Here is a 56,841-nt window from a genome sequence, read left to right as displayed (position 1 = left end):
GCTGGTGACCAACGCGCTGGTGCACACCGATCAGGGCGCGGTGTTCACCGCGACCCTCACCGGTGGTCCCGAGCACCGGCTGCGGGTGGAGGTGCGCGACTTCACCGCGCACCGGCCGGTGGCCCGCCAGGCGACCGACCACGCGCCGTCCGGTCGTGGGCTGCTGCTGGTGAAGGAGCTCGCTGACGCCTGGGGGGTACGGGTGCAGCGGCTGGGCAAGACGGTGTGGTTCGAGCTGACCGCGGCCTCGAGCTGACCTGAACACAGCGATCCCCGCGCCGCCATGGCACGGGGATCGGTCAAGGGCTCTGGCCCGAGGCTAGAGGAACGGTTTCTGCGTTCCGCGCCCCACCCGGAAGCACTGGCGTGCCTGGTGGGCTGAGAGCACTGGCACGCCCGGCGGACTGAAGCGTTGGCGTGCCCGGAGGGCTCAGCGGCGTGCCCGGTGGGCTGAACGGTGTGCCCGGTGGGCTCAGCCGAACTGCCGTTCAAGGTCCTTGAGTTTGGCTTCCAGGGAGTCCAGCCGCGGCAGCGCCTGGGTGTCGTCCTCGGCGGTGAGGTCGACGACCGCCGGGGCGGATTCGCCGTTGATGGACTGCAGTGCCGGGCGCGGGCGCACCGGCAGTTCGGCCGCCTCGGCTATGACGGGCTCCGCGAGTTCGACCTGGGCGGCGGTCGTGCCGCCCGTGGCACCGGATCCGGTGCCGGTCGCCGCGGTGCTCGGGGCGGCCGGGGCGAGCTCCACCTGGCGGCCGCCACGGTGCTGCCCCCAGCCGCGGTGCTGCCGGGTGATCGCCTTCAGACGGGCACGCTCCAGCCGGTCGTGGTCGCGGCGGCGCCTGCGGTTGCGCTCCTTCTCCCGCCGGTCGTCGCGAACCTCCTCGACAGCCTCGTCGAGGGAGCGGACGTTCTCCAGCAGCATCAGCGACCAGGCGCGGTAGGTCTCACGCGGTGCGCGAAGCCAGCGCACCATACGGATCTGCGGCAGCGGGCGCGGTACCAGCCCCTGCTCGCGCAGCGCGGCCCGGCGGGTCTGCTTGAGCGCCCGGTCGAACAGTACGGCGGCCGACAGCGACATCCCGGCGAAGAACTCCGGCGCTCCGGCGTGGCCCAGACCGCGCGGCGCGTGCACCCAGTTGAACCAGGCGGAGGCCGCCGCGAACGTCCACACCAGCATGCGCGAGCCGAGCGCCGCGTCACCGTGGCTGGCCTCGCGCACGGCCAGTACCGAGCAGAACATGGCCGCGCCGTCGAGGCCGAACGGCACCAGGTACTCCCAGCCGCCGTCCAGGCTCAGGTTCTGCCGGCCGAAGCCGACCAGGCCGTGGAACGACAGCGCCGCCGCCACCGCGGCGCAGCAGAACAGCAGCACGTACGACGCGCTGCCGTACATCGCCTCCTTCTGCCGTCGCCGCTCCTCCCCGCGCTCCCAGGAATCCAACTGCTCACCCCGCGCCGCCTTGGCCCGGCGGCCACGCACCACCACCGTCCCGGTAGCCGCCAGAACCGCCAGTCCTACGGCGCCTGACAGCGCCCAATCCAGCGATATATCCGTAAGTCTCATCTGTGGTGGTTCCCTTGTTTCGCTTGTCTTCGCGCTGTGCGCCATCCTGGCGAATGACCCGCGTTCCCGAAGGGGTTTCGGGACAAGAGGACGCCAATGGCCGGGTGTTTGCGGGAGGCGGTGTGCGAAGTCTCGAACTACCGGACGGAGTTAGGGGAGTTGAGGCAATCGGCGGCACACTATCAGGTGACGTGCCATCATTTCGCTTGCTCTTCCGCTTCCGCTCCGGCGCGGGTGAGCCGGTCCGCGTCGCAGGTACGGGGGCAGGCGGCGCAGGGGTCGTCGGGGCGGAGTGTGTAGAACAGGCAGCAGGACAGCCGCTCGCGGGTGTGCTCCCGCCCCAGGGCGCGAAAGTCCGCGCCGCCGGGGTACGGGGGCGTGCCGCCGGGCAGCAGTGCGCCGAGTTCGGCGACCGCGCGTTCCTCCTCGCCGAGCAGCCGTGCGACATGCCAGAGCCCTTCGGCGATCTCGTCGCAGACCATGCCCCACAGCGCGTGCGGCCCGCGCCGGGTGTGCGGCCGGAACGCGCCGAGCACCGGCCCGATGTGCTCGGCGATCGCGCCGCGCAGCGCCTCCCGTAGCGCCGCCGCGTCCGGTACGGCCACCGCGCCGGGCCACTCGGCCGCCGGATCGTCGGGCAGGCATACGACATGGGCGGGTCGCACGGTCATCCGCCCGGCCGTCCGGTGGAACGACACATCGCGTACCCCCAGCCGGGGCACCCGGCGGTGCAGGAACCACGGCACGGTGAACAGCAGGCACGCGGGCCAGGCGTAGTGGTGGAGGCCCAGGCTCGCCACGACATCGGGCCGGGCCCGCTCGCCGTGCTCCCGCAGGATCCGCGTCTCCTCCCGGGCCAGGAACTCCACAAGCGCGCCGCCGCCCGCCGCCAGCTGGTGCGACCCGATCCAGCCCGCGGCGGCGCGGGGTGCCTCCTCGGTCACCCGCAGCCGCTCGAAGACCTCCGCCAGGCGCGCATAGGACGCGCTGAGCGGCGAGGGGCGGCGAAGCGTGGCCACGGGCATGGGCGAACCGTCCTGATCGAGGGCCGGCGGGGTTTCGGTCCACGGATGCGGCGACAGGGGGCGGCTGCCGGGACCCACTGACGGAGATCCACACAGGGAAGCCTTACCTTAGCTGAACTGTGCCGAGGGTGCCGTCGGTGTGCGCCGGTGGTGTCGAGTGGTGAAATAGGGGGCATTCGCCCGGACGGGTTACCCGGAAGGCCGCGGAGAAGGCGGCGAAGGGCTTTGGGCCAGCAACGGGCTTACGGGCTGAAGGAGGCGCCGGTGGAACAGGAGGCGCAGCCGCGCACGCACAGCGTCGCGGTACCGGTACGGCTACCGGGCCAGGGACGGACCACACCGTTCGAGCCCGGTACGAGCGCTGCCGGGGCAGCCGCGGCGTCCCCGGGATTCGAGCCGGCGGGCGGCACGCGCGGCGAGCATCCGCACCACGAGCCGGGACCGCCCTGTCCGGCGCGCCGCCTTCCGGAGCGGCTGTCGCTGCGCGACCAGGTGCTGCGCGGCCTGCGCGACGCCTTGGTGACCGGCGAACTGAGACCCGGCACGGTCTACTCGGCCCCCGCGCTCGCCGAGCGCTTCGACGTGTCGGCCACCCCGGTACGCGAGGCGATGCAGCAGTTGGTCAGGGAGGGCGCGGTGGAGGTCGTCCAGAACCGCGGCTTCCGGGTCGCCGAGCGCACCGCTCGGGATCTGGCCGAACTGGCCGAGGTGCGGGCGCTGATCGAGGTCCCGGTGATGCTGCGGCTGGCCCGTACTATGCCCGCCGAACGCTGGGAGGCGCTGCGCCCGCTCGCCCGGGCCTCCGTGGAGGCCGCCGCGGAGGGCGACCGGGCCGGGTACGCGGAGGCCGACCGCGCCTTCCACCGCGCGCTGCTGAGCCTGGCCGGGAACAGCCAACTCGTCGGCGTGGCCGATCAGTTGCACCGCCGCGCGCAGTGGCCGGTGGCCGACCCGCACGCCGGTACCCGCCGCGCGCCCGGTCCCGCCGACCTGCTCGCCGACGCCGCGGAACACGAGGTGCTGCTGGACGCGCTGATCGCGGGTGATCTTCCGACGGTCGAGTCGCTCGTCCGCGAGCACTTCTCCGCGGGCGCGTAGCGCCTGCCCGGCGGGGGCTGTGGGTCTCCATCGGGTTGCGGCCGGTTCGGCACCGCGGAACCACGGCGTCGTGGTTGCTCGCCGTCCCGGCGGACATCAGGGTCGAACTGTCCGGCGGCAAACCCCCCGCCGGGAGGCGCTACGCGCTCAGGACGTCCCGTAGCCAGACCGGCAGGCAGCCGAGCAGCCGGAACAGGCGGCCCGCTTCCGTGCGCAGCCGGGTGGACTCCGGTTCCGGTTCCACTTCGGCGAGGGAGACCAGGGCGGGCGGCGTACCGATCAGATAGCCGAGCTCTTCGCGGATCCGCAGCGATTCCGCGAACCCGTACCGCGCCTCGGCCAACTCGCCGTCGCGCAGCGCGAGTCCGGCCAGCTGGCGCCAGGTGAACGAGACGAGCAGCCGGTCGCCGTGCGCGGTGGCGGCCGCGTGGGCGCGGCGGTAGGCGAGGCGGGCACCGGCCGGGTCGCCCGCGAGGTTCTCCGAGAGCAGCCCGCGCCGGAAGTCCAGCAGCGCCCGGTCCGCCGCCCCCGGTGGCAGCAGTGCGGCGCTGCGGCCCAGCGCGGAGCGGGCCTCGTCGGCACGGTCCCGGACACCGAACGACGTGACCGCGTAGGCCAGTTGGCCGCGCTCGCACGCCGCACGGCCGCGTTCGCTGTCGGTACCGGCCAGTGCCTCCGCGGTCCGCAGCGCGTCCTCCGCCTCGGCCCACCCGTCGCCGGTGAACGTGCACCGTTCGATCAGCAGGGACGCCCGGCGCAGCGCGGCGTGGGCCTCGCCCGCGCCGGGCCCGGCCAGCAGCGCCGCCGCCTCCGTCCAGCAGCCGCGGGACCGCAGCCGCCACACCGCCGGCGGATCCGTCCAGCTGTCGTGCGCGATGCCGTTGGCCTTGTGCGAATCCGCCATGGAGGCGTCTGCCACAGTCCCCTCCCGCGCGCCGTCGGTACGCGAAGTTCAGCACGGCGCACGGCGCCCAGCAAGAGGGAGGCCGCAGGTATCCCGCGTCCCCGCCCGGGGCTCAACTCATGCGCAGGGCAAGGAAGAAGTCCACCTTGTCCTCCAGCCGCGACAGGTCGCGGCTGGTCAGCTGCTCGATCCGGCCGATGCGGTAGCGCAGGGTGTTCACATGCAGGTGCAGCCGGGTCGCGCAGCGGGTCCAGGAGCCGTCGCAGTCCAAGAACGCCTCCAGGGTGGGGATCAGTTCGGCCCGGTGCCGTCGGTCGTAGGCGCGCAGCGGGTCCAGCAGCCGCGCGGTGAACGCGCGGCGTACGTCGTCCGGTACGAACGGCAGCAGCAGCACGTGCGAGGCCAGTTCCTCATGGCCCGCCACGCACACCCGGCCGGGCCGGGCGGCGGCCACCCGGCGGGCGTGCCGCGCCTCCTCCAGGGCGCCGCGCAGCCCCTCGGCCGAGTGGACGGGGGCGCTCACCCCGATCGTCAGCCGGCCGTCGCCGTCCAGACCGCGAGCCAGCGGTGCCGCCACCGTGCGCAGCAGCCCGTCAGCCTGCAGCTTGGCGGGCTCCTCCGCATCCGGGCCCGTGGCGGGCAGCGGCAGCAGCGCCATGGCCTCCTCGTCGCCGTGCGCGACCGCGATCCGGTCGGCGGGGTCGGTGCCGGTCGACGACGGGTCGATCAGGATCTCCTCCAGCAGCGCCTGCGCCACCGGACCGCCGGGCAGATCCCCGCCCTCCCAGTCCACCCGGGCCACCACCACCTGCCAGTGCGGTGCGCTGCCCGCACCAGGCAGCAGCACCGGCGCGGCCACCCGCAGCCGGGCCGCCACCTCGGCGGGCGGCGCGCCCGCCTGCACCAGTTCCAGCACCTCGTGCGCGAGGCGGCGGCGTACCGCGCCCGCCGCGTCCTGCCGGTCCCGTTCGACCGCGATCAGCTGGGTCACCCCGTGCAGCAGGTCAAGGCGCTCACCGGGCCAGTCGCCCGCGTCCGCCTCGACCGCCAGCAGCCAGTCGGACAGCACGGTGGCCCGCGGATCCGCCTCGGCGCCCTTGATCGGAAAGACCGAAAAGACCCGCCCGCCGACCTGCACCCGGTGCGGCGCCGGACGACCGGTCCGGGACGCCGCAAGATGTTCCCCGGCCAGTTCGGCGCGGATCTGGTCCGCCAGCTCATGGGCGGAACCCGCGATGCGGCGCCCGGTGGAGGACATCACCCAGGCCCGTAGGTCCAGATCGGTGACGAGCAGGTCCAGCACCGCGTCCGGGCCGCCGCCCGCGGGACCGGCCGACATCAGCCTGCGGTGCCGTTCCACGACGGCCGCCAGATCCCCGGCGCGCTCGGTGGAGACCTGCCGCACCACGTACTCGGTGATGGCCGCGAACGCCACGCTCTCGTGCACCGCGAACAGCGGCAGCCGGTGCCGTGCGCAGGCGTCCACCAGTTCCTGCGGCACCCCGCCGACCTCGGCCTCGCCCGCGGCCAGCGCCGCCACCCCGGCGGTGGCCAACCGGCGGACGAACGGTTCGCAGTCCTCGGGGCCGCGCAGCCACGCCAGGCCGGACAGCACCAGCTCGCCGCCGGACAGATAGCGGCTCGGATCCCGCAGGTCGGTGGTCATCACGCCGCGGACCGTACGGTCCAGCTCGTCCTCGCCGCCGAGCAGCCGCAAGCCCAGCGCCTCGGTGTCCAGCAGTGTGCGCAGCCGCATCGTTCTCGCCTTGTCTTGAATGACGCTCTTGTAATCCCGCGAGGGGGTGGGACCTCGCCTTTCAGAGGAATCTACAAGGTCCAGTGTCCGGCCAGCCAAGTGCTTCATGTTTTCGGTGACTGCACCCGACCGGCCGGTTCTTTGTGTACTGGGCCACATCACGTGAACAGCACATGAACGAGCCCCTCGCGATTCCGCACCACCCGGCCCCTTCGACATCCGAGAAGAGACCCCTATGGACTTCCTGCGCCCCGCCAGCTGGGAGGAGGCGCTCGCCGCGAAGGCCGAGCACCCCACCGCTGTGCCGATCGCGGGCGGCACCGATGTGATGGTCGAGATCAACTTCGACCACCGCCGGCCCGACGTGCTTCTGGACCTGAACCGTATCGGCGAGCTCCAGGAATGGGAGGTGGGCGAGGAGACCGTGCGGCTCGGCGCCTCGGTCCCGTACACCCGCATCATCGAGCGGCTGCGCGGGGAACTGCCCGGGCTGGCACTGGCCGGGCACACCGTCGGATCGCCGCAGATCCGCAACCGCGGCAGCGTCGGAGGCAACCTCGGCGCCGCCTCCCCGGCCGGAGACTCGCATCCGGCGCTGCTCGCGGCCGGTGCCGAGGTCGAGGCGGTCTCGGTGCGGGGCACCCGGATGATCCCCGTCGAGGAGTTCTACACCGGCGTCAAGCGCAACTGCCTTGAGGCCGATGAGCTGATCCGGGCGGTGCACATCAAGAAGGCCGACGGGCCGCAGCAGTTCTCCAAGGTCGGGACCCGCAACGCGATGGTGATCGCGGTCTGCGCCTTCGGCCTCGCCCTGCACCCCGAGACCCGCACGGTCAAGACCGGCATCGGTTCGGCCGCGCCCACCCCGATCCGCGCCAGAGCCGCCGAGGAGTTCCTGAACGCGGCACTCGAAGAGGCCGGGCTGTGGGACAACGGCAGGATCATCCCCCCGTCCGTCGCCCGCCAGTTCGCCGAGCTCGTCTCCGGCGCCGCCAACCCCATTGACGACGTACGCGGGTCGGCCGCGTACCGCCGTCACGCGCTGGGCGTCATGGCCCGCCGCACCCTCGGCTGGACCTGGGACGAGTACCGCGGAAACGAGAGGAGCGCGCGATGCGCCTGACGTTCACCGTCAACGGCCGCCAGCAGGAGGCCGACGACGTCTGGGAAGGCGAGAGCCTGCTGTACGTGCTGCGTGAACGCATGGGCCTGCCCGGCTCCAAGAACGCCTGCGAGCAGGGCGAGTGCGGCTCGTGCACGGTACGTCTCGACGGCGTCCCGGTCTGCGCCTGCCTGGTGGCCGCGGGCCAGGTCCAGGACCGCGAGGTGGTCACCGTCGAGGGCCTCGCCGACTACGCCAGGCAGCGCGCCGAGGGCGGCTGCGGCACGGGCGCGTGCGGTACGTCCCTGGACGACGCCAAGCGCTGGCAGTCCAAGCCCGCCGACGGCCGGACCGGTGAGGCGGGCGCCTTCCCGCAGCAGCTCTCTGCGATCCAGCGGGCGTTCATCGACGCGGGCGCGGTGCAGTGCGGCTTCTGCACCCCGGGTCTGCTGGTCGCCGCCGACGAACTGCTGGAGCGCAACGCCTCGCCCTCGGACGAGGACATCCGCGAGGCCCTGTCCGGCAACCTGTGCCGCTGCACCGGCTACGAGAAGATCCTCGACGCGGTCCGCCTCGCGGCCGCCCGGACCGAAGAGGCGGTCTGACCATGGGCGCGACCCGCATACCCGGCAACATCACCCAGGGCAGCACGGCCAAGGGCGGCATCGGCGAGTCCACCCTGCGCCCCGACGGAACCCTGAAGGTGACCGGCGAGTTCGCGTACTCCTCCGACATGTGGCACGAGGACATGCTGTGGGGCTTCACGCTGCGCAGCCCGCACGCGCACGCCGAGATCAAGTCGATCGACACCTCCGAGGCGCTGGCCCAGGCCGGTGTCTACGCCGTGCTGACCTATGACGACCTGCCGACCGACGTCAAGAACTACGGGCTGGAGATCCAGGACACCCCGGTGCTGGCGCACGGCCGGGTCCGGCACCACGGCGAGCCGGTGGCCCTGGTCGCCGCCGACCACCCGGAGACCGCGCGCCGCGCGGCCGCCAAGATCAAGGTCGAGTACGTCCAGCTCCCCGTCGTCCACGACGAGCAGACCGCGCTCGCCGAGGACGCCCCACTGCTGCACCCGGGCCGCGACGACCACCACGCCGGGCATGTCCCGCACCCGAACGTCGTGCACCGCCAGCCGATCCACCGCGGCGACGTGGCAGCCGCCAGGGCCAGGGCCGATGTGATCGTCTCCGGCGAGTACGTGGTGGGCATGCAGGACCAGGCCTTCCTCGGCCCGGAGTCGGGCCTCGCGGTACCCGCCGAGGACGGTGGCGTGGACCTGTACATCGCCACCCAGTGGCTGCACTCGGACCTGCGCCAGATCGCCCCGGTGCTCGGGCTGCCGCCGGAGAAGGTCCGGATGACGCTGTCCGGCGTCGGCGGTGCCTTCGGCGGGCGCGAGGACCTGTCGATGCAGATCCACGCCTGCCTGCTGGCGCTGCGCACCGGCAAACCCGTCAAGATCGTCTACAACCGCTTCGAGTCCTTCTTCGGCCATGTGCACCGGCACCCGGCCAAGCTCTGGTACGAGCACGGCGCCACCAAGGACGGCAAGCTCACGCACATGAGGTGCCGGATCGTGCTGGACGGCGGCGCCTACGCCTCCGCCTCCCCCGCGGTCGTCGGCAACGCCTCGTCGCTCTCCGTCGGTCCCTATGTGATCGACGACGTGGAGATCGAGGCCGTGGCGCTCTACACCAACAACCCGCCCTGCGGTGCGATGCGCGGCTTCGGCGCGGTGCAGGCGTGCTTCGCCTACGAGGCGCAGATGGACAAGCTGGCCGCCGAACTCGGCATGGATCCGGTGGAGTTCCGCCGGCTCAACGCGATGTCGCAGGGCACATTGCTGCCGACCGGACAGGTGGTCGACTCCCCGGCCCCGGTCGCCGAACTGCTGCGCCGGATCAAGGCGATGCCGCTGCCGCCGGAGCGGCAGTGGGAGACCGCGGGCGAGTCGGCGGACGTCCGGGCGCTACCCGGCGGACTGTCCAACACCACCCACGGCGAGGGCGTCGTACGGGGCGTCGGATACGCGGTCGGCATCAAGAACGTCGGCTTCTCCGAGGGCTTCGACGACTACTCCACCGCGCGGGTGCGCCTGGAGGTCGTGGGCGGCGAGCCGGTGGCCGTCGTGCACACCGCCATGGCGGAGGTCGGGCAGGGCGGAGTCACCGTGCACGCCCAGATCGCCCGCACCGAACTCGGCGTCACCCAGGTGACCATCCACCCCGCCGACACCCAGGTCGGCTCGGCGGGCTCCACCTCGGCGTCCCGGCAGACGTACGTCACCGGCGGCGCGGTGAAGAACACCTGCGAGGCCGTCCGCGAGAAGGTGCTGGAGCTCGGCCGGGCCAGGTTCGGCTCGTACCACCCGGCGTGGGCCACCGCCGAACTCCTGCTGGAGAGCGGCAAGGTGGTCACCGACGGCGGCGAGGTGCTGGCCGATCTGGTGGAAGTCCTCGAAGGCGAGGCGATCGACCTTGAGCTGGAGTGGCGGCACCGCCCGACCGAGGCGTTCGACCTGCACACCGGTCAGGGCAACGGCCACGTCCAGTACTCGTTCGCCGCACACCGGGCGGTCGTCGAGGTGGACACCGAACTGGGCCTGGTGAAGGTGGTCGAGCTGGCCTGCGCCCAGGACGTCGGCAGGGCGCTCAACCCGCTGTCGGTGGTCGGCCAGATCCAGGGCGGCACCACCCAGGGCCTGGGCCTGGCCGTCATGGAGGAGATCGTGGTCTCCAAGGAGGCCAAGGTCCGCAACCCGTCCTTCACCGACTACCTGATCCCCACCATCCTCGACACCCCGACCATTCCGGTCGATGTCCTCGAACTCGCCGACGAGCACGCCCCGTACGGGCTGCGCGGCATCGGCGAGGCACCGACCCTGTCCTCGACCCCGGCCGTCGTCTCCGCCATCCGCGCGGCGACCGGTCTCGCCCTCAACCGCGTACCGGTGCGCCCCGAACACCTCACCGGTACGTGACACCAGTTTCCGGGCGGTGACGGGTTCTCGTCCCTCCCGCCACCGCCCGGATCCGGCCGGTTCCCCGGCCGCCGCAGTAACCCCGTTCGTCTCGGGCCGTCCCCCGGGTCGTGCAGGCCAAAACACCTTCCCAAATCCCGCGCTCGGCGCGGGTGCCCCTGTGAACCTTGGGAGTTGGACTCATGACCCAGTCGCAAGTCGAGCCGGCAACGGTCGCGGAGGACGCGGGCACCGGCTCGCGCCCGCCGTCCGGCCGCTCATGGCTCGATCGCTACTTCCACATCTCCGACAGAAGCTCGACCGTGGCCCGAGAGGTCCGTGGAGGTCTGACCACCTTCATGGCGATGGCCTACATCCTGCTGCTCAACCCGCTGATCCTGTCCGGAGCGGACGTCAGCGGCCACAAGCTCGGCCAGGCCGGGCTGATCACCGCGACCGCGCTCGGCGCCGCGGTGACCACCCTGGTGATGGGATTCATCGGCAAGGTCCCGCTCGCCCTCGCCGCCGGGCTGAGCGTCTCGGGCGTGATGTCCACCCAGGTGGTGCCCAACATGACCTGGCCGCAGGCCATGGGCATGTGCGTGATCTACGGCGCGGTGATAGTGCTGCTGGTCGTCTCCGGACTCCGCGAGCTGATCATGAACGCCATCCCGCTGCCGCTGAAGCACGCGATCACCATCGGCATCGGCATGTTCATCGCGCTGATCGGCCTGGTGCACGCCGGATTCGTCGGCATCGGCAGCGCGGACGCCCCGGTGACGCTCGGCGTCGGCGGCCATCTGGTCGGCTGGCCGGTGCTGATCTTCGCCGTCACGCTGCTGCTGATCTTCGCCCTGCAGGCCCGCAACGTTCCCGGCGCCATCCTCATCGGCATCGCCGTCGGCACGGTGATCGCGGTGGCCGTGCAGTCGGTGGCGGGCCTGGGCCCCAAGGTCTGGGGCTACGCGGTGCCCGAGCTGCCCAAGAAGGTCGTCTCGATGCCGGACTTCTCGCTCCTCGGGCATGTGCAGTTCGGCGGGTGGGGCCACATCGGCGCCATGACCGTCGGGATCATCGTCTTCACCCTGGTGCTGGCCGGTTTCTTCGACGCGATGGCGACCATCATCGGCGTCGGCACGGAGGCCGGTCTCGCCGACGCCAGGGGCCGGATGCCCGGCCTGAGCAAGGCGCTGCTGATCGACGGCGCCGGTGGCATGGTCGGCGGGGTCGTCGGCGGCTCCGGCCAGACGGTGTTCATCGAGTCGGCGACCGGCGTGGGCGAAGGGGCCCGCACCGGTCTGGCGAGCGTGGTCACCGGCCTGCTGTTCGCCGCCGGGCTGTTCTTCACGCCGCTGGCACAGATCGTGCCGAGCCAGGTCGCGGCCGCCGCGCTGGTGGTGGTCGGATCCATGATGATGGGTAATGCGAAGCATGTGAACTGGAGCGACCGCTCGGTGGCGATCCCGGTCTTCCTGACCGTGGCGCTGATGCCGTTCACCTACTCGATCACCGCGGGTGTGGGCGCGGGCGTCATCGCGTACACCGTCATCAAGACCGCGCAGGGCAAGTGGCGCGAACCCGGCGCCTTCATGTGGGTCCTGTCGGCCGTCTTCGTCGTCTACTTCGCCCTTCACCCCATCCAAGGGTGGCTGGGCGTCCGCTGAGGAGTGACACACCATGCTGGACATCGCTGACGAGCTGCTGGACTGGTGCGAGCGCGGGCGTCCGTTCGCGGTCGCGACAGTGGTCGCCATCGGCGGCAGCGCGCCACGGCAGCCGGGCGCGGCGCTCGCCGTCGACGCCGAGGGCACCGTCATCGGCAGCGTGTCCGGCGGGTGTGTCGAGGGAGCGGTCTACGAGCTGTGCCAGCAGGCGCTGCAGGCGGGCGACGCGGCCGTGCCGGTTCTGGAGCGCTTCGGGTACTCGGACGAGGATGCCTTCGCCGTCGGCCTGACCTGCGGCGGAATCATCGACATCTTCGTCCAGCGGGTGGACCCGGCCGCCCGGCCGGAGGTCGCCCGTGCGCTGGCCGCCGCTGCCGCCGGACAGGCGGCGGCGGTGGCCAGGATCGTCAAGGGTCCCGCCGAGCTGCTCGGCGGGACCATGGCGGTGACAGCGGACGGCGCGTACGAGGGCGGCTTCGGCGATCCGGCGCTCGACGGCACGGTGCGCGCTGAGACCGTCGCGCTGCTGGAGGCCGGACGCACCGGCACGGTCGAGGTCGGAGCGGACGGCAGCCGCTGCGGCGAACCGCTGACGCTGCTGGTCGAATCCAGCGTTCCGCCGCCTCGGATGCTGGTCTTCGGCGCGATCGACTTCGCGGCCGCGGTGGTGCGGATGGGGAAGTTCCTCGGCTACCGGGTGACCGTCTGCGACGCCCGCCCGGTCTTCGCCACCAGGGCCCGCTTCCCGGAGGCCGATGAGGTCGTCGTGGACTGGCCGCACCGCTATCTGGACTCCCAGGTCCTGGACGCGCGCACGGTGATGTGCGTTCTGACCCATGACGCGAAGTTCGACATCCCGCTGCTGCAGCGGGCGTTGCGGCTGCCGGTCGCCTACGTCGGCGCGATGGGGTCCCGCCGTACGCATCTGGACCGGCTCGACCGGCTGCGTGAAGCGGGCGTCACCGAACTGGAGTTGGCCCGGCTGCGCTCGCCCATCGGCCTGGACCTCGGCGCCCGCACGCCCGAGGAGACCGCGCTGTCCATCGCCGCCGAGATCGTCGCCCATCGCAGGGGCGGCAGCGGCGTCCCGCTGACCGGTGCGCACACCTCCATCCACCATGACGCGACCCACTCCGCGGGTCGCGTCCACTCGGTGGCCTAGTACTGCAACCGCACTCGGCGGATCGGCGCAGGTCGGAGCGGGTGCGTCGGGCGACAGAAACTGATATGCCGTCAGGCGAACGTGGCGCTGACCTGCTGAATCGCGCTTGCCCGGGCGCGGTGGTGCCCGGCCGTAGACCACCCCGCACTGTTCGGAGACCGCCGCACCGCTTCTGACCTGCGATGACGTGGCAGGTGCGGTTGCAGTACTAGCCGCGCCGTTCCGGCCGGTTGGGATGCGCTGGTTTCGCCGTTCGGCGGGCTCGGGTGTGGTGGGTTCGCCGTCCGGCGGGCTGGGGGTGGTGGTTTCGCCGTTCGGCGGGCTGGGGGTGTTCTGGCGTTCCGCCCGTCGGGATGCGGTGGGTTGCGGCCGGTCGACACCGCCGGTCCACGCCGCGGCGGTTGCTCGCCGTCCCCGGCGGAATGGTGTTGCCGCCGCATCGGCGCGGAACTTCCGTGATGCGGACCGGTGGTGACTGGTTGCCGCGGCAGCGAGGAGAATCCGCCGCGAAGGCGTACAACTCCCGTGATAAGGCGTACAACTCCCGTGATGAGGACGTGCAGTGACTGATCGCTGCGGCAGCGAAATGAATCCGCCGCGATGGCGAGGAACCACGATGACAGGGACCGGCGGCGATCGGTCGCCGCGCTGGCGAAGGAAATCCGCCGCGATGGCGAGTAACCCCCGCGGCGCGGGTCGGCGGTGTTCGGACGGGCCGTCACCATGGCAGATCCGCAGGCGCGGAGCCTACGCCGTAGGGAAGCGGATTCGCAACAACGCCCCGCCGCCCGAGGCGTTGAGCGCCTCGGCGTGGGCACCGTGGGCATGGGCCACCTGCTGGACGATGGCGAGGCCGAGTCCCGAGCCGGGCAGCCCGCGGGCCGACTGCGACCGGTAGAACCGGTCGAAGACATGCGGGAGATCCACTTCGGCGAACCCGGCCCCGTGATCGCGGACGGTCAGCGCACCCCCGTCGAGCCGCACCTCGACCGGCGCGTCAGGCGGCGAGAACTTCGCGGCGTTACCGAGCAGATTGGTGACCGCACGCGCCAGCCGCGCCGGAACACCGCGCACCACACACGGCTCAAGTGCCACCTCGAACCGTGTCGTGGGCGAGTGGCGGCGAGCCGCCGCCACACAGTGCCGCACGATCTCGTCGAGCCGCACATCCTCCGGTTCACCGGACGTCTCATCGCCCCTGGCCAGTTCGATCACATCATCGACGAGCCCGCTCATCTCGGTGATCTGCGCGGACAGCGCGTTGTTCACCCGCCGCCGCTGCCCGTCCGTCAAGTCGTGCGACAGCAGCGCGATATTGGTCCGCAGCCCGGTGAGCGGGGTGCGCAGCTCATGCGAGGCGTCCGCGACGATCTGCCGACGGGCGTCCAGCGCCTGCTCCAACTCGCCCAGCATCACGTTGAAGCTGCCCGCCAGCCGGGACAACTCGTCGCGTCCCGGCACATCGATGCGATGGCCGGGATCGCGGGTGGCCGCGATGGTCTCGGCGGTCCGGGTGAGCCGGGCCACCGGCCGCAGTCCGGTACGGGCCACGGCATGGCCGAGTACCGCGGCGAGCACGGCGCCCGCCCCGCCGATCACCACCAGTGCCACCGCGATCCGGCGCTCGCTGTGCTGGATCGAGTCGGTCCGCATGGACACCTGTACCGCCCGGCCCTGCCCGGCCGGGGCGACATAGCTGCGGAACGGCAGGCCCTGGGAGGCCGAATCGGTGAAGTACGCACCCCGCTCGCCCTTCGCCACGGCCACCGCGCCGGGCACCACCGGCGGCACGTAGGGATCCGGGGCGGGCGTCACCGTGCCATCGGAGTGGACCACCTGCACACAGTCGGGGGAGGCCAACCAGGCGCACTCGCCGCCGGGTGGCGCCGCTCCGGCCCGTACCTGCGGCACGACCCGGTTCGACTCGCGGATCAGGCTGAGGTTCAGTTCATGGCCGAGCTGCTGGCCGACGGCGAGGTACGCGGCCCCGCAGACGGCCGCCGCGACCGCGGCGACGGCCAACGTGGTGGCCACCGCAAGCCGCAGCCGCAGCGGAGCGCGGCGTTCCGGGCGCCGGTCCTCAGCCATCGCGGTGCTCACTCAGTAGATACCCGACACCGCGCACGGTGTGGACGAGGCGTGGTTCGCCTCCTTCCTCCAGCTTGCGACGCAGATAACCCACGTACACCTCAAGGGAGTTGGACGACGGGCCGAAGTCGTATCCCCACACCCGGTCGGTGATCAGGTCCCGGGTCAGCACCTGTCCGGCATTGGTCATCAACAGTTCCAGCAGCGCGGCTTCGGTGCGGGTGAAGTCGATGCTCCGGCCGCCGCGCCGGGCCCGCCGGGTGCGGGTGTCGAGGACCAGGTCCCCGAAGGACAGCTCCTCCGGCAGATCCGGTGCGGGGCCCGGCTGCGCGCGGCGGAGCAACGCCCTTACCCGCGCGATGAGTTCATCCAGATCGAACGGCTTGGGCAGGTAGTCGTCGGCGCCCGCGTCGAGCCCGTCGATCCGGTCGGCCACCGCCGAGCGCGCGGTGAGCATCAGGATCGGCGTACGGTCCCCGTCGGCGCGCACCCGGCGGCAGACGGTCAGTCCGTCCAGCTGCGGCAGCATCACGTCGAGCAGTACGACATCGGGCGCGGCGGTACGGATCCGCTCCAGGCCGAGGCGGCCGTCGCCGACCGTCTCGACCCGGTGGCCGTGTACTTCAAGTGCGGTGGTGAGGGCCTCGGCCAGGGTCGCGTCGTCCTCGACGACGAGCGCCAGCGCGGGTGCGCTCTGCGCCGCTTGCGGCATCGCGGTCCTCCTGCGTGATCCGAGTGGGGCGGTTCGCCACCGCATTGTCCCCGGGCGAGCCCTCAGATCCCGATGTCGCGCCGCCGGATGTCCTCCACCGTCTCACGGCGGACCAGCAGCCGGGCACGGCCGTCCGCCACCGCCACCACCGGTGGCCGCCCGACCATGTTGTAGCCGGAGGCCATCGACAGGTGGTAGGCGCCCGCCACCGGCACCGCGAGCAGGTCCCCGGGCCGTACATCCTCCGGCAGTTCGGTGCCGCGTGCCAGCTCGTCGCCCGCCTCGCAGTGCCGTCCGACCACGGTCATCGGCCGCATCGGGGCGTCGCTGCGGCGTCCGACCAACCGCACCGCGTAGTGCGCCCCGTACAGCGCGGGGCGCGGGTTGTCGCTCATCCCGCCGTCCACCGCCACGAAGCGGTGCCCGGCGCTGTGCTTGACGGACAGCACCCGGTACAGCGCGAGACCGGAGGGCCCGGCGATCCACCGGCCGGGCTCGACGGTGAGCCTCGGCACCGGGAACTCGAACTCCTCGCACAGCGCGGAGAGTTCGGCCGTCACCCGACGGGCGTACTCGCCGGGGTCGATCGTCCGTTCCCCGGGGCGGTAGGCGACACCGAAGCCGCCGCCGAGGTCGAGCTCCGGCAGGGCGATCCCGTACCGGTCGCGAAGCCGCGCCAGGAACGGCACCAGACGGCGCACCGCCCGCAGATACGGCTCCACAGTGGTGATCTGCGAGCCGAGGTGGCAGTGCAGCCCGACCAGGTCGAGCCGGGGCTGGCCGAGGATCCGCTCCACCGCTTCCTGCGCCTCGCCGCCCGCGATCGGCAGCCCGAACTTCTGGCCCGCGGTGCCGGTGCGCACCGCCGGGTGCGAACCGGCCTCGATGCCCGGCAGCACACGCAGCATCACCTGCTGGTAGGAGCGCTCAGGCAGTAGCGCGGCCAGCCGGGCGACCTCGCAGCCCGCGTCCAGCACGATCCGGCCGACGCCGAGGCGCAGTGCGGCCCGCAGGTCCTCAGGGGACTTGGCGTTGCCGTGCAGCACGATCCGGTCCGCCGGGAAGCCGCAGGTGGCAGCGAACTCCAGTTCGCCCGCGGAGCAGACGTCCAGACCGAGCCCCTCCTCGTCGATCCAGTGCAGCATCGCGCGGCACAGGAACGCCTTGGCGGCGTAGACGACGTCGGCGTCCGGCAGCGCCTGCCGCCAGGCCCGGGCGCGGGCGCGGACCTCGGCTTCGTCGAGTACATAGAGCGGGGTGCCGAACCGGTCGGCGAGCTCGGCCAGGGCGACGCCGCCGACGGTCAGATCGCCACGTGGCGCGGGCCGGGTGGACGCCGGCCACACATCGAGCGACCCGGCGCCGGGGAGTTCGGGGAGCGCCGCGGGCACGAGGGACAGGGGCGACATGGAATGCCTCCGTTCAGCCCAGGAATGAGGTCAGGGCGGTGAGCGCGGCAGCCGCGCCGGTCACCCGCAGCACACCGACGGCCGCGGGCTCCCAGCGCACCGGGCACGGCGCGGGAGCCTGACTGCGCCGGGCGCTGAGCCGTGGGTCAACGGTGAGTTCACGCACCCCCAGCGGCTCGGCGAGGGCGCGCAGTGCGGGCTCGGCCAGCCGGATCCACGGCTGCTCAGGGCCGAACGCCGTCGTGAGCCGCCGTTCGCTGGTGAACGCGACGGCCGTACGGATGCCCCGTGGGCTACGGCAGACGCGTAGGGCCTGCCCGGCAGGTCCTGGTCGTACGGGGACGAACAGCGGTCCTGCCGGGCGTCGTTCCTCGGGCTCCGGGTCCTCGGGCGCGGTGGTGCGCTTCATAGCAGCGGGCTCCTAGGGCGAGCTGGCGGTGCGGGCGGATGCCGCGACACCGAAGCTATGCCCGGCTGCCTGGGCGGCAGCCGGGCCATGACGCGGTGTTGATCCGCGCGGCACGCGGATTGACGTCCCCTTGACAGCCCGCCGCTGGCACTCGCCCGAGCTGCGACTCGTCCGCTCGCATCGTGATCGGGTCGAGGTGCGTTCGACACCACCGGACCGCGGCCGACGCGGACATCGACCCGTCGATGGTCATCCGCTACTTCGGCACCAAGGAGCAGCTCTTCGACGCCGCCCTCACCATCGATCTGCGGCTGCCCGACCTCACCGCCGTTCCCCCCGCCGAGCTGCCGTACGCCCTGGTGCGCCACTTCCTGGACCGCTGGGAGAGCGACCCGGCCGACGACGCGCTGCTGATGGTGCTGCGCTCGGGGGTCACCAACGAGCGCGCCGCGCAGCGCACCCGGGAGATCTTCGCCACGCAGGTCGCTCCGGCGCTGGCGGCCGTCATCGGCCCCGCAGGCCGCCCGCCGGGCGGGCCTGGTCTCCTCGCAACTCCTCGGCCTCGCCGTGACCCGCTACATGATCCGGCTGCCGACGGTGACCGCACTGTCACTGGACGACATCGTGGAGACGCTGGCCCCGGCGCTGCGGGAGACGCTTGGCCACGGCGGGTAGTGGCGCGGGCGCCGGGGTAATGGGCTCCGTGGCAGTCCGGCGATCGGTCGGGCATCGAGGGAGGCGACGGATGACCACACTCTCGTACAGCGGCGGTACCGGAACGACCCCGCTGCTGGGCGACACGATCGGCGCCAATCTGGACCGCGCGATCGCCGCGTACCCGGAGCGCGAAGCGCTGGTGGACATGGCCGGCGGTCGCCGCTGGACCTATCGGGAGTTCGGGCGTGCTGTCGACGCGGTGGCCCGCGGTCTGCTGGCGAAGGGCGTGGGCCAGGGCGACCGGGTCGGGATCTGGGCGGTCAACTGCCCCGAGTGGGTGCTGGTCCAGTACGCCACCGCGCGGATCGGCGCGATCATGGTGAACATCAACCCCGCCTACCGCGTCCATGAGTTGGCGTATGTGCTGAACCAGGCCGGGGTTCGGCTGCTGGTCGCCTCGACGGCGTTCAAGAGCAGCGACTACCGGGGCATGGTCGAGCGGACGCGGGGCGACTGCCCGTCGCTGCGCGACGTCGTCTACATCGGCGATCCGACGTGGGAGGAGCTGACCGCGGCCGGAGCGGCGGTCCCGGACGACCGGCTGGCCGCCGCGGAGGCGGGCGTGGGCTGCGACGACCCGGTCAACATCCAGTACACCTCGGGCACCACGGGCTTCCCCAAGGGTGCGACGCTGTCCCACCACAACATCCTCAACAACGGTTATTTCGTCGGCGAGTTGGTGGGATACACCGAGCAGGACCGGATCTGCCTGCCGGTCCCCTTCTACCACTGCTTCGGCATGGTGATGGGCAACCTGGCCGCCACCAGCCACGGCGCCTGTGTGGTCATCCCGGCACCCGGGTTCGATCCCGCGGCCACCCTGCGCGCGGTGGCGGCGGAGCGCTGCACCTCCCTCTACGGCGTCCCGACGATGTTCATCGCGGAGCTGAACCTGCCGGGCTTCCCCTCCTATGACCTGTCGTCGCTGCGCACCGGCATCATGGCCGGATCGCCGTGTCCGGTGGAGGTGATGAAACGGGTGGTCGCCGAAATGCACATGTCGCAGGTGGCCATCTGCTACGGAATGACGGAGACCTCACCGGTGTCCACCCAGACCCGCCGCGACGACGACCTGGAACGCCGCACGGAGACCGTGGGCCGGGTGCTCCCGCACATCGAGGTCAAGATCATCGACCCGGTGACCGGCCGGACCGTCCCGCGGGGCGAACCGGGCGAACTGTGCACCCGCGGCTACAGCGTGATGCTCGGCTACTGGCAGGAGCCGCAGCGGACAGCCGAAGTGATCGACGCCGCCCGCTGGATGCACACCGGCGATCTGGCGATCATGCGCGAGGACGGCTACGTCGTGATCGCCGGCCGCATCAAGGACATGATCATCCGCGGCGGCGAGAACATCTACCCCAGGGAGATCGAGGAGTTCCTCTACACCCACCCGAAGATCGCCGATGTCCAGGTCGTCGGCGTCCCCGACGAGCGGTACGGCGAGGAGATCCTCGCCTGCGTCATCCCGCGCGATGCGGCGGACGCGCCCACCCTGTCGGAGATCGAGGCCTTCTGCCGTGGCCAACTGGCGCACTTCAAGGTCCCACGCCATCTGCGGATCGTGGAGAGCTTCCCGATGACCGTGAGCGGCAAGGTGCGCAAGGTCGAACTGCGAGCGAATTTCCAGCGGTGATCCGGGCGATTTGTCCGAAGTTTACGGTGGGTCAGGGGGCGTTGGGAATCTCATGGGATTGTGTGCCATCCTTTGCCGCCATGACGACAGAGCAGCTCCGTTACGACGGGCCAGTGGCCCCCGCGCGGCACGCGATGAGCAAGGTCCCGGAAGTGACGGTCTACTTCTGGATCATCAAGGTGCTGACGACCGGCATGGGTGAGACGACCTCGGACTACCTGGCCCGCACGATCGACCCGGTGATCGCGGTCGGCATCGCGGGACTGGCCCTGGTCGCCGCGCTGGCGCTGCAGTTCTCCGCCCGCCGCTACGTGCCCTGGATCTACTGGCTCGCCATCGTCATGGTCAGCGTGTTCGGCACCATGGCCGCCGACGTCCTGCACGTCGGACTGGGCGTGCCCTACGTCGCGTCCACCGCGTTCTACGTGGTCGTGCTGGCCGCCGTCTTCGTTGTCTGGTACGCGACCGAGAAGACGCTGTCCATCCACAGCATCCACACCCGCCGCCGTGAGGCCTTCTACTGGGCCACGGTCATGGCGACGTTCGCGCTGGGCACCGCCGCGGGCGACATGACCGCGGTGACCATGCACCTGGGGTACTTCTCCTCCGGCGTGATGTTCGCCGTCCTGATCGCCATCCCGGCCCTGGCCTACTGGCGCTTCGGTCTGAACGAGATCTTCGCCTTCTGGTTCGCCTACATCGTGACCCGCCCGCTCGGCGCCTCGTTCGCGGACTGGATGGGCGTACCGCACAGCCGCGGCGGCCTCGGTGTGGGCACCGGGCTGGTCAGCCTGGCTCTGGCGGTGGTGATCGCGGCCTTCGTCGGATATCTGGCGGTCAGCCGCAAGGATGTCGAGCGCGGCTAGCCGACCCATCGGCGTCAGCCGGGCGCGCTCACATATCGCCGTCAGCCGGTGCCCGCCGCCAGATACCGCCGCAACACCCGCTTGCACTCCGCGATCAGACCCGGATCCCCCTCCGGGTCGGTCCGGAAGGCGAGTTGGAGCACGGCGTCGGCGCACTCCATGGCCACCTGCAGTGTCAGCGGCGACTCGATCCCGGCGCCGTCGTCCAGTGAGCCGGAGGTCAGGGCGCGCAGGCGCTCGGCGACCGCGGCGTTGTTGTCCAGCACCGTGTCGAGGATGTGCTGCTCGGCGCGGGTGCCGGGGCGCCCGGCCAACCCGAAGTCGAGCACCGCGAAACCGGGCATCGAGCGCTTCATGGCGACGAACTCGTCGACCGCCAGGTCGACCAACTCGGCGGTACCGGACGGTGCTTCGGCCTCCATGCGCCGCGCGAGGCGGTCCAGGTAGCGCTCCAGATTGCGCGCGGCCAGCGCCGCCACCAATCCGTCCTTGCCGGGGAAGAACTGGTAGAGCGTGCCGATAGGGACCCCGGCGCGGCGGGCCACCTCGCGGGTGGTGAGGGCGCCGTACCCGGTCTCGGCCAGCAACTCCGCGCTCACGTCGAGGATCCGCTCGAACCGCTCCAGGCTGCGTCGCTGGACGGGACGGCGGCGGAGCGGAACGGCCTTCATACGAACCACTGTGCCGGATCTGGCCTTCCGGCGGCGAATCGCTAGCATGAACAACCCTCATGTTTGCGTCGAAGGGGCCGAGCCCATGCCGCGCACACCCGCACTGCCGCCGACCTTCCGCTGGGGCGTGTCCACCGCCTCCTACCAGATCGAGGGGGCGGCCACGGAGGACGGACGAGGGCCCAGCGTCTGGGACGTGTTCGCCGCCAGACCCGGTGCCATCAGGGACGGGCACCATGCGCGCACCGCCTGCGACCACTACCATCGCTGGCCCGAGGACATCGCGCTGATGCGGGAACTCGGCATCGACGCCTACCGTTTCTCCATCGCCTGGCCACGTATCCAGCCGACCGGGCGCGGGCCGGTCAACGAACGCGGGCTCGCGTTCTACGACCGGCTCACCGACGCGTTGCTCGAATCCGGCATCACACCGTTGCCGACGCTCTTCCACTGGGACCTGCCGCAGGCCCTGGAGGCCGAGGACGGCGGCTGGATGTCGCGGGAGACCGCGTACCGCTTCGCCGAGTACGCGGCGCACACCGCCGACCGGCTCGGTGACCGGATCCGCGACTGGATCACGCTCAACGAGCCATTCGTCCACATGGTGTTCGGCTATGCGCTGGGCCAGCACGCGCCCGGCCACACGCTCATGCTGGATGCCCTGCCCACCGCGCACCACCAGTTGCTCGGCCATGCGCTCGCCGCCGGGATCCTGCGCGGGCACGGCGGCCGGGTGATGATCGCCAACAACTGCACCCCGGTGAGCCCGGCGAGCGACACCGCACCGGACCGTGCCGCCGCCGAGGCGTACGACGCCCTGCACAACCAGCTCTTCAACGACCCGCTGCTGGCCGGCCGTTACCCGGACCTGTCCGCCTACGGCGTCGGAGACGACCTCGGAGGTTCGGTCAAGGACGGCGACCTGGCGCTGATCCACGGGACCCTCGACGGTCTCGGGATCAACTACTACAACCCCACGCGCATCTGCGCGCCCACCGACGACTCCGACGGCCTGCCGTTCACGCAGGCAACCATCGACGCAGTGCCCAGCACCGCCTTCGGCTGGCCCGTCGTTCCCGAGGGCCTACGTGAACTGCTGCTGCGGTTGGGCCGCCGGTACGGGGACGCGCTGGTGCCCATCACCATCACCGAGAACGGCTGCTCGTACCCCGGCATCGACGACCCCGACCGGATCGCCTACCTCGACGGACACATCCGCGCCGTCGCCGACGCGGTCGCCGAAGGCGTGGACGTACGCGGCTACTTCGTCTGGACGCTCGTCGACAACTTCGAGTGGGCCGAGGGCTACACCCAGCGCTTCGGCCTGGTCCATCTCGACCACGCCACCCAGACCCGCACCCCCAAGGCCTCCTACGCCTGGTACCGGGACCTGATCGCCGCGCACCACCGGAGCCAACCCGGCGCACCCGATGCCACCATGTGATCCCGACCGGCTCACACCCCACGGGGGGCACACATCGTGATGCTCGGCAACCAGACGGAGCCGTAGGAGACGGCACTGGCCGCCATGAAGCTGCGCGCGGTCGTCGTCCCGGCCACCCCGCTGCTCGGCCCGGCCGACCCCGCCGACCGCATCGAGCGGGGCGGCGCCCGCCATGTGCTGGTACGCGCGGCGGACACCGGGAAGTTCGACGAGGCGGCTACTACCGCACCGGCGACATCGGCTCGCGCGACTCCGACGGCCACATCACGTACATCAGGCGCGCCGACGACGTGTTCAAGGCGTCAAGATCAGGGGGCTTTTCCGTTCAATTGCGGCTGGCCGCTTGATCGATGGCGGCTGTTGGTATTCCTTCGTTGTTGTTCCTGAGCGTCGCGGACAGGGGAGAGCAATGCGGGTACCGATGACCATCACGGACTTCCTCGATCGGGCAGAGCTGGGGTTCTCGTCCAGCCTGGGGGTGGTCGACGAGCCGACCCAGCCCGCCGAGCCGGTGCCGGACTCGTCGTACGGGCGGTTCGCGGAACGGGTGCGGGCCTGGCAGGCGGGGTTCGACGCGCTCGGCGTCGGCGAGGGCGAGCGGGTGGCGGTGGTCAGCCACAACTCCGCCCGGCTGCTTGAGTTGCTGTTCGCAGTGCCGATGAGCGGCCGGATCTGCGTGCCGGTCAACTTCCGCCTCAAGCCGGAAGAGGTCGAATACGTGGTGCAGCAGAGCGGGGCCTCGGCCCTGCTCGTCGACCCGGAGTTGGACGGTGCGCTCTCCGCGGTGAAGGCGCGCCACCGCTTCGTTCTCGGCGCACAGACGGAGAGCGAGCTGATGCGGTTCGGCGTTGAGCCGCGCCCGTGGTCGAATCCGGACGAGGACGCCACCGCCACGATCAACTACACCTCGGGGACCACCGCCAGGCCCAAGGGTGTGCAGGTGACCCACCGCAACATCTGGGTGAACGGCCTGACCTTCGGGCTGCACACCCGCGTCTGGGAGCGCGACGTCTACATGCACACGCTGCCGATGTTCCACTGCAACGGCTGGGGCATGCCGTATGTGATGGCAGGACTCGGCGTGAAGCAGGTGGTGTTGCGCAAGGTCGACGGCGCGGAGATCCTGCGCCGTGTTGAGCAACACGGCGTCACGCTCATGTGCGGCGCGCCCGCGGTGTGGAACGCGGTGCTGGATGCTGCGGCGACGTGGGAAGGCGAGATCCCAGGTCGCGATCGGGTGCGGATCGTGTGCGCCGGGGCACCGCCGCCGAGCAGGACGATCCAGCGGGTGGGCGAGGAGTTGGGCTGGGAGTTCACCCAGCTCTACGGCCTGACGGAGACGTCCCCGCTGCTCACCTTCAACCGCTCCCGTCTGGCCGATGCGGATCTGCCCGCGGAGGAGAGGGCTCGGAAGCTGTCGCGTGCGGGGTTGCCCGCGCTGGGCGTCAAGCTGAAGGTCGCGGACTCCGGCGAGGTCCTGGCACGGTCGAATACGGTGCTCGACGGCTACTGGGACAAGCCGGAGGAGACGGCGGAGGCGCTGGAGGGCGGCTGGTTCCACACCGGTGACGGCGGCACCATCGACGAGGCGGACGGCCACCTGACGATCTCCGACCGGAAGAAGGACGTGATCATCACCGGTGGGGAGAACGTGTCGTCGATCGAGGTGGAGGACACGATCTTCAGCCACCCGGCGGTCGCCGAGGTCGCCGTGATCGGTGTGCCGGACGAGAAGTGGGGCGAGACGATCAAGGCCTTGGTGGTCCTGGCCGAGGGAGCGACGGCGACCGAGGCCGACATCATCGCCCACTGCAAGCAGCGGATGGCCGGATACAAGGCGCCGACAAGCGTGGAGTTCCGCGACTCCATCCCGCGCACGGCCACCGGCAAGATCCAGAAGTTCAAGCTCCGCGAGCCGTATTGGGCGGGGCTGGAACGGGAAGTCCACTGAGCGCCGGGCCCACTTGATCTCGCTGCCATGCTCTGGCGGCACTCGGGTTCCCATCGCCAGAGCCAGGGCCACGTCGTAGTCGTGCACCAGCCCGCCGTCGGAGCAGATCGGCACGTACTCGCCGGTGCGCTCGCGGAAGGCGTCCCGAGCCGCAGCGACGTCGAGCACTGCGCTGGCCTGGCCGCGGCCGATGCCCTTCTGGTCGCGGGTGATGCAGATGGAGCCGCGCCGATTGTTGGCGCGGGGCCGGTCTGCCGTTGTCAGGCCGTTCGCCAGTACCTGCCCACCGCGTCGGTCGCCTTGTGTACGACTGCTGGGCTGGGTGGTGCGGGCCACGACTGGATGCGGTGTTCCTCGACTGGTTCTTCGTCCTCGTCGATGGCGTCGGCGTAGCTTCCGGCGTCCCGGCCCCGGGTGCTGACCCGTAACCGGTACGTGCCGGGCCCGTTCCATGCCAGGTTGGGGAACCGCTCCGCAGGGCCGCCGTCCACCGCGCAGAGTCGTGCTTCCTGGGTGGCGTTGTAGCTGGCCTCGACGACGTCGTCCCAGCCGTCCAGCTCCAGTGGCGGCGCTTCGGCCCACGTCTCGGCCTTCATCCAGATGTCGCCTGTGTTCAGCCCGGGTAGGAGCAGCGCGCCGTCGGTCGCGGTGAGGATCACACCGGTGGGCACCCGTTCTGGGATGGGTACGTGATCTGGGTTGCCGACGATCAGGTACTGCCTCGCGGAGACGAACAGCCGGGCGCGCACTTCCCACACCGGATGGACCATGGAGCGTCTCCCCTCCCTGAGTGTCAGGTCAGGACCTGGACCCAGTACTCGTCGTGGTCCAGTATGCGGTTCCGCCTGCCCTGGCCTTGAAGGCCCCATTTGTGAATCAGGTTGTGCTGCGCCCAGTACACGTGCCAGGCCACCTGGTCGATCCGTCCATCGCGGGTGTTGAGGGTGTAGGTGGGGTCGTAGGTCCAGTTCACACAGCCTCGGCCGGTCCCGCTGCCGACGGGCTGACGGTCGCAGCGGACCTGAGCGGTGTCGCCGAGCTTCTGCTGCAGTTGGTTCGGGGCGGAGAGGTTCCTGACCGTCACGTTCACTGGCGGCTGGTGGTAGGTGGTGTTCTTGCCAGGCGAGGTCACCTTGAAGGTGAAGTGCTGGTTTTGTGCCGGGTATTTGAGCCGTTGCTCGCCACCGCCGGTTTCGGTGCAGCCGCCGCCGGAGGATGCCTTACAGTCCACGGCTACCGAGGCCAAGGTTCCTTCGGCGGCCACCCCGGATGCCTGGACGAGCAGCGAGTTCCGGGAACTGGATCTGCGGTGAGCGCCCCCGGCGTGTGGCGCGGGGCACCGTGCACGGAGTGCGCCGTTAGCCCCTGTCCATGGTGAGGTGACGGATTCCTGCCTGTCGGCTGTGAGTGGTGCCCGCATACGTTGCCACCACGGCCCGGGGAGTCCTCCGGGCCGTCAGGCAAGCCGAGTTGAAGGGTGGGCAACGATGAGCGACGCCATCTTCCACGCGGGCACGCAGATTACCCTGAACGAAGCGCTGACCTCGGGCAACGGCCGGACCCTGCTGCGCCTGCAGGAGGACCGCAACCTGGTGCTCTACAAGGACAACAAGCCTGCCTGGCAGGCCGAGAACGCCTGGTCGCACGGCAACACCCTGAAGGTGCAAAGCGACGGCAACGTCGTGCTGTACGACGAGGGCGACCGCCCCGTCTGGGCCTCCAACACCGAAGGCAACGACGGTGCGTATCTGGTCGTGCAGGATGACGGAAACGCGGTGGTCTACGACAAGGCCGGCGGGCCGATCTGGGCCACGAACACCGGTGACTGACCGGATCGGATGACATCGGCCTGAGAGGGCGGGGAGCGGCCCGCCGTCTCAGGCCGGTTTGCTGCCCGGTGCGGTACGGATCAGCTGGTCGGCCGCGTCGTTGACCGGTTGCGGTGTACCGGTCAGGTCCATCACGAACAGCGGAACGCCGAGTTGGTCGGCGCGCAGCCGGGCGTCATGCGCGTAACCGGCCAGCGAGAAGAACGCACCGGCGCAGTCCTCGTTGAGCGAGTTGAGCCAGAGCGTCTCGACATCGCGCAACGGGGTCGGCCGGGTTGCCGGGTCCACCTGTGCCACCACGCCCTCACCGCGCAGGTCGACTCCGGTCGCCGAGTGGTCGGCCGCGACGGCCACGCCGGTGAAGCCCAGCCACTTCAGATACTGCGCCGCCGCTGTTACCGCGTCTCCGCCGGTGCGGATCGTCACCGGCCGGAACGGCGGCCGCCGCACCGGCTGCGGCGCTCCGGTGAGCGGTGTACCCGTGCCGGTGGTGGGCAGCGGCGCTCCCGCCGGTTCCGACTCGGCGGGCGGTACATCGGGCGGTCCCGGGTCGATGGGGAGTCGGATGACGGCGCCGCAGGTGCAGCCCAGCTCGGGCTGCGGCCAGTCGTCGCTGCGTCCGCACGACGGGCAGCGCAGTGTCACCCAGGAGTTCTTCCAGGTCCGCTGCCGTACCTCGGTCGGTACGCCGCCGCGCAGTACCGCAATGGTCACCGGCGCACCGCATGGACAGGGGAAGGTCGGCGGGGTGAACCCGTGCTCGCGGCGGCAAGCCGGGCAGCGGACGGGCACGCTTTCGGCCAAGGCGGAACTCCAGGCAGATCCGGTCCGGTGGGCGGTCGTGCGACCACAATATCCGGGGCCGAGGCTCAGGGCCCGGCATGCGGCCCTGGCGGCTGACGCCCGCACAGACGTCAGCCGCCAGGGCAGCCGGGACCCGGGGTCCCGCGGCGTCGAACGCCGCGCCACGGTCCCCGGAAGAACGCGGTACGCCCGCACCGCCGGTCCTCCACCCCTCAGAAGAGGCCGGCGGCGCGGGCGAGTTGGTGCCCCGTCGGGGATCAGTTCTCGCGCAGCTCGCGTACGGCCGCCTGAAGGCGCTTGCCGTAGTCCGGGTCGGCGGCGTGGAAGTGGGCGAGGTTGGCCTCGATCACGTCGTCGCGGGTCACCTGGGAGAGGCTTCCGGCGATGTTGGCGATGAGCCGGGACCGCTCCTCGGGCGACATCAGCCGGTACAGCTCACCGGCCTGGAAGAAGTCGTCGTCCTTGGTGTGTTCGGGGGCCGGGTGGGTGCCGGTGTGGCCGGAGACCGCGAGGGCCGCGGCCAGTGGCTGGTCGGTCTGGACCGGGCCGTCGTAGGAGTTGGGCTCGTAGTTCTTCGCGTGCCGGCCCTGTGCGTTGGTCGCCATGAAGCCGTCGCGGCCGTAGTTGGCGGCCGGGTTCTTCGGCGCGTTGACCGCGAGCTGGGTGTGGTTGACGCCCAGGCGGTAGCGGTGCGCGTCGGCGTAGGCGAACAGCCGGCCCTGGAGCATCTTGTCCGGGGACGGGCCGATGCCGGGCACGAAGTTGTTCGGGGAGAAAGCCGACTGCTCGACCTCGGCGAACACGTTGTCCGGGTTGCGGTCCAGCACCAGGCGGCCGACGCGCCGCAGCGGGTAGTCGGCGTGCGGCCAGACCTTGGTCAGGTCGAACGGGTTGAAGCGGTAGTCCGCCGCCTCGGCGACCGGCATGATCTGCACGTACAGGGTCCACGACGGCTTGACGCCGCGCTCGATCGACTGCACCAGGTCCCGCTGGTGGCTGTCCGGGTCGCTACCGGCCAGCTCGGCGGCCTGCTCGGTGGACAGGCAGCGGATGCCCTGGTTGGTCTTGAAGTGGTACTTGACCCAGAACGCCTCGCCCGCCTCGTTGACCCAGCCGTAGGTGTGCGAGCCGTAGCCGTTCATGTGGCGGTACGAGGCCGGGATGCCGCGGTCGCCGAACAGCCAGGTGACCTGGTGCGTGGCCTCGGGGGCGTGCGCCCAGAAGTCCCATACGTTGTCCGGCTCCTGGATGCCGGTGAACGGGTCGCGCTTCTGCGAGTGGATGAAGTCCGGGAACTTGACGGGGTCCTTGATGAAGAACACCGGGGTGTTGTTGCCGACGAGGTCGTAGTTGCCCTCCTCGGTGTAGAACTTCAGCGCGAAGCCGCGCGGGTCGCGTACCGCGTCCGCCGCACCGAGATTGCCGGCCACCGTGGAGAAGCGGATGAAGATGTCGGTGCGCTTGCCGATCTGCGACAGGAACGCGGCCCTGGTGAAGGCGGTGACATCGTCGGTCACCTCGAAGTGGCCGTGCGCGCCGGAACCGCGGGCGTGTACCACGCGCTCCGGAATCCGCTCGCGGTTGAAGCGCGCGAGCTTCTCCAGCAGATGCTGGTCCTGGAGCAGCAGCGGACCGCCGACACCTGCGCTGGCGGAGTTCTGGTTGTCGGCGACCGGAGCGCCGGACTCGGTGGTAAGCGTGGGCTTGGGCATGACGACCTTCCGATGGGGGTCCGGGGGCACCCCCCGGGACAACACAGCACCCTCAACTACCGTCGTGCGGTAGCGCGTTTCCGTATGCCGGACTGTGTCCCGGGACATTACGAATCGCTTCAACAAAATGTCAATGGTTCCGCCCGGCGGCGCGCTTGGGCGCGACAGGACAGGTCGGCGCGCCGCCGGACGGAGGTCGGGGTGAGGCCTACGCCTCCGGCTCGAACTCCTTGACGGCGTCGATGTTCGGGCCGTGCGGGGTGTTCGCCTCGCGCTCGATCATGATCTCGACGAGCACCGGGCGGGAGGTCGAGGCCGCCTCCTTGCGGGCCCACTCGACGGTCGAGCGGATGTCGGCCGGATCCCAGACACGGCGGCCGGAGCAGCCGTACGCCTCCATGATCTTGACGTTGTCCGAGCCGTACTCGTCGTAGTGGATGTCGACCTGGTAGTTCATGTCGTACCCGATGGACGCCTGGCGGATCAGGCCCAGGTACTCGTTGTTGAGCATGATCAGCACGTACGGCACGTTGTACTGGGCGGCGACCGCGAGTTCCTCGACCATGTACTGGAAGCCGTAGTCACCGACGATGCCGACGACCTCGTCGTTCCTGCCCTGGCTCTGCAGCGCCTTCTTGACGCCGATCGCGGCCGGGATCTCCCAACCCAGCGGTCCCGCCTGACCGCAGACCTGGTAGTGCCGCGGCTTGTGGGCCTTCTGGTGCTGGCCGCCCCAGATCTGGTAAAGGCCGATGGCGGTGACGAAGTAGGTGTCCTCGTCGAAGATCTCGTTGATCTCCTTGTAGACCCGCGGGGCCTTGATCGGGGTGGTGTCGAAGTCCTCCCTGCGGACCAGGGTGCGCTTGAGCTCCTGGCAGCGCTCGATCCAGGACGCGACGTCGGCCGTGGCCCGGCGCCGCTTGGCGGCGGCCAGCAGCGCCTCCAGGAACAGCCTGGCGTCGGAGACGATGCCGAGATCGGGCTCGATGACCCGGCCCAACTGGCCCGGCTCGATGTCCACATGGACGAACGTGCGGTCGCCCTTGTAGATGTCGATGTCGGCCCCGGTGTGCCGGTCGCCGAACCGGGCGCCGACGGCGAGCACGAAGTCCGACTCCAGGAAGGAGGCGTTGGCGTACCTCTGGGAGGTCTGGACCCCCGTCGTGCCCAGGTTCAGCTGGTGGTCGTCCTCGATGCAGCCCTTGCCCATCAAGGTCACCTGGAACGGCACCCGTAGGTACTCGACCAACTCCCGCAGCACGTCCGAGGCTTCGGACAGGATCACCCCGCCGCCCGCCAGGATCAGCGGCCTGCGCGCGGCCAGCAGCAGGTCCAACGCGGCCTCGACGCGCGGCGCGTGCGGTGCGACGGTCTTGACCGGCAGCGGCGCGTCGATCTCGGCGTCGTACCAGATCTCCTGCCGGCCCTTGTCCAGCGGGATGTCGATCAGCACCGGTCCCGGACGGCCCTCACGGGCGATCCGGAACGCCTCCCGGAAGATCCACGGGATCTGCGCCGCCTCCTTGACCTGCACCGCCCACTTGGTGACCGGCTTGGCTATCTCCACGATGTCGACCGCCTGGAAGGCCTCCTGGTGCAGCTTCGGGGAGACCGCCTGGCCGGTGATGCAGACCATCGGGATGGAGTCGGCCTGCGCGGTGTACAGACCGGTGATGAAGTTGGTGGCGCCCGGGCCCGAAGTGGCGATCGCCACCCCGACCCTGCCGTTGGTGCGCGCCCAGCCGTCCGCCATGTGCGTCGCGCCCTCTTCGTGGCGGACCGTCAGATGGTCGATGCCGCCCACCACCTCCATCGCCTTGTACAGCGGGAGGATCGCGGCGCCGGGGCAGCCGAACGCGATGTCGACACCCTCGTCCTTCATGATCTGGACGGCCGCCTGCATGGCGGGAATCCTTGTGGCAGCCATGGCGGTCAGCCCTCGACCTTCTGTCCGGAGAGACGTTCGACGGCGCGCAGCAGCGCGGAGTGGTCCAGGCCGCCGTCGCCCTGGGCACGCAGGGAGGCGACGAGCTGGGCGACGACGGCGCCGACCGGCAGCGCGGCGCCGACGTTGCGGGCGGCGTCGGTGACGATGCCCATGTCCTTGTGGTGCAGATCGATCCGGAAGCCCGGCTTGAAGTCCCGGCCCAGGAAGTTGTCCTTCTTGCGGGTCAGCACGGTCGAGCCGGCCAGACCGCCGTTCAGCACGTCCAGTGCGGCGGCCAGGTCCACCCCGGACTTCTCCAGGAAGACCACGGCCTCGGCGCACGCCTGGATGTTGACGGCGACGATGAGCTGGTTGGCGGCCTTCACCGTCTGACCCGAGCCGTGCGGACCGCACAGCACGATCGTCTTGCCGAGCGCCTCGAAGATGGGCTTGGCGTAGTCGAAGTCGGCTCGCTCACCGCCGACCATGATGGAGAGCACCGCCTCGACGGCGCCGGCCTCGCCGCCGGAGACCGGGGCGTCCAGTACCCGAATGCCCTTCTCCGCCGCGTTCTTGGCCAGGTCGACCGAGGTCTGCGGGGTGATCGAGGACATGTCGATCAGCAGCGCGCCGGACCTCGCGTGCTCCAGGATGCCGTCCTCGCCGTAGGCGACGGCCTCGACCTGCGGGGAGGCCGGGACCATGGTGATGATGACGTCGGCGTCCCGGACGGCCTCGGCGATCGAGGTGGCGGCGGTGCCGCCGTTCGCCGCGAGGCGGTCCAACTTGGGCTGCTCAAGGGTGTAGCCGGTGACCGGGTACCCGGCCTTGATGAGGTTCTCGGCCATGGGGGAGCCCATGATCCCGAGGCCGATCCACGCGATCGCCGGGCGGGAGGGGTCTGCGAGTGTGCTGCTCATTGGGTGCCTCTCGGATCGAGAATCAGTGCTTGGCGGCGCGGTCTGCCACGGGCAGCCACTCGAAGGCGGCCGAGCTCGGGCCGTCGCCCGGCTTGTACTCAAGGCCGACCCAGCCGTCGTAACCGGCCTTCCGCAGGCGGCCGAGCAGGTCGGCGAAGTCCAGCTCACCGCTGCCGGGGAAGCCGCGGCCCGGGTTGTCCGCGATCTGTACGTGACCGGTCCTGCCGGTGTGGCGGTCGATGACCTCGTGCAGGTCCTCGCCGTTCATCGACAGGTGGTACAGGTCCATCAGGAACTTGGCGTTGCCCAGGCCCGTGGCGTCGTTGACCTTGTCCACCACCTCGATCGCCTTCGGTGCGCTGACGATCGGGCAGCGCGGTGACTCGGGGGCGTTGAGCGCCTCGATCAGCAGCACCGCGCCCACCCGGTGTGCGGCGCGCGCCGCCAACACCAGGTTCTCCAGGGCGAGTTCGTCCTGTTCGGCCGGGTCGACGCCGTCCACCCGGTTGCCGTAGAGCGCGTTGAGCGCCGTGCAGCCCAGCGACTGTGCGAAGTCGGCGGCCACGTCGATGTTGGCGCGGAAGCGGTCCGATTCGGCACCGGGGATCGACAGCGCGCCGCGGTCCGGGCCCGGCAGCTGCCCTGCGTAGAAGTTCAGCCCCACCAGCCGGGTGCCCGCGCTGTGCAACGCGTCCCGCAGTGCGTCGAGTTCGGCCTGGCCGGGGGCGGGTGCGTCGACCCACGGCCACCACAGTTCCACCGCGGTGAACCCGGCCGCCGCGGCCGCCGCGGGGCGCTCCAGCAGCGGGAGCTCGGTGAAGAGGATCGACAGGTTCACGTCGAAGCGCGTGTCAGAGAAACCCACGGGGATGCGCCCCTTTCCGGAAATCGCGCTGTCTTCCGCAGTGGTCTATTTCGTATTGCGGAAGTTAGTTTCTGCGTATTGGAAGAGTGGGGGATGGGCGCGGCGAGTGTCAAGTGCCGATGTCGAGGCGCGTGCGGAACCGGTTAGGTTGAGGGCGTGCGATTGAGGGTTGAGTTCACGACGGAGCCGTTCGATCTCGACGAGGCCCCGCGGCATGCGGTGGTGGCACGCGAGGTGGTGCAGGCGGCCGACCTGGACCGGGTGGACGTCGGTCCGTTCGGCAACACCGCGGAGGGTTCCGCCGAGGCGGTGCTCGCCGCGGTCGGCGATCTGCTGAAGCGCACCCTGGACGCGGGTGCGACACGGGTCTCCCTGCAGCTCAACGTGGTGGATGAGGGGGAGGGGTGATCGTGACCGGACCCGATGGCCACCCGCTCGTCGACGCGGTCAAGCCGCTGGTCGACGCCATGGGCGGGGAGATGGTCCCGCCGGACGCGGCGCGCGGGGACGACGTGGTGCTCAGCTGGGAGGGTGAGCAGGTGGTCGCGGTGCGGTTGCCGCACATAGCCGACTCGCTCGATCACATCCTGGCCGACCTGGAGCGCCGTCAGGGGCGTCCGCTCGCCGAGCTGGACCGCAAGGAGAAGCAGACGGTGGTGCGGATCCTGGAGGAGCGCGGCGCCTTCTCGGTGCGGCACGGGGTCGAGACGGTCGCCTCGGCGCTCGGTGTCAGCCGCTTCACCGTCTACAACTACCTCAACCGCGAGAACGCCGCGAAGGGCAGTGAGTAATCGCCCGAGAGCATGGCGTGACCAGCGTTTTTGGAGCCGCCGCCCGGTTTTGTCCCGGGGGGCGGCCTTTTCTGTTGCGGAAAGTTCAACAAAGTGTTGACGGCATGTGGCGCAGGCATCTAGCTTTCCGGCAAGCCCGGTCCAGCAGGCCCCGGAGGCCGCAGATGACTTCTCGCACCACGGCGGGCCTCGCCCGCTTCAACTCCGCTGACGGTGACACCGCCGCTCACCTGCTGCACGAGGTGTGCACGTCCACCGTCTGGGTCAACGCGGTGCTCGCCAAGCGCCCGTACGCCGACACGGAGGCGCTCCTCAAGGCGAGCGACGCCGCGATGCGTGAGCTGGCCGCCGAGGATCTCGGCCAGGCGATGGCGGGCCACCCGCCGATCGGCCGTCCCAAGCCCGGTGACCCGGCCTCGGCGCGCGAGCAGAGCGGCATGGCCGGAGCATCGGAACAGCTCAAGGCCGAGCTGCTCGAACTCAACCTCGCCTATCAGGACCGGTTCGGGCATGTCTTCCTGATCTGCGCCACCGGACTCACCGGTGAGCAGATGCGGGACGCGGCCAGGGCCCGGATCGGCAACACACTGGAACAGGAGCGCGAGATCGTCCGCGGTGAGCTGGGGAAGATCAACCGCATCCGGCTGACCCGCCTCGTGGCGGTCGCGGAAGGAGACCCGTCATGACGGAGACCTCCGTGTCCACGCACATCCTGGACACGAGCATCGGCTGCCCCGCCGAGGGCGTACCCGTGCAACTGTCCGTGCGCGGCGGCGACACCGCCTGGACGGTGCACGGCGCGTCCAAGACCGATGCCGACGGGCGCTGCAAGGATCTGCCCGCCCTTCCCGAGGGCACCACCCACGTACGGCTGCACTTCGAGACCGAGCCGTACTTCCTATCGAGAAAGCAAGCCGAGGAACAGCAGGACGCCCCCCGCGAAAGGGACAGCGACGCCTTCTTCCCGGAGGTGGCGATCACGTTCGCCGTCAAGCCGGGTGAGCACTACCACGTGCCGCTGCTGCTCAACCCGTTCGGCTACTCCGTATACCGAGGGAGCTAGCACCGACATGTCTGCCTATTCCCACCCGGCCCGCCCGGTAGTTCTCGGCCAGAACCAGTACGGCAAAGCGGAGAACCGCGTCGTAAGGATCACGAGGGACGGCGACACCCACCACATCAAGGACCTCAACGTCTCGGTCGCCCTCTCCGGCGACATGGACGACGTCCACTACTCCGGCAGCAACGCCAACGTGCTGCCGACCGACACCACCAAGAACACCGTCTTCGCCTTCGCGAAGGAGTACGGGATCGACTCGGCCGAGCAGTTCGGCATCCACCTCGCCCGGCACTTCGTCACCAGCCAGGAGCCGATCGAGCGGGCGCGGATCCGGATCGAGGAGTACTCCTGGGACCGAATCCAAAGCGCCGACGCCAACTCCCGGTTCATCGGATCGGACGAGGTCAAGCACTCGTTCGTGCGCAACAACCAGGAGATACGCACCGCCCAGATCACCTTCGACGGTGAGCGCTGGGAGGTGCTGTCCGGACTGAAGAACCTGACGGTGCTGAACTCCACCCACTCGGAGTTCTGGGGCTACGTCAAGGACAAGTACACGACCCTCAAGGAAGCGTACGACCGCATCCTGGCCACCGATGTCGCCACCGTCTGGCGCTACAACTGGACCAGCGACGAGGAGCGGATGCCCAACTGGAACAAGTCCTACGCGCAGGCCCGCCAGCACATCCTGCAGGCCTTCGCCGAGACCTACAGCCTCTCGCTGCAGCAGACGCTGTACCAGATGGGTTCGCGCGTCATCAACAGCCGTTCCGAGATCGACGAGATCCGCTTCTCGCTGCCCAACAACCACCACTTCCTGGTGGACCTGGAGCCGTTCGGCCTGAAGAACGACAACGAGGTGTACTACGCCGCCGACCGCCCGTACGGCCTCATCGAGGCGACCGTGCTGCGGGACGGTGCCGAGGCCCGCATACCGGTCGACATGACCAACCTCTGACAGACCCATCGCTCACTCGGCACCCGGAGCGCTCGACGGGTGGGGCGGCGTCCTCGACCGCCCCGCCCGGCTCCGGCACTCAAATCCCCTGGGCCATGCCGTGCCCGACCGCCAACACACAGAACGAGGAAGCACCATGGCAGCATCGGCAGCCTCCGGCGGCGCGACGGCGCGCATCGTCATCGAGAACTGTTCCATCGCCACCGTCGACCCGGACGACTCCGAGTACGCCTGCGGACACGTGGTCATCGCGGGGAACCGCATCGAGTCGGTCGGAGCCGGGCCCGCACCCGCGGGTGTGGACAACGTCGTACGGCGCGTCGACGCCGACGGCCATCTGCTCACCCCGGGCCTGGTCAACACCCATCACCACTTCTACCAGTGGATCACCCGCGGCCTGGCCCAGGACTGCAACCTCTTCGACTGGCTGGTCACCCTCTACCCGACCTGGGCGCGGATCGACGAACAGATGGTGTACGCGGCGGCCCAGGGCTCACTGGCCGCGCTGGCGCTGTCCGGTGTGACGACCGCGATGGACCACCACTACGTCTTCCCCCGGGGCGCCGGTGATCTGCTCGGCGCCGAGATCCGCGCCGCCGCCGAGATGGGGGTGCGGTTCTCGCCGACCAGGGGCTCGATGGACCGCGGCCAGTCGGACGGCGGCCTGCCGCCGGACTTCGCCGTCGAGACCACCGAGGCCGCGCTCGCCGCGACCGAGGAGGCGATCGACCGCTGGCACGACCCGTCCTTCGACTCGATGCTGCGGATCGGCGTCGCACCCTGCTCGCCGTTCTCGGTCTCCACCGAACTGCTGCGTGAGGCCGCCGTGTTGGCCCGCCGCAGAGGCGTCCGGCTGCACACCCACGGCAGTGAGACGGTGGAGGAGGAGAAGTTCTGCCACGAGCTGTTCGGCATGGGTCCCACCGACTACCTGGAGTCCACCGGGTGGCTGGGTGAGGACGTGTGGATGGCGCACTGCGTCCACATGAACGACTCCGACATCGCCAAGTTCGCCGAGACCGGTACCGGTGTCGCCCACTGCCCCTCCTCCAACGCACGACTGGGGGCAGGTATCGCCCGGGTGCCCGACATGCTGGCCGCCGGTGTGCCGGTCGGCCTGGGGGTGGACGGCACCGCCTCCAACGAGTCCGGCGAGCTGGGCACCGAACTACGCAACGCCCTGCTGATCAACCGGCTCGGCGGCCACCGCGAGAAGGCGCTGAACGCCCGCCAGGCGCTGCGGCTCGGCACGATGGGCGGCGCCCGGGTGCTCGGCCGTGACCAGGAGATCGGCTCCATCGAACCCGGCAAGCTGGCCGACCTGGCGCTGTGGAAGCTCGACGGTGTGCTCCACGCGTCCATCGCCGACCCGGTCGCCGCGCTGGTCTTCGGCGCCGCCGCACCGCTGACCCTGCTGCTCACCAACGGCAAGCCCGTTGTGGAGCACGGCCATCTCGTCAATGTCGACGAGGACGCCATCGCCCGCTCCACGCGCGCCGAGGCCCGACGACTGGCCGAGATCGCCGGTCTCACCAGCTGAGTTCGCGCCACCACGGCACCGGCCGAGGAGGACGGTCCCCGGCCGGCCGCGCCGCCCCCGTGCCGGATGGTCACGGCAGGGGGCGGCGCATTTCTTCCGATGGGATCTCGTGAAGCAGCCCCCAGGAGATCCCGCCCCTGACGCACCATCCGCAACCCCTCGACCCGCACCACCTCCCTGAAACCCGCGCAAGAGCGCGTAACCGACAGGAGGAGCACCGTGGTCGCCACCCCGGCTCCAGCAATCGCAGAGCGCAAGCATCCGGTCGATCAGACCCTCCCCCCACTCAAGCTCATCACCAGCGGTCTGCAGCATGTGGCCGCCATGTACGCCGGTGTGGTCGCGCCGCCGCTGGTGGTGGGCAAGGCCTGCGGGCTGTCCGGCACCGAAATGACCTTCCTGGTCGGCGCCAGCCTGTTCACGGCGGGCCTCGCGACGCTGCTGCAGACCCTCGGCTTCTGGAAGGTCGGGGCCAAGCTGCCCTTCGTCAACGGAGTCTCGTTCGCCGGTGTCGCACCGCTGGTCGCGATCGCCGACACCACCCCGCACCGCGACAGCCTGCCCATCATGTTCGGCGCGGTGATGGTCGCCGGAGTCCTCGGCTTCCTCGTCGCCCCGTACTTCAGCAGACTCGTCCGGTTCTTCCCGCCCGTCGTCACCGGCTCCGTCATCACCCTGATAGGGGTTTCGCTGCTGCCGGTCGCCGTCGGATGGGTCGCCGGAAACAATCCGGCGCACCCCGCGGCCGGGCTCTCCGACATCGCGCTCGCCGTCATCACACTCGTCATCGTGCTCGTACTGCGGCGGCTGCTGGCCGGATTCCTGCAGCAGATCGCGGTACTCATCGGCCTGGTCGCCGGAACGCTGATCGCGATCCCGTTCGGCCGGACCGACTTCAGCCCGTTGGGCAAGGCGAGCGTCATCGGCTTCCCCACCCCGTTCCACTTCGGTGCGCCGCAGTTCCAGGTTCCGGCCGTCGTCTCGATGTGCATCGTGATGCTGGTGTGTCTGACCGAGTCGACGGCCGACATCCTGGCGCTGGGCAAGGTGGTCGAAAAGCCGGCCGACGAGGCCGTGTTGGCCGCGGGCCTGCGTGCCGACACACTGGGCAGCGCCATCAGCCCGTTCTTCAACGGCTTCGCCAACAGCGCCTTCGCGCAGAACATCGGACTGGTGGCGATCACCAGGGTGCGCAGCCGGTTCGTGGTCGCGGCCGGTGGCGTCATCCTGATCCTGATGGGCCTGTCTCCGGTCCTGGCGTCGCTGATCGCACTGGTTCCCGGTCCGGTGCTGGGCGGCGCGGGCATCGTCCTGTTCGGCACGGTCGCCGCCAGTGGCGTCAGGACGCTTGCCGAAGCGGACCTCAACGACGGCAACAACCTGCTGATCATGGCCGTCGCCCTCGGCATCGGCATCGTTCCGATCGTCGCTCCCGACTTCTACGACGGTGTGGACCAGCATCTGCAGATCGTGCTCAAGTCCGGCATCAGCACCGGCTGTCTGGTCGCCGTCGTCCTCAACCTGGTCTTCCACCACCTCGGCCGCAAGCCCGGGCCGGGACCCGCCGAGCCCGTGGAGGCGGTCGGCGAACCGGTGCCATCCGCTTCGCGCTGACGGCAGTCGGTGCCGCCGCCCGCCCTGATCGCGAGGGCGGGCAGCGGCATTCGGCAACAGCGAGTGAGGCTCACCCGCATGGTCGCTTGGCAACGGCCGCGCTCGGTGTTCTGCTGTGGCGTGGGTCACAGCGGAAGGGATCTTCATGCGCATCGCATCGTCGCGGCGCGGCGCCAGGGCGGCCGCCGTCGCCGCTCTGGCGTTCGCCGCCACCGTCGCCGGAGCCGGTCCGGTGTGCGCCCGGCCGGGAACCGGACACCCGCGCATCGATGTGCGGATCGATCCTTCGGGTATCCGGGCCCCCCGAAACCGCCCGTGCGGAAACACCACGTTCCAGGTCCACACCAGCGACCGGCGCGGGCGTCAGCTGCAGCTCTTCCGCCCCAAGCGCGGGGTCCGGTGGCGACGGGTGCTGGAGGACCTGGTCAACGCGGTCAGCCGCGACCCGCGCACCGCCGCCACCGGCATCCACGCGGTGCGGGCCGACGCCGAGGCGCTGGGCGGCGCCTTCGTCACCTCCCGGGTCCCGACGGAGTTCACCGAGGCGATCACCGCGGGCTGGGTCTACCTGCTGGACTTCACGGACTTCCGGCAACACCCCAGCGCCGACGCCGAGGTGGAGACGCTCCACCTGCACGGCCCCTGCCGCTACGAACCGATCAGGCGCCCACCGACCGGGCGCGTACTCACCGTCGACACCCAGACCGGTCCCCGCTTCCGTCCGCAGGATGTGGACTACGCCCACGGCACCCTGCTGGTGCACGACATCTCGACCGAGATCCACGAGATGCGGATCCAGCCCGTCAGGAGCGGCACCACCGATGCCGATCTGACCCGGTACTTCGACGCGCTGGCGCACGGCCGGCCGGCCGAGCGGTCACCCTTCACCGGCGAGCCCACCGGACTCGGCGCCATCTCGCCCGGCCGCACCGTGATGGTGCATCCCCATCACCTACGGCGCGGCACCTACGCGCTGCTCTGCTTCGTCCCCGACGAGGGCACCGGTGCACCCCACACCTTCCTCGGTATGCACCAGATCGTGCGACTGCACGGATGAGACGCCGTGAACGACGAACCCGGCCCCTGGGGGACCGGGTCCGCCGCCGGGCGCGGATCAGCCCAGCAACTCGTACGCGGGCAGTGTCAGGAAGTCCACGTACACCTCGTCCAACGACACCTGCAGCAGAAGGTCATGGGCCTGCTGCCACTTGCCCGACGCGAACGCCTCGGCGCCGATCTCCGTGCGGATCGCGGCCAGTTCCTCGGCCGCCACCCGGCGGGCCAGATCGGCGGTGGCCTTCTCGCCGTTCTCGAAGACCACCCCCGCGTTGATCCACTGCCAGATCTGGGAGCGGGAGATCTCCGCGGTCGCCGCGTCCTCCATCAGGTTGAAGATGCCGACGGCGCCGAGCCCGCGCAGCCAGGCCTCGATGTAGCGGATGCCGACCTGGACCGCGTTGCGCAGGCCCTCGTACGTCGGCTTGGCCTCCAGCGAGTCGATGGCGAGCAGTTGGTCGCCGGTGACGTGCACGTCCTCGCGCAGCCGGTCCTTCTGGTTCGGCCGGTCGCCGAGCACCGCGTCGAAGCAGGCGCGGGCCACCGGCACCAGGTCGGGGTGGGCGACCCAGGAACCGTCGAAACCGTCGGACGCCTCGCGGTCCTTGTCGGCCTTGACCTTCTCCAGCGCCTTGGCGTTGACCTCCGGGTCACGGCGCGAGGGGATGAACGCGGCCATGCCGCCGATGGCGTGCGCGCCGCGCTTGTGGCAGGTGCGGACCAGCAGTTCGGTGTACGCGCGCATGAAGGGTGCGGTCATGGCCACCGCGTTGCGGTCCGGGAGGACGAACTTCTCGCCGCCGTCGCGGAAGTTCTTCACGATCGAGAACAGGTAGTCCCAGCGGCCCGCGTTCAACCCGCTCGCGTGGTCGCGCAGTTCATAGAGGATCTCCTCCATCTCGAACGCGGCGGTGATGGTTTCGATCAGCACGGTGGCCCGGATGGTGCCCTGCGGAATGCCGAGGTGGTCCTGGGAGAAGACGAAGATGTCGTTCCACAGCCGCGCCTCCAGGTGCGACTCGGTCTTCGGCAGGTAGAAGTACGGGCCCTTGCCCTTGGCCAGCAGGCGACGGGCGTTGTGGAAGAAGTACAGGCCGAAGTCGACGAACGCGCCGGGGACCGGTTCGCCGTCGACGGTCAGATGGCGCTCGTCGAGGTGCCAGCCGCGCGGGCGCATGACGACGGTGGCCAACTCCTCGTCGGGGCGCAGCGCGTACGACTTGCCCTCGGGCGTGGTGAAGTCGATGCGGCGCTCATAGGCGTCGATCAGGTTGATCTGGCCGACGACGACGTTCTCCCAGGTGGGGGCGGAGGCGTCTTCGAAGTCGGCGAGCCAGACCTTCGCGTCGGAGTTGAGCGCGTTGATCGTCATCTTGCGGTCGGTCGGACCGGTGATCTCCACCCGTCGGTCGTCCAGCGCGGCGGGCGCGGGGGCGACCCGCCAGTCCCCGTCCCGGATCGACGCCGTCTCGGGGAGGAAGTCCAGGGTTGCGGTGCGGGCGATCTGATCGCGCCGCTCGGCGCGGCGCGCGAGCAACTCGGCGCGGCGCGGCGTGAACCGGCGGTGCAACGCGGCGACGAACGCCAGCGCCGCGTCGGTCAGCACCTCCTCGGATCGCGGCACGGGCGCGGCATCGACGACAACGGCCGGTTCGGACGGCGCTGCTGCGGACATGGCAGTCACTCCTTCACGCGCGGACCGTGTGCGGCGGTGGCGCGGTGGCGGCACGGGGTGCCGTGGATCGTGGGTACGGCGGCAGGGCTCCGGTCAGGTGTGCGGTCAGGCCGAAGGCTTCTGCTGCGTGGAGCATAGTTTCTGCATAGTGGAAGATCAACGGTCTGTGGCACCGAGTGCAGGGGGGGGCGTCGGGTCCGCCGAATCCCCGGAAAGATCGTCGGAAAGGAGCCGCAGGTCGGCGGGGGTGTCGATGTCGTAGGGCGCGGCGATGTCCCCGCATTCGACGAGTGTGATGCTGCTCTCGTGGGCTTTGAGGTAGGCCCTGGCGCCCTGGTCGCCAGCCGCGGAGGCGATGATCCCGGGCCAGTGGTCCGCGCCGAACAGCGCCGGATGGCCGCGCCGCCCGTCGTACGCGGCGGCGGCCAACGTGCCCGGTGACACCGGACCGGCTTCCCTGAGGACGCGGGCGATCGCGTCGGAGCCGATGCCCGGCTGGTCCACCAGTGAGACCAGGACGGCTGGTGCGCCCAGCGGCTGCAGCGACTCCAGCCCGGCGCGCAGCGAGGAGCCCATGCCCTGCGCCCAGTCGGGATTGTCGACCAGCACGCACTCGTCGAGACCGGTGGCCCGGGCCCGTACCTCCGGGGCGGCGGCGCCCAGCACCACATGGACCGGACGGCAGCCGCCGTCCCGCAGGACACCCGCCGCATGCTCCACCAGCAGGCCGCCGCGGTACGCCAGCAGGGCCTTGGGCCGCCCGCCCAGTCGGCGGCCGGTCCCGGCGGCCAGCACCAGGCCGGCCACGGAGGGCTCGGCGCCGTTATGTTCCACCATGCCCCCTGCATACCCCTTTCCGGTCCGCGGGGAAAAGGGGGACGTCTGCGCGAGCTGGGGAACGGGGATTTGATGGACGATCACGCGATGGTGACGGTGGGTGAGCGCGGCGGGCCGATATGGCGACGGTGTGTGAAAAACACGGTGCGCAAGGCCGCGAAATACCCTACCGGCAAAGGTTTTTAGGACGTATTTAGCTCTCTGTGTGGCGCGGTGTGCGGAGCGTCGCCTTTACTGGTCCGGCCTACTGCGCTCGAAGGGGAGTGCCTAGTGTCGAACGACCCGACCGGCGTGGGCCCGCAGGACCCACGGGTGGCGGAGCTGCGCACCGCCGTCACCCGGCTGCGCCGCGAACTGGCGGGATACCGTGGCCACTTGCCCGACCGTGAGATCGCCGAGGAAGAGCTGACGGCACTCGACGGCCAGACGGCCACCGGCGTCCCCGCCGGGGATCGCCTGCGCTACTCGCTTCTCCTCATCACCGGCGCCCTCGGTTCGGTGAGCGCGCTGGCCCCGGCCCTTCGCGAAGTCCGCAACGCGATCGACCTCTTCGGCCCGCTGTCCCCCCACCCGACGGTCCCGCCGTGGCGGGTCTCCCCGTAAGACCGCGCCGCGACCGCGGCGACCGGGCCGCGACACGCGTCCCCGCGAGGCACGCGACCAGGGGTCCGGGGCGCAGCCCCCGCGGAGGGGTGTTCGGGGGCCTCGAAGGGGACCGGGGCGCAACCCGCTCACCCCGAGCGGCCAACCTCCGCCGTCAGGCGGACCCCGCGCTGGCCAGGGCGGCCGACAACTGCCGAGCGATATCCCGCAGCACCGGAATGATCCGGTCCTGCGCCGTCTCGGTGACCCGGCCCGCCGGGCCGGAGATCGAGATGGCGGCCGCCGTCGGCGAGTCCGGCACCGTCACCGCCAGGCACCGCACGCCGACCTCCTGCTCGTTGTCGTCGACCGCGTACCCGGCGGCCCTGATCCGCTCGAGTTCCGCGATGAAGGCATCCGGATCGGTGATCGTCTTCTCGGTCGCCGCGGGCATTCCGGTGCGGGCCAGCAGTGCCCGTACCTCGTCCGCCGGCACGTTGGCGAGCAGCGCCTTGCCGACGCCCGTCGAGTGCGGCAGCACTCGCCGCCCGACCTCGGTGAACATCCGCATCGAGTGCCGCGACGGCACCTGTGCCACGTAGACGACCTCGTCCCCGTCGAGCAGCGCCATGTTCGCGGTCTCGCCGGTGGCCTCGACCAGCTCCGCCAGATAGGGCCTGGCCCAGGTGCCGAGCAGACGCGAGGCGCTCTCGCCGAGCCGGATCAGCCGGGGGCCGAGCGCGTAGCGGCGGTTGGGCTGCTGGCGTACGTAGCCGCAGGAGACCAGGGTGCGCATCAGCCGGTGAATGGTCGGCAGCGGCAGCCCGCTGCTGGCGGACAGCTCGCTGAGCCCCACCTCGCCACCGGCGTCGGCCATCCGCTCCAGCAGGTCGAAGGCGCGCTCCAGTGACTGCACGCCCCCGGCGCCTCCGTTGGGCGGCTTGGCCGCGCTCGAGGTGTTGGCGGAGCTGCTGGAGCTGATCGACGGCACGTCCGGTCCTCTCGAAGCCGCTGGGCCGCCGGGTAGCAGCCCGTCGGCAGTACCGCAGCCTACCGGGCGCCGCTGGCCCGATCGCCGCCGGTGGACTCGCGTATCCATGGTCCAGGGCGGGTTCGTCGGCAGGATCGAGGGGGCCGCCGTCCCCGCGTCGAGACCGCAACTGGTTGTTGCTACATTCTACTCTACGGAATCATGATTCCATTTCGTGGAATCGCCTGAATGTGTCGCTGCGCCCGGCCGCCCCTCCGGTGGCCTCTTGACGCCCCCTGTCCACGGGATGAAGATTCGTTCAACAGTGCGTTCAACAGAACGTTGAAGTCCGTCGGGTGGAAGAGGAGGGGAGCGCGTGTCCGACGTAGAGCTCGTACTGCGTTCGACGCGGGTCATCACGCCCGAAGGGGAGCGCCCGGCCGCCGTCGCGGTCAGCGCCGGACGGATCACCGAGGTCCTGCCGCACCACGCGGAAGTGCCCGCGGGGGCACGGGTCGTGGACGTCGGCGCGGACGCCCTGCTACCGGGGCTCGTCGACACCCACGTCCATGTCAACGATCCCGGTCGCACCGAGTGGGAGGGCTTCGACTCGGCCACCCGCGCCGCCGCGGCCGGTGGCGTCACCACCCTGATCGACATGCCGCTCAACAGCATCCCGCCGACCACCACGGTGGCGGCGCTGCGGACCAAGCGGGACACCGCCCGGGACAAGGCGCATGTCGACGTCGGCTTCTGGGGCGGTGCGGTACCCGGCAACGTCAAGGACCTGCAACCCCTGTACGAAGCGGGTGTCTTCGGGTTCAAGTGCTTCCTGCTGCACTCGGGCGTGGACGAGTTCCCGCAGCTGTCACCGGCCGGGCTCGAAGAGGCGATGGGGGAGATCGCCTCGTTCGGCGGACTGCTGATCGTGCATGCCGAGGACCCCCGTCTGATCGACTCGGCCCCGCAGCCGCGGGGACCGAAGTACGCGGACTTCCTGGCCTCCCGGCCGCGCGCCGCCGAGAACACCGCCATCAAGGGGCTCATCGCGGTCGCCGGGCGGCTCGGCGCCCGGGTGCACATCCTGCATCTGTCGTCCAGCGAGGCACTGCCGCTGATCGCCGCCGCCAAGCGCGAGGGGGTGCCGCTGACCGTCGAGTCGTGTCCGCACTACCTGACGCTGAGGGCCGAGGAAGTCCCGGACGGCGCGACGGAGTTCAAGTGCTGTCCGCCGATCCGCGAGGCGGGCAACCAGGACGCGCTCTGGCAGGGGCTGGCGGACGGGACGATCGACTGCGTCGTCTCCGACCACTCGCCGTCCACCATCGACCTCAAGCGCCTGGACACCGGCGACTTCGGCCAGGCCTGGGGCGGGATCTCCTCGCTCCAGCTCGGACTGCCCGCCATCTGGACCGAGGCCAGGCGGCGCGGCCACACCCTCAGCGATGTGGTGCGCTGGATGTCGAGCGGGCCCGCGGAACTCGTCGGCCTCAGCCGTAAGGGGGCCATCGCCCCCGGCCGCGACGCCGACTTCGTGGTGCTCGCCCCGGAGGAGACCTTCACCGTCGACCCGGCCGCCCTGCACCACCGCAACCAGGTCACCGCCTACGCCGGCCGCACCCTGCACGGCGTGGTACGCGCCACCTGGCTGCGCGGACAGCTCATCGCCGACCACGGGACGACCACCCGTCCCCGCGGCCGGCTCATCGAACGCGAACGAGAAGAGGAGCATGCATGACGCAGGTCACTCGCTTCACCGGCGACGCCAAGCCGTACGGAGGCGGCGAACCGTATGCCGACTACCGCAGCGCGGAGGTCCCGTTCGACCACCTCGTCGACCTCGCGGACCGCCGTCTCGGCGCCGGAGTCATCGCCGCCAACGACGAGTTCTTCGCCGAGCGGGAGAACCTGCTAATCCCCGAGCCCGCCGTGTTCGACCCCGAGCACTTCGGGCACAAGGGCAAGATCATGGACGGCTGGGAGACCCGGCGCCGCCGGGGCACCGGTCCCGACACCCCGCATCCGGCCGACGACGACCATGACTGGGCGCTGATCCGGCTCGGCGCTCCCGGTGTCATCCGCGGCATCATCGTGGACACCGCGCACTTCCGCGGCAACTACCCGCAGCAGATCAGCATCGAGGCCACCACCGCGCCGCTGTCCGCCGCTCCGGAAGAACTGCTCGCGCCGTCCACCCAGTGGACCGAGATCGTCCCGCGCACCCCCGTCGGCGGCCACGCCGCCAACGCCTTCGAGGTGGACCTCGAACGCCGCTTCACCCACCTGCGGTTGAACCAGCACCCGGACGGCGGCATCGCCCGGCTGCGGGTGTACGGCGAGGTCGTCGCCGACCCCAAGTGGCTCGCCGCGCTCGGCACCTTCGACGTGGTGGCGCTGGAGAACGGCGGCGCGGCCGAGGACGCCTCCGACCGCTTCTACTCGCCGCCCGCCAACACCATCCTGCCGGGCCGCTCCCGCAAGATGGACGACGGATGGGAGACCCGGCGCCGCCGTGACAAGGGCAGCGACTGGGTCCGCTACCGCCTCACCGAGCACGCCGAGATCCGGGCCGTGGAGATCGACACCGGCTACTACAAGGGCAACTCGGCGGGTTGGGCCGCGCTCTACGGGCAGGACCAGACCTCCGGCTCCGACGAGTGGTTCGAGATCCTGCCGCGTACCCGGCTCCAGCCCGACACCGTCCACCGCTTCGTGGTGGAAGCCCCGGCCGCCACCCATGTCCGGCTGGACATCTTCCCGGACGGCGGCATCGCCCGTCTGCGGCTGCACGGGTCGCTCACCGAGACCGGCGCCGAACGGCTGGGCGGGCGCACCGCCCGACTGTGACGGCGCCAACCATGGGGTGGCCGGGGTGAGTTGTCCCCCGGCCACCCCGCTCATCGCGGGGTGCGGCCGGGGCGGGACCGCAGGTCCACGCCGCGGGGTTACCGGCCATCTCGGCGGATGATGTGGGGCGAGCCCCCGGGAAGTCGCGGGCAAGGCCCATGCTCCCCGGCGGTGCCCAACTCAGCGCAAGACCCGTTGGGCGCGCCGATGATGTGCGGAGATCAGCTCGGCATAGTGGCGGCCGCTGGCCTTGATGGTGCGCTTCTGCGTGGCGTAGTCCACATGTACCAGTCCGAAGCGCTTCTCATAGCCGTACGCCCACTCGAAGTTGTCCAGCAAGGACCACGCGAAGTACCCGCCCAGCGGCGCGCCACGCCGCACCGCGCGGGCACAGGCCGCCAGATGGGCCGCCAGGTAGGCGGCTCGCTCGGGATCGTCGACCTGTCCGTCCGGATCGACGGTGTCCGGGTACGCGGCCCCGTTCTCGGTCACCAGGATGCGGCGGGCGCCGTACTCCTCCGTCAGCCGCATCAGCAACGTCTCCAGACCGCCCGGGCTGACCTCCCAGTCCATGGCGGTGCGCGGTACGCCGGGCAGGTAGACCTGGCGCGCGTGCGGCGGCGGCCCGGTCGGATCGTCGGCGACCACACTGCGGAAGTAGTAGTTGAGGCCGAGCCAGTCCAGGGGCGCCGCGATCGCCGCCAAGTCCCCTGGTCCGACCGGAGGTTCGGCCCCGTAGAGCTCGATCATGTCCTGCGGGTAGCCGCGGCCGTGCAGCGGGTCCAGCCACCAGCGGTTGCCGTGGCCGTCGGCGCGCACCGCGGCCGCGCGGTCCGCCTCACGGTCGGTGGCGGGCTCGCAGGGGCTGAGGTTGTTGACGATGCCGACCCGGGCGTCCGGCACCGCCGCCCGGATCGCCGCGACGGCCCGGCCGTGCCCGAGGTGGAGGTGGTACGAGGCGTGCACCGCCGCCGTCATATCCGTCAGGCCCGGTGCCATCCGCCCTTCCAGATGGCCGATCCACGCGGAGCACAGCGGCTCGTTGAGCGTCGCCCAGTCACGCACCCGGTCACCGAGCGCCCCCGCCACCACGGCCGCGTACTCCCCGAACCGCTCGGCGGTGTCCCGGCTCGGCCAGCCGCCCAGATCCTGCAGCGCCTGCGGCAGGTCCCAGTGGTAGAGCGTCGGATACGGGGTGATGTCCGCCTCCAGCAGCGCGTCCACCAGCCGGTCGTAGAAGTCCAGCCCCGGACGGTTGACCTCGCCGTCACCCCGCGGCACCACCCGCGGCCAGGCGATGGAGAAGCGGTACGCGGTGATGCCAAACTCCCGCATCAGCGCGACGTCCTCGCGCCAGCGGTGGTAGTGGTCGCAGGCGACGTCCCCGGTGTCGCCGTTCGCGACCTTGCCGGGGGTATGGCAGAAGGTGTCCCAGATCGACGGCTGACGGCCGCCGTCCCGCGCGCCGCCCTCGATCTGGTACGCGGATGTGGCGGCGCCCCAGACGAAACCGGCGGGGAAGGCAGCGAGGTCGTCCACACTGTGCTCGGTCACAACAGCCCTTCCGAAGAGTTCACTTGACGGCACCGGCGGTGAGACCGGCGACCAGATAGCGCTGCAGCAGCAGGAACCCCGCGACAACGGGGACGCTCACCACCAGTGAGGCCGCCATGACCTGGTTCCAGTAGACATCGGTCTCGGTGGCGTAGCCCTGAAGTCCGACGGCGAGCGTGCGGGTGGTGTCGTTGGTCATCACGGAGGCGAACAGCACCTCGCCCCACGCGGTCATGAAGGCGTAGACGGCGACCGCGACGATGCCCGGGACGGCCGCCGGGACCACCACCCGCAGCAGCGCCCCCAGCGGCCCGCAGCCGTCGGTGAGCGCGGCCTCGTCGAGATCGCGCGGAATGGAGTCCAGGTAGCCGACCAGCATCCAGATCGAGAAGGGCAGTGAGAACGTGAGATAGGTGAGGATCAGCCCGCCACGGCTGCCGTAGAGGGCGATGCCAGTGGCGTTCCCGATGTTGACGAAGAGCAGGAACATCGGCAGCAGGAAGAGGATCCCCGGGAACATCTGCGTGGACAGCACCGTCACCGTGAACAGCCGCCGACCCCGGAAGCGGTGCCGGCTCACCCCGTAGGCGGCGAAGACCGCGACCACTACGGAGGCCAGCGTCGAACCCGTCGCGACGATGAGCGAGTTGACGAAGTAGTGGGCGAGCGGAACGGTGTGCCAGATGTCGAGGTACGGCCGCAGCGTCAGCCTGCCGGGCAGCCAGCGGAAGGCGCCCTGCACCTCGGCCAGCGGTTTGAGCGAGGCGCTCAGCATCACGTAGACCGGGGTGAGGGCGAAGGCGGCGAGCAGGGTGAGCACGATCCGCCGGGTCCACACGAAGGCTCTGGTCTCACGCATCGGCGTCCCTCCCGCGGGTGGTGGCGATCAGGTATCCGGCCGTCACCAGCAGCAGGAACAGCAGCAGGAGCACGGACATCGCCGCCCCGGAGCCGAAGTTCCAGGTGATGAACGACGACTGGTAGATGTGGATCGAGATCACGTCGGCGGCGTCCGGCGCGGACTTGCCGAACAGCACGTACGGCGTGTTGAAGTCGTTGAACGTCCACAGGAACAGCACCAGGACCAGCACCTGGTTGACCGGCCGCAGCGACGGCATGGTGATCCGCCGGATCTGCTGCCAGATCCCCGCGCCGTCCATCGCCGCGGCCTCGTACAGCTCGCGCGGGATGTTCTGCAGTCCGGCGGTCAGGCACAGGAAGGCGAACGGCCAGGAGCGCCAGACCGAGACCGTCACCAGCGCCGCGAAGCTGTTGCCGCCGATCAGCCAGAACGGGTGGCCGGAGGCGAGGTGCAACTGGTCGTGGAAGAGGTGGTTCACCAGGCCGTTGTCCCGCTGGAACATGAACGACCAGGTGATGACGGCCGCGTATACCGGCAACGCGTACGGGATGAGGAAGACCCCGCGCAGCAGCGCCCGGCCGCGGAAGCGCTCCTGCGTCAGGATCGCCGCCGCCGTGCCCAGCAGCCAGGACAGCCCGACGGACAGGACCGTGAAGCCGCAGGTGATGAGGAAGGAGTGGAGCAGCGCCTGGCCGACGGGGGCGTCGAACCGCACCGCGACCCGGTAGTTGCCGAGCCCGGTCCAGGGCGCCGAGCCCCAGTCGCGGACGAAGAACTGGGTGAGCTCCTTGAAGCTCATCACGGCGCCGACGGTCATCGGGACCAGATGGACCAGCAGTTCCAGGACGAGCGCGGGCAGCAGCAGCACGTACGGCAGCGCGGCACGGCGCAGTCGCACCGCGCGCCGGGGTCCGCGAGCGGGCGCCTCGGCGGCAGGGGAGGGCGGGGCGGCGGTCGTGACCGTCATCTGACGTCACCTCAACTCGTCGGCAGTTGCTGCTGGGCCTTGGTGAGGGCGGCGCGCACGCTCGCCTCGGTGACCGGGCGGCCCGCCGCCGCGTCGGCGAACAGGTCCTTGACGGCGGTGCCGACCAGCGTCTCGAACTGGCTCTCGTCGGGGACCTGGGGGAGCGGCGTGGCGGTGCGGGCCAGCACCTCGCGCAAGGTGGTCAGGTCCGCGCTGGCGAAGGCGGGATCGCCTTGGGCCTGAGTGACCGGCGGGATGGAGCCGTAGGCGGCGTTGAGCGTCTTCTGCTCCGTGGTGCTGGTCATGAACTTCACGAACTTCACCGCGCCGTCGTGGTTCTGGCTGTTCCTGAAGACCGCGAGATTGATCCCCGCGACCATGGAGTCGACCCGGGTCCGGCCCGAGGCGTCGGCGGTCTGGAACGGCACCGGGGCCACACCGTAGTCGTCCGGCCGCATCCCATGCGCCTTGAGGGACGATGCGGCCGACTGCCACATCAGCATCGCGGCCTTGCCGCTGGCGAAGTCCTGTACGGACTGCTGGGCGGCGTACTCGGCGTCGCCTGGAGCGGTGATCTTGTCCTTCGCCATGAAGTCGACGAACTGCTTGACGGCGGCGACGGCCCGCGGTGAGTTGAAGCGGGGCCTGCCGTCGGCGGTGAAGAAGTCGGCCGAGTGCTGCTGGCCGAGGATGAAGGCGTGGTGCGCGTTCTCCGCGAAGCTGGCGCCCTCGACGGCCAGGCCCCAGTGGCCCGCGCCGGTGAGCTTGCGGCCGTCGGCGGTCAACTCGTCCCAGGTGGCGGGTGGTCGGGCAATGCCCGCTTGGCGGAACAGCTTGCGGTTCCAGTACAGGCCGTACGACAGGGAGTACAGCGGTACGGCGGCCGGGTCCCTGCCGGCCGCGCCGGTGGCCGCGAGCGCGGCGGGTGCGAAGCGGTCCCGGCCGCCGATGGCCGCCAGGGTGCCGGCGTCGAACGGCATCAGCGCGCCGGTCGCCTGCAGCGAGGCGGACCAGGTGTTGCCGATGTTCAGCACGTCCGGGCCCTGACCGGAGATGGTGGCGGCGAGGACCCGGTTCAACAGATCGGGCCAGCCGATGACTTCGAGCTTGACCTTGATCCCGGTCTGCCGCTGGAACTTCGCCAACTCGGGGGCGAGCACCCGTTTGTCGTCCGCCAGGCTCGCGCCCTGGTTGCTGGCCCAGTAGGTGAGGGTCCTGGGGTGCGCGTTGCCGCCGCTGCCGGAGATCGTGGTACCGCCGCCGCAGGCGGTGGCGGTGAGGGCGAGGGCGGCGGCGACAACCGCGAGTGCCCGGGCCTTGGGATTCGGCACGGTGAGGCCCCTTGTTCGGGAAGTGAACACCTTCACGCCTTAATTCAAGCCGTGATTTAAACTGTGTGAAAACCCGGCGTCAAGGCAACTGGCAGCGATAGGTTCGGCGTGTCGGGGGAGGGGAGTCAGAGGGCATGCCGGACAGGACCCAGCGAACTGTACGTGACCTGCGCCGGGGCAACCGCTCCGCGCTGCTGCGGCATCTGTACTTCGAAGGACCGCTCAGCCGCCTGGAGTTGGGACGGGACACCGGTCTGAGCGCCGGATCGGTCAGCAACGTGGTGGGCGAGCTCATCGCCGACGGCCTCGTGGAACGCGCCGGAGTGGCCGACTCCGACGGCGGCCGCCCCCGCATCCTGCTCAAGGTGGCCGCCGGCTACGGCCACCTGGTCGGCGTGGACGTCGGCGAAACCCGGGTCAGGGTGGGTCTGTTCGACCTCGACCTGACCGAGCTGGCCGTCACCGAACACCTGTTGTCCGACGGCGGGCGGGACGTGGACCACGTCGTCCGACTGGTCGCCGACGGGCTGCGGTCCGTCACGGCCGACGCGGGCATCGAGCCGGCCACCGTGCTGGGCGTCGGGGTGGGGGTGCCCGGGATCGTCGAACAGGGCTGGGACAGCGCCGTCGTGCACGCTCAGACCATCGGCTGGGACGCCGTCCCACTCGGTCGGCTGCTGCGTGCCGGAACGCGACTGCCGCTCTACATCGAGAACGGCGCCAAGACCCTCGGCCAGGCCGAGATGTGGTTCGGCGCGGGCCGCGGCGCGCGCGACGCCGTGATCGCGCTCATCGGCTCCGGCGTCGGCGCGTGTGTGGTCGCCGACGGCAAGCCGTACCGAGGGGCCACCTCCAGTGCGGGCGAGTGGGGGCACACCACGATGCGGGTGGGCGGCCGCCGCTGCCGGTGCGGAGCCCGCGGCTGCCTGGAGGCGTACGTGGGCGCCGCGTCGCTGCTTCAGCGGTGGCGCGGCGCACCGGCCGGGATGGGTGAAGAGGCCGCGCTGGCCGCCTTGTCGGAGCGCGCCGGGCACGACCAGGAGGCGGCGGCGCTGTTGGACGAGACGGCCGAGTACCTCGGTGCGGGCATCGCCGACCTGGTCAACCTCTTCAACCCCGAACGCATCGTCCTCGGCGGCTGGGCAGGGCTGCTGCTCGGACCGCGGCTGCTGCCCGCCGTCCGTACCGCCGCCGCCGAGTACGCGCTGCGGCAACCCGGTCGCCATGCCTCGATCGAACTCGGCCAACTCGGCACCGACGCGGTCACCGTGGGAGCGGCGACGCTGCCGTTGGCCCACTTCCTGGACAGCGGAGGGCGGGCGCCCTCCGCCGCCGGGAACTCGGCGGCCCGCACAGTCCGTTGGGCATGACGGGGGGGAGCGCACGCCCCCACCCGTACCACCCGCACGCTGCAGCCCGTGCGGGTCGGCGGCCTTCCCGCGCGGGGAACTGTCGGTGGCGACCGATAGCCTTCCGCAGGAGACAGCCCTTCACGACTGACAGTCCTTCGCCGACCACCGGCCCCTCGGACGAGACGGGCCCAGGCCGAACAGGAAAGGACGGCGAGCCGCCGTGTACCGCTGGGAGATCACTCGGGCCGCACTGGCCCAGCGGGTCTTCGCCACCATCCGCACCGACAGCTACGACCAGGCCGCCGGGTTGGCCGACACCCTGCTGTCCGCGGGGCTCACCACCCTGGAGATCTCGCTGACCACACCCTTCGCGCTGGAAGCGGTCACCACGCTGGTGCGCGAGGTCGGCGACGACGCGATCATCGGCGCGGGCACGGTGCTGGACGGCGCCTCCGCCCGGATGGCCGTCGACGCCGGAGCCCGGTTCCTGGTCGCGCCCAACCTCGACACCGAGGTGATTTCCACCGCCCACCGCTACGGCATCCCCGTCTTCCCCGGTGCCGCGACCGTGAACGAGATCGTGCGCGCGCTGGAACTCGGGGCGGACGCGGTCAAGTTGTTCCCCGCGTCCGCCGTCACCCCTCGCTGGCTGGAAGACGTTCGTGCCGCGCTGCCCCAGGCACCCCTGCTCCCCGCCGGAGGCATCACCCCGGACACCGCCCCGCAGTGGCTGGCCGCCGGAGCGGTCGCCTGCGGCATGGGCACCGCGCTGGTGGAAGGCGACCGGGAAACCGTCGCGAAGCGCGTCGCCGACCTCCTCGGACGCATCGCCGACCTCGCGGAGTAGTGGCCTCTCCTCCCTGCGGCTGACGCCGTGCCACCCAACTCGGCTTATCGTGATGGCTAGTTGATCTCCAGGCCCACACGGCAGACCACGGGGGGTACGGCCCGATGACAGAACAGGCCACCGAGCAACCGGCAGTCGACCTGAGGGCGTACGGATCGGCGTTTCACGCCGATCCGTACCCTGTCTACGCGGAACTGCGCGAGCGCGGCCCGGTCCACCGGGTGATCACACCTGAGGGCGACACGGGCTGGCTCGTCGTCGGCCATGACGAGGTGCGTGCCGCGCTGGCCGCCCCGACACTCTCCAAGGACTGGACGAAGTCCGCCGACGACTGGGTACCGGACGATGAGCAGGGCGAACTCGTCCGCCATATGCTCAACTCCGACGCACCACGGCACACCCGGCTGCGCAGGCTGGTCGCCAAGGAGTTCACCCCGCGCCGCATCGAGGCACTGCGGCCGCGTGTACAGCAGCTCACCGATGAACTCCTGGACGCGATGGCCGCGTCACCTTCCGGTGGCCACGCGGATCTGGTGGAGGCGCTGGCGTTTCCGCTGCCGATCGCGGTGATCTGCGAGCTGCTCGGGGTGCCGTTCATGGACCGTGAACCGTTCCGTGAGTGGTCGAACACGCTGATCACACCGCATGGTGACGCCGAGCGGGAACAGGCGGCCGTCACCGCGATGGCCGGCTACCTGTCGCAGATGGTGGAGCACAAGCGCCGTGCGCCCGGCGACGATCTGATGAGCGCGCTGATCCGCACCACCGACGAGGACGGCGACCGGCTCTCGCCGCAGGAGCTGACCTCGATGGCCTTCCTGCTCCTTGTCGCGGGCCATGAGACCACCGTCAACCTGATCACCAACGGCGTTCTCGGGCTGCTGACCCATCCCGAGCAACTGGCCGCCCTGCGCGCCGACGTGACCCTTGTCGACAACGCCGTCGAGGAGATGCTCCGCTGGGACGGCCCGGTGGAGGGCGCGACCGCCCGTTTCACCACCCAGCCCTACGAGGTCGGCGGCACGGAGATACCCGGGGGCGGCGAGTTGGTGATCCTCAGCCTCGCTGCCGCGGACCGCGACCCGAATCGCTACCCGGACCCGAACCGCTTCGACATCCGCCGCCAGGCTGGCGGTCATGTGGCTTTCGGTCATGGCATCCACTTCTGCCTGGGCGCCCCGCTGGCCAGGATGGAGGGCCAGATCGCCATCCGCTCCCTGCTGAATCGTTTCCCCGACCTCGCTCTGGACACCGCCCCGAGCACCCCCGACTGGCGTCCCGGGCTACTGATCCGCGGGGTGCGACGGCTGGCGGTCCGCTGGACGCCGCAGGGCTGACCGGCCGGGGGCGGTGTGCGGGGCGGCTGCCGTGCACCGGATTCGGCCGGATCTGCTGTTCAACGAGGCCGGACCGCTGACTAGCGTGACGGAAGTTCTGGATGAGAGGGCGCGCGGTGAGGGCGGACGAAGTGATCGATCTGGCGGCAATGGGTGAGGACTTCGTCCGCGACCCCTATCCGGTGTACGCGGCACTGCGTGAGCGCGGACCCGTGCACCGGGTGCGAATACCCGAGGGCGCCGACGCGTGGTTGGTCGTCGGGTATGAGGCGGGGCGTGCCGCGCTGGCCGACCCGCGGTTGTCGAAGCGGTGGGAGAAGGCCGCCGAAACCTTCCCGCTGAGCAGCCCGGCCGCCGGAACCCATATGCTCAACTCGGATCCGCCGGATCACGCACGGCTGCGCAAGCTGGTAGTCAAGGAGTTCACCCCGCGCAGGGTCCAGGGTCTCGCGCCGCGCATCCAGGAGATCACCGACCGGCTGCTGGACGCGATGCTCGCGGAGCCGGACGGCCGGGCCGATCTGGTGGAGGCGCTGTCGTTCCCGCTGCCGATCGCGGTGATCTGCGAACTGATCGGCGTGCCGACACTCGACCGGGAGGCGTTCCGCAACTGGTCCAACAACGCGCTGTCGGCCATCGATCCCGCCGTACGGTACGCGGCCGTCCAGGAGGTGACCGCCTATCTCGACCGGCTGCTGGACGACAAGCGGCGCGCGCCCGGCGACGATCTGATGAGCGCGCTGATCCGCACCACCGACGAGGACGGCGACCGGCTCTCCGCCGAGGAACTGCGCGGTACCGCCTGGCTGTTGCTGGTCGCCGGACACGAGACCACGGTCAATCTCATCTCCAACGGCGTACTGGCGCTGCTGACCCACCCGGAGCAACTGGCCGCGCTGCGCGCCGACTTCACACTGATCGGCAACGCCGTCGAGGAGATGCTGCGCTGGGACGGCCCGGTGGAGACGCCGACGTACCGGTTCACCACCGAGCCGTACGAGGTGGGCGGGACCGTGATCCCCGGCGGCGGCGAGCTGGTCCTGGTGGCACTCGCCGACGCGGACCGCGACCCGGACCGCTTCCCCGAGCCCAACCGCTTCGATATCCGCCGTCCGACCGGCGGCCATGTGGCCTTCGGGCATGGCATCCACTTCTGCCTGGGCGCGCCGCTGGCGCGCCTTGAGGCCCGGATCGCCATCCGTACGCTGCTGGAGCGCTGCCCCGACCTCGCGCTGGACGCCGGCCCCGCCGCCCTCACCTGGCGCGAGGGCATGCTGATCCGCGGCCCGCACCACCTGCCGGTCCGCTTCGGCTCCGGACCGAGGTCCTAGTAGGGCTTGGTCATGTTGATCTTGGCGGTGCGTGTCCTTCGGCCGCTGCATGCGTTGAAGGTGTGTGACGCCGGAAGAAATCGCAGCCATCCGTGGCGAGTTGGAAGCATTCGCAGCTGATGTCTTC

51 protein-coding genes and 2 pseudogenes (1 of these 53 only partly in view) are annotated in these 56,841 nt (G+C 70.6%); 29 read left to right on the top strand and 24 right to left on the bottom strand.

Annotated elements, in window-relative coordinates; genetic code table 11:
* Positions 1-256, top strand: partial view of an ATP-binding protein gene (locus tag P2L57_RS23975; protein ID WP_303656618.1) — the 3' portion only. The gene continues 113 nt to the left of window position 1, outside the view; the window shows 256 of its 369 coding nt (coding positions 114-369); the start codon falls outside the window, past its left edge; it ends in the stop codon at positions 254-256.
* A gap of 216 nt (positions 257-472) precedes the next feature.
* On the opposite strand, the gene P2L57_RS23970 is transcribed toward P2L57_RS23975, so the two are convergent.
* Positions 473-1,564: a DUF2637 domain-containing protein gene (locus P2L57_RS23970; protein ID WP_275817918.1), complete on the bottom strand. Its 1,092-nt coding sequence runs from the start codon at positions 1,562-1,564 to the stop codon at positions 473-475.
* 197 nt (positions 1,565-1,761) lie between these two features.
* A complete protein-coding gene (locus P2L57_RS23965; protein WP_275817916.1) occupies positions 1,762-2,589 on the bottom strand; it encodes a (2Fe-2S)-binding protein in 828 nt (275 codons plus the stop codon).
* 264 nt (positions 2,590-2,853) lie between these two features.
* On the opposite strand from P2L57_RS23965, the gene P2L57_RS23960 reads away from it, so the two are divergent.
* Entirely contained in the window at positions 2,854-3,687 is an 834-nt protein-coding gene (locus P2L57_RS23960) for a GntR family transcriptional regulator (protein ID WP_275817914.1), read from the top strand.
* Positions 3,688-3,826: 139 nt separating this feature from the next.
* On the opposite strand, the gene P2L57_RS23955 is transcribed toward P2L57_RS23960, so the two are convergent.
* Together P2L57_RS23955 and P2L57_RS23950 are read right to left on the bottom strand one after the other, a co-directional pair.
* Positions 3,827-4,591 (bottom strand): hypothetical protein, encoded by a 765-nt coding sequence (locus P2L57_RS23955; protein ID WP_275818109.1) that lies wholly within the window; start codon positions 4,589-4,591, stop codon positions 3,827-3,829.
* A gap of 112 nt (positions 4,592-4,703) precedes the next feature.
* Positions 4,704-6,347 (bottom strand): PucR family transcriptional regulator, encoded by a 1,644-nt coding sequence (locus P2L57_RS23950; RefSeq protein ID WP_275817912.1) that lies wholly within the window; start codon positions 6,345-6,347, stop codon positions 4,704-4,706.
* A gap of 235 nt (positions 6,348-6,582) precedes the next feature.
* On the opposite strand from P2L57_RS23950, the gene P2L57_RS23945 reads away from it, so the two are divergent.
* The 5 genes from P2L57_RS23945 (at position 6,583) to P2L57_RS23925 (ending at position 13,243) form a co-directional block, all read left to right on the top strand.
* Positions 6,583-7,470, top strand: a complete 888-nt coding sequence (locus P2L57_RS23945; protein ID WP_275817910.1) for an FAD binding domain-containing protein — start codon at positions 6,583-6,585, stop codon at positions 7,468-7,470.
* Positions 7,461-8,054, top strand: a complete 594-nt coding sequence (locus tag P2L57_RS23940; RefSeq protein WP_275817908.1) for a (2Fe-2S)-binding protein — start codon at positions 7,461-7,463, stop codon at positions 8,052-8,054. Before P2L57_RS23945 ends, P2L57_RS23940 begins: the two co-directional genes overlap by 10 nt.
* 2 nt (positions 8,055-8,056) lie before the next feature.
* Entirely contained in the window at positions 8,057-10,438 is a 2,382-nt protein-coding gene (gene pucD / locus P2L57_RS23935) for a xanthine dehydrogenase subunit D (RefSeq protein ID WP_275817906.1), read from the top strand.
* Positions 10,439-10,620: 182 nt separating this feature from the next.
* Positions 10,621-12,081: an NCS2 family permease gene (locus tag P2L57_RS23930; RefSeq protein WP_275817903.1), complete on the top strand. Its 1,461-nt coding sequence runs from the start codon at positions 10,621-10,623 to the stop codon at positions 12,079-12,081.
* Positions 12,082-12,094: 13 nt separating this feature from the next.
* Positions 12,095-13,243: an XdhC family protein gene (locus P2L57_RS23925; protein WP_275817901.1), complete on the top strand. Its 1,149-nt coding sequence runs from the start codon at positions 12,095-12,097 to the stop codon at positions 13,241-13,243.
* Between the two features lie 747 nt (positions 13,244-13,990).
* Here P2L57_RS23925 and P2L57_RS23920 read toward each other — a convergent pair.
* From P2L57_RS23920 to P2L57_RS23905, 4 genes are all read right to left on the bottom strand, one after another.
* The gene (locus P2L57_RS23920) at positions 13,991-15,331 is read right to left on the bottom strand and encodes a sensor histidine kinase (protein ID WP_275817899.1); all 1,341 of its coding nucleotides are present in this window, start codon (positions 15,329-15,331) and stop codon (positions 13,991-13,993) included.
* Complete coding sequence (locus P2L57_RS23915; protein WP_275817897.1) at positions 15,324-16,043, bottom strand: response regulator transcription factor; 720 nt, start codon at positions 16,041-16,043, stop codon at positions 15,324-15,326. Before P2L57_RS23915 ends, P2L57_RS23920 begins: the two co-directional genes overlap by 8 nt.
* Positions 16,044-16,105: 62 nt before the next feature.
* Complete coding sequence (lysA, locus tag P2L57_RS23910; protein ID WP_275817895.1) at positions 16,106-17,452, bottom strand: diaminopimelate decarboxylase; 1,347 nt, start codon at positions 17,450-17,452, stop codon at positions 16,106-16,108.
* A gap of 13 nt (positions 17,453-17,465) precedes the next feature.
* A complete protein-coding gene (locus tag P2L57_RS23905; protein WP_275817893.1) occupies positions 17,466-17,861 on the bottom strand; it encodes an SAV_915 family protein in 396 nt (131 codons plus the stop codon).
* Between the two features lie 182 nt (positions 17,862-18,043).
* Here P2L57_RS23905 and P2L57_RS40840 point away from each other — a divergent pair, with 182 nt between their 5' ends.
* From P2L57_RS40840 to P2L57_RS23885, 3 genes are all read left to right on the top strand, one after another.
* Positions 18,044-18,556 (top strand): TetR/AcrR family transcriptional regulator, encoded by a 513-nt coding sequence (locus P2L57_RS40840; RefSeq protein WP_425574845.1) that lies wholly within the window; start codon positions 18,044-18,046, stop codon positions 18,554-18,556.
* Between the two features lie 50 nt (positions 18,557-18,606).
* Positions 18,607-20,214, top strand: a complete 1,608-nt coding sequence (locus P2L57_RS23890; protein ID WP_275817891.1) for an AMP-binding protein — start codon at positions 18,607-18,609, stop codon at positions 20,212-20,214.
* An 80-nt stretch (positions 20,215-20,294) separates the two neighbouring features.
* Positions 20,295-21,080, top strand: coding sequence for a COG4705 family protein (locus tag P2L57_RS23885; protein WP_275817889.1), 786 nt, complete (start codon positions 20,295-20,297; stop codon positions 21,078-21,080).
* 41 nt (positions 21,081-21,121) lie between these two features.
* On the opposite strand, the gene P2L57_RS23880 is transcribed toward P2L57_RS23885, so the two are convergent.
* The gene (locus P2L57_RS23880) at positions 21,122-21,751 is read right to left on the bottom strand and encodes a TetR/AcrR family transcriptional regulator (protein ID WP_275817886.1); all 630 of its coding nucleotides are present in this window, start codon (positions 21,749-21,751) and stop codon (positions 21,122-21,124) included.
* Positions 21,752-21,836: 85 nt separating this feature from the next.
* On the opposite strand from P2L57_RS23880, the gene P2L57_RS23875 reads away from it, so the two are divergent.
* From P2L57_RS23875 to P2L57_RS23865, 3 genes and pseudogenes are all read left to right on the top strand, one after another.
* The gene (locus P2L57_RS23875) at positions 21,837-23,195 is read left to right on the top strand and encodes a GH1 family beta-glucosidase (protein ID WP_275817884.1); all 1,359 of its coding nucleotides are present in this window, start codon (positions 21,837-21,839) and stop codon (positions 23,193-23,195) included.
* Positions 23,196-23,228: 33 nt separating this feature from the next.
* Positions 23,229-23,408: pseudogene (locus P2L57_RS23870) on the top strand (AMP-dependent synthetase); the annotation flags it as partial.
* A gap of 196 nt (positions 23,409-23,604) precedes the next feature.
* A complete protein-coding gene (locus P2L57_RS23865; protein WP_275817882.1) occupies positions 23,605-25,146 on the top strand; it encodes an AMP-binding protein in 1,542 nt (513 codons plus the stop codon).
* Positions 25,147-25,200: 54 nt separating this feature from the next.
* Here P2L57_RS23865 and P2L57_RS41155 read toward each other — a convergent pair.
* The 3 genes and pseudogenes from P2L57_RS41155 to P2L57_RS23850 all read right to left on the bottom strand — a co-directional run.
* Positions 25,201-25,482, bottom strand: a pseudogene (locus P2L57_RS41155) (IMP dehydrogenase); the annotation flags it as partial.
* Positions 25,407-25,916, bottom strand: a complete 510-nt coding sequence (locus tag P2L57_RS23855) for a hypothetical protein (protein ID WP_275817880.1) — start codon at positions 25,914-25,916, stop codon at positions 25,407-25,409. The gene P2L57_RS23855 and the pseudogene P2L57_RS41155, both read right to left, overlap by 76 nt.
* A gap of 23 nt (positions 25,917-25,939) precedes the next feature.
* Complete coding sequence (locus P2L57_RS23850; protein WP_275817878.1) at positions 25,940-26,377, bottom strand: hypothetical protein; 438 nt, start codon at positions 26,375-26,377, stop codon at positions 25,940-25,942.
* Positions 26,378-26,633: 256 nt separating this feature from the next.
* Between P2L57_RS23850 and P2L57_RS23845 the strand changes: the two genes are divergently transcribed.
* Positions 26,634-26,975, top strand: a complete 342-nt coding sequence (locus tag P2L57_RS23845) for a hypothetical protein (RefSeq protein WP_275817876.1) — start codon at positions 26,634-26,636, stop codon at positions 26,973-26,975.
* A gap of 48 nt (positions 26,976-27,023) precedes the next feature.
* Here P2L57_RS23845 and P2L57_RS23840 read toward each other — a convergent pair whose 3' ends face one another.
* From P2L57_RS23840 to P2L57_RS23820, 5 genes are all read right to left on the bottom strand, one after another.
* The gene (locus P2L57_RS23840; RefSeq protein ID WP_275817874.1) at positions 27,024-27,779 is read right to left on the bottom strand and encodes a hypothetical protein; all 756 of its coding nucleotides are present in this window, start codon (positions 27,777-27,779) and stop codon (positions 27,024-27,026) included.
* A gap of 257 nt (positions 27,780-28,036) precedes the next feature.
* Positions 28,037-29,491: a catalase gene (locus P2L57_RS23835; protein WP_275817872.1), complete on the bottom strand. Its 1,455-nt coding sequence runs from the start codon at positions 29,489-29,491 to the stop codon at positions 28,037-28,039.
* 208 nt (positions 29,492-29,699) lie between these two features.
* Complete coding sequence (gene gcl / locus P2L57_RS23830; RefSeq protein ID WP_275817870.1) at positions 29,700-31,418, bottom strand: glyoxylate carboligase; 1,719 nt, start codon at positions 31,416-31,418, stop codon at positions 29,700-29,702.
* Positions 31,419-31,423: 5 nt separating this feature from the next.
* On the bottom strand, positions 31,424-32,338 hold the full coding sequence (locus tag P2L57_RS23825) for a 2-hydroxy-3-oxopropionate reductase (protein ID WP_275817868.1): 915 nt from the start codon (positions 32,336-32,338) through the stop codon (positions 31,424-31,426).
* Between the two features lie 22 nt (positions 32,339-32,360).
* Positions 32,361-33,203, bottom strand: a complete 843-nt coding sequence (locus tag P2L57_RS23820) for a TIM barrel protein (protein ID WP_275817865.1) — start codon at positions 33,201-33,203, stop codon at positions 32,361-32,363.
* Positions 33,204-33,359: 156 nt separating this feature from the next.
* Between P2L57_RS23820 and P2L57_RS23815 the strand changes: the two genes are divergently transcribed.
* The 8 genes from P2L57_RS23815 (at position 33,360) to P2L57_RS23780 (ending at position 40,223) form a co-directional block, all read left to right on the top strand.
* Entirely contained in the window at positions 33,360-33,611 is a 252-nt protein-coding gene (locus P2L57_RS23815; RefSeq protein WP_275817863.1) for a YkoF family thiamine-binding protein, read from the top strand.
* 2 nt (positions 33,612-33,613) lie between these two features.
* Complete coding sequence (locus tag P2L57_RS23810; RefSeq protein ID WP_275817861.1) at positions 33,614-33,994, top strand: helix-turn-helix domain-containing protein; 381 nt, start codon at positions 33,614-33,616, stop codon at positions 33,992-33,994.
* Positions 33,995-34,158: 164 nt separating this feature from the next.
* On the top strand, positions 34,159-34,680 hold the full coding sequence (uraD, locus tag P2L57_RS23805; protein ID WP_275817859.1) for a 2-oxo-4-hydroxy-4-carboxy-5-ureidoimidazoline decarboxylase: 522 nt from the start codon (positions 34,159-34,161) through the stop codon (positions 34,678-34,680).
* Entirely contained in the window at positions 34,677-35,057 is a 381-nt protein-coding gene (uraH, locus tag P2L57_RS23800) for a hydroxyisourate hydrolase (protein WP_275817857.1), read from the top strand. The genes uraD and uraH overlap by 4 nt, the downstream gene beginning before the upstream one ends.
* A 7-nt stretch (positions 35,058-35,064) precedes the next feature.
* Positions 35,065-36,012, top strand: a complete 948-nt coding sequence (gene pucL, locus P2L57_RS23795; protein WP_275817855.1) for a factor-independent urate hydroxylase — start codon at positions 35,065-35,067, stop codon at positions 36,010-36,012.
* 136 nt (positions 36,013-36,148) lie between these two features.
* Positions 36,149-37,552, top strand: a complete 1,404-nt coding sequence (locus P2L57_RS23790) for an 8-oxoguanine deaminase (protein WP_275817853.1) — start codon at positions 36,149-36,151, stop codon at positions 37,550-37,552.
* Positions 37,553-37,771: 219 nt separating this feature from the next.
* On the top strand, positions 37,772-39,166 hold the full coding sequence (locus tag P2L57_RS23785; RefSeq protein WP_275817851.1) for a nucleobase:cation symporter-2 family protein: 1,395 nt from the start codon (positions 37,772-37,774) through the stop codon (positions 39,164-39,166).
* A 145-nt stretch (positions 39,167-39,311) separates the two neighbouring features.
* Complete coding sequence (locus P2L57_RS23780; RefSeq protein WP_275817849.1) at positions 39,312-40,223, top strand: hypothetical protein; 912 nt, start codon at positions 39,312-39,314, stop codon at positions 40,221-40,223.
* Positions 40,224-40,280: 57 nt separating this feature from the next.
* Here the strand turns inward: P2L57_RS23780 and aceB are convergent, their stop codons facing one another.
* Both aceB and P2L57_RS23770 read right to left on the bottom strand, forming a co-directional pair.
* The gene (gene aceB, locus P2L57_RS23775; protein ID WP_275817847.1) at positions 40,281-41,897 is read right to left on the bottom strand and encodes a malate synthase A; all 1,617 of its coding nucleotides are present in this window, start codon (positions 41,895-41,897) and stop codon (positions 40,281-40,283) included.
* Between the two features lie 156 nt (positions 41,898-42,053).
* A complete protein-coding gene (locus P2L57_RS23770) occupies positions 42,054-42,734 on the bottom strand; it encodes a nucleotidyltransferase family protein (protein WP_275817845.1) in 681 nt (226 codons plus the stop codon).
* Positions 42,735-43,004: 270 nt separating this feature from the next.
* Here P2L57_RS23770 and P2L57_RS23765 point away from each other — a divergent pair, with 270 nt between their 5' ends.
* Positions 43,005-43,337 (top strand): DUF5955 family protein, encoded by a 333-nt coding sequence (locus P2L57_RS23765; RefSeq protein ID WP_275817843.1) that lies wholly within the window; start codon positions 43,005-43,007, stop codon positions 43,335-43,337.
* Positions 43,338-43,491: 154 nt separating this feature from the next.
* Here the strand turns inward: P2L57_RS23765 and P2L57_RS23760 are convergent, their stop codons facing one another.
* The gene (locus P2L57_RS23760) at positions 43,492-44,307 is read right to left on the bottom strand and encodes an IclR family transcriptional regulator (RefSeq protein WP_372515883.1); all 816 of its coding nucleotides are present in this window, start codon (positions 44,305-44,307) and stop codon (positions 43,492-43,494) included.
* Between the two features lie 355 nt (positions 44,308-44,662).
* Between P2L57_RS23760 and allB the strand changes: the two genes are divergently transcribed.
* Both allB and alc read left to right on the top strand, forming a co-directional pair.
* Positions 44,663-46,024, top strand: coding sequence for an allantoinase AllB (gene allB / locus P2L57_RS23755; RefSeq protein WP_275817841.1), 1,362 nt, complete (start codon positions 44,663-44,665; stop codon positions 46,022-46,024).
* A complete protein-coding gene (gene alc / locus P2L57_RS23750) occupies positions 46,021-47,133 on the top strand; it encodes an allantoicase (protein WP_275817839.1) in 1,113 nt (370 codons plus the stop codon). The genes allB and alc overlap by 4 nt, the downstream gene beginning before the upstream one ends.
* Positions 47,134-47,313: 180 nt before the next feature.
* Here the strand turns inward: alc and P2L57_RS23745 are convergent, their stop codons facing one another.
* From P2L57_RS23745 to P2L57_RS23730, 4 genes are read right to left on the bottom strand one after another with little or no spacing between them, the layout of a single operon-like run.
* Positions 47,314-48,672: a GH1 family beta-glucosidase gene (locus P2L57_RS23745; RefSeq protein WP_372515892.1), complete on the bottom strand. Its 1,359-nt coding sequence runs from the start codon at positions 48,670-48,672 to the stop codon at positions 47,314-47,316.
* Positions 48,673-48,706: 34 nt separating this feature from the next.
* Positions 48,707-49,546, bottom strand: a complete 840-nt coding sequence (locus P2L57_RS23740) for a carbohydrate ABC transporter permease (protein WP_275817835.1) — start codon at positions 49,544-49,546, stop codon at positions 48,707-48,709.
* Positions 49,539-50,516 (bottom strand): carbohydrate ABC transporter permease, encoded by a 978-nt coding sequence (locus P2L57_RS23735; RefSeq protein WP_275817833.1) that lies wholly within the window; start codon positions 50,514-50,516, stop codon positions 49,539-49,541. The genes P2L57_RS23740 and P2L57_RS23735 overlap by 8 nt, the downstream gene beginning before the upstream one ends.
* A gap of 11 nt (positions 50,517-50,527) precedes the next feature.
* Positions 50,528-51,847 carry an ABC transporter substrate-binding protein gene (locus tag P2L57_RS23730; RefSeq protein ID WP_275817831.1) on the bottom strand — a complete coding sequence of 440 codons (1,320 nt, stop codon included), beginning with the start codon at positions 51,845-51,847 and terminating at the stop codon, positions 50,528-50,530.
* A 134-nt stretch (positions 51,848-51,981) separates the two neighbouring features.
* On the opposite strand from P2L57_RS23730, the gene P2L57_RS23725 reads away from it, so the two are divergent.
* The 4 genes from P2L57_RS23725 to P2L57_RS23710 all read left to right on the top strand — a co-directional run bounded on the left by P2L57_RS23725 (position 51,982) and on the right by P2L57_RS23710 (position 56,714).
* Complete coding sequence (locus P2L57_RS23725) at positions 51,982-53,217, top strand: ROK family transcriptional regulator (RefSeq protein ID WP_275817829.1); 1,236 nt, start codon at positions 51,982-51,984, stop codon at positions 53,215-53,217.
* A gap of 202 nt (positions 53,218-53,419) precedes the next feature.
* Positions 53,420-54,046, top strand: a complete 627-nt coding sequence (locus P2L57_RS23720) for a bifunctional 4-hydroxy-2-oxoglutarate aldolase/2-dehydro-3-deoxy-phosphogluconate aldolase (RefSeq protein ID WP_275817827.1) — start codon at positions 53,420-53,422, stop codon at positions 54,044-54,046.
* Positions 54,047-54,150: 104 nt separating this feature from the next.
* Positions 54,151-55,383, top strand: a complete 1,233-nt coding sequence (locus tag P2L57_RS23715) for a cytochrome P450 family protein (RefSeq protein WP_275817825.1) — start codon at positions 54,151-54,153, stop codon at positions 55,381-55,383.
* A 149-nt stretch (positions 55,384-55,532) separates the two neighbouring features.
* Positions 55,533-56,714: a cytochrome P450 family protein gene (locus tag P2L57_RS23710; protein WP_303656623.1), complete on the top strand. Its 1,182-nt coding sequence runs from the start codon at positions 55,533-55,535 to the stop codon at positions 56,712-56,714.
* Positions 56,715-56,841 lie beyond the last annotated feature (127 nt).

This window comes from Streptantibioticus ferralitis (genome assembly GCF_029223525.1).
Classification (GTDB): Bacteria; Actinomycetota; Actinomycetes; order Streptomycetales; family Streptomycetaceae; genus Streptantibioticus_A; species Streptantibioticus_A ferralitis.
The sequence above is the reverse complement of the archived record's forward strand: the minus strand, read 5'-3'. Positions and strand labels throughout refer to the sequence as shown.

Coding starts and splice junctions, on each gene's coding strand:
- P2L57_RS23940 (WP_275817908.1), top strand. CDS start 7,461: ATGCGCCTGACGTTCACCGTCAACGGCCGCCAGCAGGAGGCCGACGAC.
- P2L57_RS23890 (WP_275817891.1), top strand. CDS start 18,607: ATGACCACACTCTCGTACAGCGGCGGTACCGGAACGACCCCGCTGCTG.
- P2L57_RS23955 (WP_275818109.1), bottom strand. CDS start 4,591: ATGGCGGATTCGCACAAGGCCAACGGCATCGCGCACGACAGCTGGACG.
- uraH (WP_275817857.1), top strand. CDS start 34,677: ATGACGGAGACCTCCGTGTCCACGCACATCCTGGACACGAGCATCGGC.
- pucL (WP_275817855.1), top strand. CDS start 35,065: ATGTCTGCCTATTCCCACCCGGCCCGCCCGGTAGTTCTCGGCCAGAAC.
- P2L57_RS23875 (WP_275817884.1), top strand. CDS start 21,837: ATGCCGCGCACACCCGCACTGCCGCCGACCTTCCGCTGGGGCGTGTCC.
- P2L57_RS23885 (WP_275817889.1), top strand. CDS start 20,295: ATGACGACAGAGCAGCTCCGTTACGACGGGCCAGTGGCCCCCGCGCGG.
- P2L57_RS23970 (WP_275817918.1), bottom strand. CDS start 1,564: ATGAGACTTACGGATATATCGCTGGATTGGGCGCTGTCAGGCGCCGTA.
- P2L57_RS23740 (WP_275817835.1), bottom strand. CDS start 49,546: ATGCGTGAGACCAGAGCCTTCGTGTGGACCCGGCGGATCGTGCTCACC.
- P2L57_RS23915 (WP_275817897.1), bottom strand. CDS start 16,043: ATGCCGCAAGCGGCGCAGAGCGCACCCGCGCTGGCGCTCGTCGTCGAG.
- lysA (WP_275817895.1), bottom strand. CDS start 17,452: ATGTCGCCCCTGTCCCTCGTGCCCGCGGCGCTCCCCGAACTCCCCGGC.
- P2L57_RS23780 (WP_275817849.1), top strand. CDS start 39,312: ATGCGCATCGCATCGTCGCGGCGCGGCGCCAGGGCGGCCGCCGTCGCC.
- P2L57_RS23825 (WP_275817868.1), bottom strand. CDS start 32,338: ATGAGCAGCACACTCGCAGACCCCTCCCGCCCGGCGATCGCGTGGATC.
- P2L57_RS23950 (WP_275817912.1), bottom strand. CDS start 6,347: ATGCGGCTGCGCACACTGCTGGACACCGAGGCGCTGGGCTTGCGGCTG.
- P2L57_RS23845 (WP_275817876.1), top strand. CDS start 26,634: ATGAGCGACGCCATCTTCCACGCGGGCACGCAGATTACCCTGAACGAA.
- uraD (WP_275817859.1), top strand. CDS start 34,159: ATGACTTCTCGCACCACGGCGGGCCTCGCCCGCTTCAACTCCGCTGAC.
- P2L57_RS23945 (WP_275817910.1), top strand. CDS start 6,583: ATGGACTTCCTGCGCCCCGCCAGCTGGGAGGAGGCGCTCGCCGCGAAG.
- pucD (WP_275817906.1), top strand. CDS start 8,057: ATGGGCGCGACCCGCATACCCGGCAACATCACCCAGGGCAGCACGGCC.
- P2L57_RS23880 (WP_275817886.1), bottom strand. CDS start 21,751: ATGAAGGCCGTTCCGCTCCGCCGCCGTCCCGTCCAGCGACGCAGCCTG.
- P2L57_RS23965 (WP_275817916.1), bottom strand. CDS start 2,589: ATGCCCGTGGCCACGCTTCGCCGCCCCTCGCCGCTCAGCGCGTCCTAT.
- P2L57_RS23930 (WP_275817903.1), top strand. CDS start 10,621: ATGACCCAGTCGCAAGTCGAGCCGGCAACGGTCGCGGAGGACGCGGGC.
- gcl (WP_275817870.1), bottom strand. CDS start 31,418: ATGGCTGCCACAAGGATTCCCGCCATGCAGGCGGCCGTCCAGATCATG.
- P2L57_RS23865 (WP_275817882.1), top strand. CDS start 23,605: ATGCGGGTACCGATGACCATCACGGACTTCCTCGATCGGGCAGAGCTG.
- P2L57_RS23790 (WP_275817853.1), top strand. CDS start 36,149: ATGGCAGCATCGGCAGCCTCCGGCGGCGCGACGGCGCGCATCGTCATC.
- P2L57_RS23710 (WP_303656623.1), top strand. CDS start 55,533: ATGGGTGAGGACTTCGTCCGCGACCCCTATCCGGTGTACGCGGCACTG.
- P2L57_RS23905 (WP_275817893.1), bottom strand. CDS start 17,861: ATGAAGCGCACCACCGCGCCCGAGGACCCGGAGCCCGAGGAACGACGC.
- aceB (WP_275817847.1), bottom strand. CDS start 41,897: ATGTCCGCAGCAGCGCCGTCCGAACCGGCCGTTGTCGTCGATGCCGCG.
- P2L57_RS23855 (WP_275817880.1), bottom strand. CDS start 25,916: ATGGTCCATCCGGTGTGGGAAGTGCGCGCCCGGCTGTTCGTCTCCGCG.
- P2L57_RS23835 (WP_275817872.1), bottom strand. CDS start 29,491: ATGCCCAAGCCCACGCTTACCACCGAGTCCGGCGCTCCGGTCGCCGAC.
- P2L57_RS23925 (WP_275817901.1), top strand. CDS start 12,095: ATGCTGGACATCGCTGACGAGCTGCTGGACTGGTGCGAGCGCGGGCGT.
- P2L57_RS23735 (WP_275817833.1), bottom strand. CDS start 50,516: ATGACGGTCACGACCGCCGCCCCGCCCTCCCCTGCCGCCGAGGCGCCC.
- P2L57_RS23770 (WP_275817845.1), bottom strand. CDS start 42,734: ATGGTGGAACATAACGGCGCCGAGCCCTCCGTGGCCGGCCTGGTGCTG.
- P2L57_RS23920 (WP_275817899.1), bottom strand. CDS start 15,331: ATGGCTGAGGACCGGCGCCCGGAACGCCGCGCTCCGCTGCGGCTGCGG.
- P2L57_RS23715 (WP_275817825.1), top strand. CDS start 54,151: ATGACAGAACAGGCCACCGAGCAACCGGCAGTCGACCTGAGGGCGTAC.
- alc (WP_275817839.1), top strand. CDS start 46,021: ATGACGCAGGTCACTCGCTTCACCGGCGACGCCAAGCCGTACGGAGGC.
- P2L57_RS23725 (WP_275817829.1), top strand. CDS start 51,982: ATGCCGGACAGGACCCAGCGAACTGTACGTGACCTGCGCCGGGGCAAC.